The following is a 55697-nucleotide window of genomic DNA, read 5'->3' on the forward strand; positions in this document are numbered from 1 at the left end:
AACGATTTTACTTAAGAATTATAAACCAATTCGTACGTTTTTTCTGAAAGGTGAGTTGGCTTTTGCAGAAAGTTATTTAACTGGTGAATGGGATACACCTGATCTGACCGCATTATTTGAATTCGCGCTGGCAAATGAAAAGTCGCTTTCACCGGATAAGAAGGGTAATTTTTTGGTGAAGTTCATGCAGCGCCTCGGGCATTTACGAAATGCAAATTCACGTGCGGGATCACGCAAAAATATTTCTTTTCATTATGATTTAGGTAATCGTTTTTACGAAAAATGGCTGGATCAATCTATGACCTATTCTTCTGCGCTTTTTGAGCAAGGTGCAGAAACGTTAGAGGACGCACAAAATCTCAAATATCGCAAAATTGCTCAGATGGCTGAGTTGAAGCAAGATGAGACAATACTTGAAATTGGTTGTGGATGGGGTGGTTTCTCAGAAGTTGCAGCAAATGAATATGGTGCAAAAATTCATGGGGTGACACTCTCCACGGAGCAATTGGATTTTGCGACGAAGCGATATGCAGATGGTGGATATGCAGATAAGGCATCTGCATCTCTAACAGATTATCGTGATACCGAGGGTCAGTATGACAAAATTGTGTCGATTGAGATGTTTGAGGCCGTTGGCCATGAATATTGGTCAACATATTTCAAAGTTATTCAAGATCGATTAAAGCCCGGTGGTATAGCGCTATTACAGGTAATTTTAATCGACGATAAGCGCTTTGAAAAATACCGTCGCAATGTGGATTTTATTCAAAAATATATTTTCCCGGGTGGCTTACTGCCGAGCAAACAGGCTTTATCATATAGTATTGATCAACATGGATTAACCTTGGAGGAAGATTTCTTATTTGGCCGATCTTATGCAAAAACCTGTCAAATCTGGCGTGATGAGTTTTTAGCAAATTGGGAAGAGATCGAACCTTTAGGGTTTGATGAAAAGTTTAAGCGTATGTGGCTTTATTATTTATCCTATTGTGAAGCAGGATTTGCAAAGGGGAGTATTGATGTTGGCCTCTTCAAAATTCGAAAACCGTCTTAAGGTTCTATACGCTTTACCTGCTTTTGCATTGGCTTTTCCGACCATTCCGGTATTTGTGCTTTTGCCAACATTCTATGCGGAAACCGTTGGGTTAGGGCTGGCAACGGTTGGTTGGGTTATGTTTGGTTTACGTGTGTTTGACGTCACCACAGATCCTATAGTGGGGCATTATACAGATAGTATTCCACGGCGACTTGGACGTCGTAAATTACCAATGGCGATTGGCGGCTTGATAGCTGGGCCTGCTCTCTTGTTTTTGTTTTCACCTGCAGACGATAGTTCTTTTTATTATCTGATTTTTTGGGGAGGTTTACTTTATTTAGGATGGACCATTATCCAGATTCCTTATTTGGCATGGTCGGTTGAGTTATATGGTAGTTATCATGATCGAAATGAAATTAACGGCCTAAGAGAAGGAATTGGTCTTGCGGGTATTTTGGCTGTTGGTTTGCTACTTCTTTTTTTGACCGATTTGAGTGAATTTGATCGTTTTCAATTTCTTGCGTGGTTTACCTTCATTGTTGGGATCATATTGTTTCTTATTACACTATCAATTGTTCCTGAAGCTCATCGAATAGGTAAAGCGCCATCATTTAAATTCCCTTATAAGAATTTACTTTTCCTTCGCGTCTTAGCCGCCTGGTTTGTCAACGGACTAGCCAATGGCTTTCCAGCGGTGTGTTTACCATTGTATTTGACTTATGTCTTGCAACTTGAAGAAATAGATAAATATCTATTGATTTTTATGTATTTCTTATTTGCCATTTTGGGGATACCGGTTTGGTTGGCTGTTGCGAGACAAATGGATAAACATAAAGTTTGGTGTCTTTCAATGTTGATTGCTTGTGCGGCCTTTATCATAGTTCCGTTTCTGGGGGCAGGTGATATGCTTGTCTTTGGTTTGATTTGTGCAATAACAGGTTTCACTTTGGGGAGTGATTTGTCATTACCACCATCGATTCAGGCCGATTGTGCAGATTGGGACCGGTTTCGTTTTGGTTTCGACCGTACATCTACATTATTTGCCTATTGGAGTATGTCCACCAAACTATCCCTTGGTCTTGCAGTTGGGATCGCCTTTCCTTTATTAGAATATTACGGATTATCCTTAGATCGTTCGGCGGAACAATCTTCTTCAGGATATATGGCGTTGATAGTGATCTATGCGGTGTTGCCAATCGTATTAAAGATATTGGCCGTTTGGTTGATGTGGGGTTTTCCACTTACTCAAAAAACACATGCTGCCTTAAATCTCGCTTTGGAAAAGAGAAGATAATGATACGTACATTCTCCTTAATCCTGATATCTATTTTTCTTTTAGGCTGTAATAACATGAAGATTTCAGATTTTGAAAATACCACACCTAAATTTGACTTATTTAACTATTTTGAAGGTCAAACAATGGCCTATGGTATTTTTGAAGATAGGTTTGGTAATGTGAAACGGCAATTTCGTGTTGAAATCATCGGAACGATTAAAGATGAGAAGCTGATTCTGGATGAACAATTTTATTTTGATGATGGGGAACGAGATGAACGAATCTGGACTATTCAGAAAGATGAGAATGGAGATTACGTAGGGTATGCTGATGATGTTATCGGTATGGCCAAAGGCGTTGTCGCCGGTAATGCACTAAACTGGCGTTATGATTTGGATCTGAAAGTCGGTGATTCAAATCTTCGCGTGCATTTTGATGACTGGATGTTCTTACAGGAAGGGGATGTGTTGATAAATCGGGCAACTGTTACAAAATGGGGGTTCGATGTAGGGCAGGTGAGTATATTTTTTGTCAGACCTGCAATCGCTGCCTGATCTTGCCAAGAAGAGACCCTAAAACAGGAATTCTCATATAGAAATTTTCAGATGCATCCCAATAATCGATATGCCCTGCAATTTTTCCTTCTTCATTTAAGTAGATTTCACTTAATCCTTCTACTTCCCACAAACCAATAACAGGCACCTTACCAGAAAAACGCCATTTAAGGATGTATTTACCATCCTCTTCAAATGTACGTAGAACAAGAAACTGTGGGTTTTGTACGTCTAATAAAGTTTTTCGTAAAATCAGTTGAAGCGAGGATAGATTGTGAACCTCGTTAAAAGGGTCCTTGAATGTTACATTCATTGCAACATATTCATCCATTTTGGAGATAAGTTCTTCGGACAAATTTTCAAATAGGCGAATATAGGATTTTATGGAGCTATGCATATTATCCGACTACCTTTTTAATAAGTGAGAAATAGGCTTTATAAGGTAACAGCTGTAATAATTTTATCTTACGACAAAAACGACGAGGAAAGGCGATTTCAAATTTATCACTTTTCAATCCTTTGATGATAAATTGTGCCGCTTCTTCTGGTTCCAATAAGTCGGGCATATGAAAATCGTTTTTATCTGTTAGTTTACTTTTGACGAAACCTGGGCTGATGAGTTGAATCTTAACAGGGCTCCCTTGCAACTCAGCCTGTAAACTTTCACAAAGGTTAACTACCGCAGCTTTACTTGCACCATAACCTGATGCATTTGGTAAACCGACATAACCCGCCAGTGAGCCTACAATTGCTATATGTCCGCCATGTTGTTTCATGTGATTTATCAACGGAGGCAAGCAATTGACTACACCAAAAAAATTAACATTCATCATGTGTTGGAAGGTGTCAATGGTGGTTTGTGACGTCATACCCGGTTGATATGCGCCAGCATTCAGAATTGCAATATCCAACGGTAATGTTTTTGCCACAAGGGAGGCTGTTTCAATTGGATCAGTAACATCTGAGATTTGGTAAGATATATGCGGATTATTATTGGCCACTCTTTTGAGGCTCTCTTCATCTCGACCAGCAACCGTTACATGGTATCCTTCTGCCACCAAAGCATAAGCCAAATGCGATCCTATAGCACCACTGCCACCGGTAATGAGTGCATGAAGTTTTTTGTTTGGCATTTTTTTATCCATTGCTGTTTTGTGTGACAGGGCAGGTTTGGCATAGATACTCGATATCTGAACCATCTCTTGCCTTGAAAGATAGTTTTACCCAACGGCCTTCTTTATCATACCAAACTGAAGTATCTTTAAGATCGCCTGTATAGTCATATCGTTTGGCTAATATTTTTCCGTCAGCGATGATGATGTTTTCCCATTCTCCGTCTAGAATTTCCACATAGTTCACATTACCAGTTAAGGTGTTTAAAACGGCGTTACTATGAATGACACTAGCAAGCCAATGGTTTGTTGTGACGAGTGTTGTTGGATGTATATAACTTTCGTTATCAGTGGTAATGGAAAGACCATTATCAGTCTTTTGTGCGGTAACATTTGTAATGTCACCATCATCATCAATATACACTTCTAATGAATTCAGCTCATCATTAGTCCAGATTTCTTTAGAAAGATAAGAAAAGCTGTAAAAAGTAAGTCCTAGAAATTTAATATCCAAATTCATATTGGAAGAGACAGTTAACTGAGAAGCATCCTGTCGAAAGTCAGTAATATGTTCCCCGACAAGATCGCCGTCTCGATAAATTTCGAAGCGGTGAGTGTCAGGATATATTTGGCTTGGGTCTGCAAGTACAGCTTTCGCGTATATAGAAAATGTCACTAACACTAAAAGAAAACGGAAAGCCATAGCATCACCATTAAAATATTATTCGGTCAGCTCCAGACTGCGAAGAGCTGAAAGTAGGCTATCCGCTGTCATACTTTCCGGCTGTAGTTGGTCTGTAACCGAATATTTTAAGGTTTGAGCCTGATTTTTACTCGTATCACCAAAAAATCCCATAGACCAATTATCAAAAATTCGTTCATCCACAGTACTACAACTTACCAATTCTATATTTTGATGTCGTGTATCTTTTGCAATACGGTGATAGGTCTCACTCACGGCATGACGTCCACCTTCTAAGACTTGTATAAACTGACGCCCTGTAAACCATAGGGCACCTGTTACGAAGTTGCTCTTATTAAACTTTCTGGCAGATGCTAACATTTGCTCCGCTTTGAAATTTTCGTCAGGATTTAGATCACTCACATAAATTAAACGTGTTAACAGCATAAATCGATATCCTCCTTATTGCTTTGGAACAAGATTATCTATCTTGGCCCAAAAACTCGGCATTTTGATCTATCTGTGTACGGATGAATTTGATAAATGGATTATGTGATACTCATAATAAAGGATGAAAAGTTGCTTTAAGTGCGAGATGGCTTAGCTTGAAATGGATCATGCTTCAAGGATGTTACACCCTTTCTAAGGGGAGTTATCAAGCACGGATATCTTAAACGTATTGCCAGTTTTTCTATTGGTGTTAGCTGCAAAACAAAAAAGCCTCCGAGAATTGCTCGAAGGCTTTTATGGTGCCGCAACACGGATTCGAACCGCGGGCCTGATGATTACAAATCAACTGCTCTACCAACTGAGCTATTGCGGCGTCGTCTTGACAAGGCGAGGTTTTAGTGATGTCCGTCGGTCAGTGCAAGACCTTTTTTTCATTTTTTTGAAATTTTTTTAACTTTTTTTTTGCCCTATATGTGAAAGCCTTGAAAAAACTAATGATTGCTTATTTTCAACATTAATTGGAAGACCGTTGTGCCTTGGTTGCGTATAGTGCAATTGCAGCCGCATTAGAGACATTTAGACTACCTACCACATTTTCTGCCATTGGAATACGGGCAAGAGTATCACAGTTCTCACGGGTGAGGCGGCGCATGCCAGGGCCTTCCGCACCCATTACCAATGCAATCTTTCCTGTTAGGGTAACTTCCTGAAGTTCTACTTCAGCTTCACCTGCGAAGCCCACCGTCCAAAAACCCGCATCACGAATTTTATCTAGTGCTCGTGCAAGGTTACCTACATATACAAGAGGCGTGCTTTCAAGAGCACCACTTGCACTTTTGGCGAGCACAGCTGATTCCTCTGGCGCATTGCGTTCAGGGAGAATGACAGCTTTTGCGCCAAAGACAGCCGCGGATCGTAAAATAGCGCCTACATTATGAGGGTCAGTTACTTGATCAAGAACCAGATAAACATCATCTTCTCCGGCACCGAACAATAAATCCTCTAAAGCGTATTCGTTTAAGCGCTGGACTAATAATCCGACGCCTTGATGTATGGCGTCTTCTCCAAACAAGCGATCAAGTTCTTCTCTATTGGTCACAATCATCGGAATATTACGTTTTATACAAAGATCTGCATATCGATCCTGTGTAGAAGCTGTCACAGCGATTGCCTCTATCTTACGTTCTCTATTTTCAAGGGCTGCCGTGATTGGGTGATTCCCATATAACCATAGTTGATTTCCTCCGGCACGGGGCAGGCGTGTTTTTGACTCATTATTTGAGCGTTGGTTACTTTTCTTTTGACTTTGTTGTTGGTCTCTTTTTGGCATGTTACCAGACTTATGACCTTTGCGGCGTTGTGCCATGATGCGATTCACTTCTTTTATGATTAGGTTTTAGCCTTTTTACATAGTTATATGGCAGATAAGCAAATAGATTATGTGACAACTAATATATTATTGAAAGGTGCAGAAGCGCGGAAAACTGGGATTCTTTCCGAACTATTCGCAAAAGTGAAAAAAATAATTAACTTTTTTTAAATTTCTTTCGGTTTTTGCGTTGACAGAAGGGCTCGGAAATCTTAAACACCTCCCTGCCGTGAGCGGCACATATCGGTGAACTCGCTGAGTAAGGAGGGTTGCCCGAGTGGCTAAAGGGGGCGGACTGTAAATCCGCTGGCTATGCCTACGTTGGTTCGAATCCAACACCCTCCACCATCGATATCAGCTGCATAGCGGCTATATGAGTTTATAGAGTAGCTTGTATGAGAATTCTGCGGGTATAGCTTAGTGGTAAAGCTCCAGCCTTCCAAGCTGATTACGAGGGTTCGATTCCCTCTACCCGCTCCAAAGGATTTATTCAGGAATACTCGATCAGGTGCATTTCTAGTCGTTAGGGAATTTTGACAAATGGCTAAAGAAAAGTTTGAACGTAATAAACCACACTGTAACATTGGTACAGTTGGTCACGTTGACCACGGTAAGACAACTCTTACTGCGGCGATTTCCAAAGTATTGGCTGAAGTAAACGGTGCAGACGCAACTGACTTCGGTGACATCGACAAAGCGCCTGAAGAGCGTGAGCGCGGTATTACAATTAACACAGCACACGTTGAGTATGAGACTGAAACACGTCACTACGCACACGTAGACTGCCCAGGTCACGCTGACTATGTTAAAAACATGATCACTGGTGCGGCTCAAATGGATGGTGCGATCTTGGTTGTGAACGCAGCTGACGGTCCAATGCCACAAACACGTGAGCACATCTTGTTGGCACGTCAGGTTGGTGTACCTGCACTTGTAGTATTCTTGAACAAAGTTGACCAAGTTGACGACGAAGAGTTGTTGGAATTGGTTGAGATGGAAGTTCGTGAATTGTTGTCTTCTTATGACTTCCCAGGTGACGATCTACCAATCATCGCTGGTTCTGCTTTGGCAGCATTGGAAGGCCGCGACGACAACATCGGTAAAGAGAAAATTCTTGAGCTGATGGCTGCTGTTGACGAATATATTCCACAGCCAGAACGTGCTATTGACTTGCCATTCTTGATGCCGATTGAGGACGTATTCTCTATCTCTGGCCGTGGTACAGTAGTAACAGGTCGTGTAGAATCTGGTGTTGTTAAAGTTGGTGAAGAGATCGAAATCGTAGGTCTTAAAGAAACAACAAAAACAACATGTACAGGTGTTGAAATGTTCCGCAAGCTGCTTGATAGCGGTGAAGCTGGTGACAACATTGGTGCATTGTTGCGTGGTGTTGGTCGTGAAGACGTTGAGCGTGGTCAAGTACTATGTGCTCCAGGTTCTATCAAGCCACATACAAAGTTCAAATGTGAGTGCTACATTCTGACAAAAGATGAAGGTGGTCGTCATACACCATTCTTCTCTAACTACCGTCCACAATTCTACTTCCGTACAACAGACGTAACAGGTTCTGTAGTATTGCCAGAAGGTACAGAGATGGTAATGCCAGGTGATAACATCACAATGGATGTTGAGTTGATCGCACCTATCGCGATGAACGACGGTCTTCGCTTCGCGATCCGCGAAGGTGGACGCACAGTTGGTGCCGGCGTAGTTGCTGCAGTAACTGAGTAGTCAAAGAGTTTGGCAATTATAGGGGTATAGCTCAGTTGGTAGAGCGACGGTCTCCAAAACCGTAGGCCCTGGGTTCGAATCCTAGTGCCCCTGCCAAAATTGATCGCCTCATCTGGAGGCAGCCTGTGCGCCGCTGGAAGAAATCTCTTTCAGCGGCTCAAGGTTAACTGGACAAGCAAGATTTTACTGGAAAATAATGGCTAAAACATCACCAGCTCAGTTCGTTCGTCAAGTTCGTCAGGAAGTTTCTAAAGTTACGTGGCCGACACGTAAGGAAACAGGTATTGCGACATTGATGGTCTTTGTTATGGTGGCATTCATGTCACTCTTCTTCCTCGCGGTTGATAGCATTATTTCTTGGGGTGTTGGCCTAATTTTAGGTTAAGGCTGGTTTTTATCAGTTCGCTGTCCTATAAGCTGAATAGCAAACAGGCAATTTATTGGAGATTTAAAAGTGGCTCATCGTTGGTATGTCGTACACGTTTATTCCGGTTTTGAGAAAAAAGTAGCTGAGTCTATTAAAGAGCAGGCTGAAGCTTCTGACCTACAGGATCAAATTTTGGACGTGTTGGTTCCAACTGAAGAAGTTGTTGAGATGCGTCGCGGTCAGAAAGTGAAATCCGAGCGTAAGTTCTTCCCGGGTTATATTCTGGCGCATATGGATCTGACAGACGAAAGCTGGCACTTGGTGAATAACACAGCCAAGGTAACAGGCTTCTTGGGATCTGGTAAACGTCCATCTCCGATTTCTGCGAAAGAAGCGCAACGTATCTTGCATCAAGTGCAAGAGGGTGTGGAGCGTCCACGTCCATCCGTTACTTTCGAAGTTGGTGAGCAAGTTAAAGTGTCAGACGGTCCTTTCGCGAGCTTCAACGGTATGGTTGAAGAAGTTGATGAGGAACGCGCACGCTTGAAAGTTACTGTGTCGATCTTTGGTCGCTCGACACCGGTTGAATTGGAATATGGGCAAGTTGAGAAGTTGTAATTATAGTTCTTTTTAAGAATTGTAACTTTTTACTTGCTTTTTTCGCTGAACCGATTAAATAAGGCGGCTCAAACGTAACAGGTTGCGGAAGATAGACCCCAAATCAAAGCCGGGGCGTCGGACCGCGACCATACTCTTATGAGGATATTATGGCTAAAAAAGTTTCGGGCTATATCAAGCTCCAAATTCCGGCTGGTCAAGCTAACCCTTCTCCTCCGGTAGGTCCTGCACTTGGTGCAGCTGGCCTAAACATTATGGAATTCTGTAAGGCGTTCAATGCACAAACACAACAAATGGAAGCGGGTATGCCGATTCCTGTTGTTATTACAGCATATGAAGATCGCTCTTTCGACTTCGTTACAAAGACGCCACCTGCTTCTTTCTTCTTGAAAAAAGCTGCGAAAATTAAGTCTGGTTCTGGTGAGCCAAATAAAAATAAAGTTGGTAAAGTAACTGAAGCTCAAATCCGTGAAATCGCGGAAACAAAGCTTAAAGATATGAACGCTGTTACTGTAGAAGCTGCAATGGAATCCATTAAGGGTACAGCGCGCTCTATGGGTGTAGAAGTAGAGGGTTAATATCATGGCTAAAGTAACCAAACGTATGGCGAAAGCTTATGAAGGTATTGATCGCGATGCGCTCGTATCTGTTGTTGATGCTGTTAAAGCTGTAAAAGGCGCTGCATCTGCTAAATTCGATGAAACGATCGATATTGCAATGAACTTGGGTATTGACCCTCGTCATGCTGACCAACAAGTTCGTGGTTCTGTTTCTTTGCCAGCTGGCACAGGTAAAACAGTTCGCGTTGCTGTGTTTGCACGTGGTGATAAAGCTGAAGAAGCTAAAGCTGCTGGTGCGGACATCGTTGGTGCAGAAGACTTGATGGAACAAATTCAAGGCGGCATGATGGACTTTGATCGTTGTATCGCTTCCCCAGACATGATGGCTGTTGTAGGTCGTTTGGGTAAGATTTTGGGTCCACGTAACCTAATGCCTAACCCGAAGTTGGGTACTGTTACTCCTGACGTTGCTGCTGCTGTTGAAGCTGCAAAAGGTGGTGAAGTTCAGTTCCGTGCAGAGAAAAACGGTATCGTGCATGCTGGTATTGGTAAAGCAAGCTTCTCTGAAGATGATCTTGTGAAAAATGCTGAAGCATTCATCAAAGCTATTTCTACTTCTCGCCCATCTGGTGCGAAAGGTACATTCATTAAGAAAATTGCGATTTCCTCTACAATGGGCCCAGGCGTAAAAATCGACCCGGCTGATGCGGTAGAAGCGTAATTTTGAAGGAATTCTTGTTAGCTCTTTGGTTCGCCGAAGAGCTAATTTGAAAAGTGAAGGGGACGCCTTTCACTCCTGTCCGAGATTGGAGGTGGCAAGATCTTTTGATCAATGCCTTAATCACCGCCCCCATGAGATAGGTTGGAAAGATTAAAAGTTTTACTTTTTAGATCTTATCCTCCCGGGCAGGCCAATGTCGGTTCTTTCATGTTGAAGGAACTGTGTTTGAACCGGTTTGAATTATCTGTCGCATGGTGTGGCAGTTGAAGAGAACCAAAATCGTGGAGACGATCAGTGAACCGTACTGAAAAGGAACAACTGGTCGCTGAACTGCGTGAAGCATTAGAAGCGTCTACAACCGTTGTAATTGCTAAGCAATCCGGTTTAACCGTATCTGAAGCTTCAGACCTTCGTGCGAAAGCTCGCGAAGCTGGTGCAGGTTACAAAGTAACCAAAAACACCCTAGCGAAACTTGCAATCGAAGGCACTAAGTTCGAGCACTTGGCCGAATCATTTACTGGCCCAACATCAATTGCGTTTTCTGAAGACGCTGTTGCAGCAGCAAAAGTACTTGCTGATTATGCAAAAGCGAACGAGAAAATGGAAATTGTTGCTGGTGCAATGGGTGAGCAAAACCTAGACGCTGCTGGCGTTAAAGCTCTCGCTTCTATGCCGTCCTTGGACGAGCTACGTGGCAAGCTTGTTGGTCTATTGCAAGCACCTGCTGGTAAAGTTGCGAGCGTTACACAAGCACCTGCTGCTCAGTTGGCGCGCGTATTCTCGGCTTATGGTAGTTCTAACTAAGTTGCAGTTTGGAAACCAAACTTATTAAAATTTTGCCTAACTCTGGAGAGATAAAATGGCTGATCTAGACAAACTTGTAGAAGAGCTTTCTGCTCTTACTGTTATGGAAGCTGCTGAGCTATCCAAACTTCTTGAAGACAAATGGGGCGTATCTGCTGCTGCTCCTGTTGCTGTTGCTGCTGTTGGCGGCGCTGCTGGTGGCGAAGCTGCTGCAGAAGAAAAAGACAGCTTTGACGTTGTTTTGGCTGGCGCAGGCGACAAGAAAATCAACGTGATTAAAGAAGTTCGCGCTATCACAGGCCTAGGCTTGAAAGAAGCGAAAGAAATGGTTGAGTCCGCACCTGCTACAGTAAAAGAAGGTGCTTCTAAGGACGAAGCTGAAGAGATGAAAAAGAAACTTGAAGAAGCTGGTGCTTCTGTAGAGTTGAAATAATCTCTGGCTACCGTAAGGTAGCATGCGATTAAGAGGGGCGCACCGTTTTGGTGTTGCCCCTCGACGCGCCTTGTAAGTATGGATGAAAATATTTCGATTTTTCATTGATATTTCAGGGCGTTTAGGCTTTTCTAATGAACGTAAATTTATGCGGGCTGCAGAAAATCCTACAAAGAGGGCCTATTGGTGTGGGGGCCGACTAAAGAAAACCGCGCTAAACTGGACGTTAGGGGACGATCCTTTATGCGTAAGCGCCATAAGAGGCCGCGACATAAAGCACGATCCGAACCTGGGTTAACAGATATTGGACGAGGAAAATATGGCCAACTCGTACACCGAACGAAAAAAAATTCGTAAAAGCTTTGGACGTTTGTCTGAAGTGGCACCTATGCCAAACTTGATCGAAGTTCAAAAAGCTTCCTATGATGCATTCTTGCAAGACGGTATTGACGCAAAAGAGCGTTCTAAAACCGGACTTCAAGAAGTTTTCGAAAGTGTTTTCCCTATTCGGGATTTCTCTGAGCGTTCTCAGTTAGAGTTTGTTCGTTATGAATTAGAACAACCAAAATATGATACCGAAGAGTGTCAGCAACGCGGTATTACATATGCTGCGCCATTGCGTGTAACTCTGCGCTTGGTTGTGTGGGATATTGATGAGGACACAGGTGCTCGTTCTATCCGCGATATTAAAGAACAAGACGTTTATATGGGCGACCTGCCTTTGATGACACAGCATGGTACATTCATCGTGAATGGAACCGAGCGTGTTATCGTATCTCAGATGCACCGTTCTCCTGGTGTTTTCTTTGATCATGATAAAGGCAAAAGCCATTCTTCTGGTAAATATCTGTTTGCTGCACGTGTAATTCCTTACCGTGGTTCTTGGTTGGACTTCGAATTTGATGCGAAAGACATGTTATATGTTCGTATCGACCGTCGTCGTAAGTTACCTGCAACCACATTGTTGATGGCGCTTGATAGCGACGCAACACAGGCGCAGCGTGACAAGTTGGCTAAAGAAGGTAAATCGCTAGACCCTGCTTTGACAACTGGTATCACCAAAGAAGATATCTTAAACAAATATTATGAAACTGTTACTCTTAAGTATACCAAGAAAGGTTGGAAGACAGCCTTCGATGGCGATCGTCTGAAAGGCGAAAAACTTGAGAAAGACCTGATTGATGCAAAAACTGGTGAAGTTGTTGCCGCAGCTGGTTCTAAACTGACAGCACGTAGTATTCGTAAACTTGAAGAAGCTGGTCTGAAAGAAATCGCCTTGAACGAAGGTGAAGTAATCGGCCGCTTTATCGCCAATGACATCATTAATGAAGAAACTGGCGAAATTTACTTCGAGGCAGGTGATGAGATCACAGCAGAATCTTTGGAGCTGATCGAAGATCTTGGCCTATCTTCAATTCCAAGTCTGCATATCGATTATGCAAATGTTGGTCCTTACCTACGTAACACATTAGCGGCAGACAAAAACGAGAGCCGTGAAGATGCTCTTACCGACATCTACCGTGTGATGCGTCCTGGTGAGCCACCTACCTTGGAAACAGCCGACGCATTGTTCAAAGGTTTGTTCTTCGATGAAGAGCGTTATGACCTTTCCACAGTTGGTCGTGTGAAAATGAACTCCCGTTTGGAATTCGAACTAAACGAAGTTCCAGACACCCAACGTACATTGCGTAAAGAAGACATTCTTGAAATCGTTCGTATTTTGATCGAATTGAAAGATGGTCGCGGTGAAATTGACGATATCGATCACCTGGGTAACCGTCGTGTTCGTTCCGTCGGCGAATTGATGGAGAACCAATATCGTATTGGATTGTTGCGTATGGAACGTGCAATTCGCGAACGTATGGGTTCCGTAGACATCGATTCTGTAATGCCGCATGACTTGATCAATGCGAAACCAGCAGCAGCAGCTGTTCGTGAATTCTTCGGTTCTTCTCAATTGTCTCAGTTTATGGACCAAACCAACCCATTGTCAGAGGTGACACATAAACGTCGTCTATCTGCCCTTGGACCTGGTGGTTTGACACGTGAACGTGCAGGCTTTGAGGTTCGTGACGTACATGCTACTCACTATGGTCGTATCTGTCCTATTGAAACCCCAGAGGGTCCAAACATTGGTTTGATTAACTCTTTGGCGACATTTGCGCGTGTGAATAAATATGGTTTCATCGAAGCACCTTATCGTAAAGTTGTAGACGGTATTGTTACTGATGAAGTGATCTATATGTCCGCGATGGGTGAAGGTAAATTTACCATTGCGCAGGCGAACGCGCCTCGTAATGCTGATGGCTCCTTCGTTGAAGATCTTGTAAACTGTCGTTCTCGTGGTGACTATTTGGTTTCCCGTCCAGAAGACATTGACTTGATCGACGTTTCTCCACGTCAGTTAGTATCTGTGGCTGCGGCCCTGATCCCATTCTTGGAAAACGATGATGCGAACCGTGCATTGATGGGTTCCAACATGCAGCGTCAGGCTGTGCCTCTTCTACAATCCGACGCACCATTGGTGGGTACAGGTATGGAAGGTCGCGTAGCGAAAGACTCTGGTGTGACCATCGTTGCGAAACGTTCTGGTGTTGTTGATCAGATCGATGCGACACGTATCGTTGTTCGCATGACAGACGTTACAGATGCGTCTCAATCTGGTGTAGACATCTACAACTTGTTGAAGTTCCAACGTTCTAACCAAAATACCTGTATTACACAGAGACCTTTGGTAAAAGTTGGTGATCGTATCGAAGCTGGCGACATTATCGCCGACGGTCCATCTACAGATATGGGTGAATTGGCGCTTGGTCGTAACGTGCTTGTGGCGTTTATGCCATGGAATGGTTACAACTTTGAGGATTCCATCCTCATTTCTGAGCGTATCGTGAAAGACGATGTCTTCACATCTATCCATATCGAAGAATTCGAAGTAATGGCTCGTGATACCAAGTTGGGCCAGGAAGAAATTACACGCGATATTCCAAATGTGGGTGAAGAAGCACTTAAGAATCTTGACGAAGCTGGTATCGTATATATCGGTGCAGAAGTAAAAGCTGGCGACATTCTTGTTGGTAAAGTAACACCAAAAGGCGAGAGCCCGATGACACCGGAAGAAAAACTTCTTCGTGCCATCTTTGGTGAGAAAGCTTCTGACGTTCGTGATACATCCTTGCGTGTACCTCCTGGTGACACAGGTACAATCGTAGAAGTACGTGTATTCTCTCGTCGTGGTATCGACAAAGACGAACGTGCCTTGGCAATTGATCGTCAAGAGATCGAGCGTCTTGCAAAAGACCGTGATGACGAAAAAGGCATCTTGGAACGTTCTTTCCGTAACCGCTTCTTGGAAATGGTTGTTGGTCAAACAATCGTTGCCGGTCCAAAAGGCATGGATACAAATGTGAAAGCGACAGAAGAATTCCTAAACGAGTTCACAACTGCGCATTGGCGTTTGGTTGCCGTTGAAGACGAAGGCGTAAACGATGCATTGGAAGCGTTGAAGAAACAATTCGACGATTCCGTAGGCAAAGTAGAAGCACGTTTCGACGATAAAGTAGATAAAGTTCAATCTGGTGATGAATTGCCACCGGGCGTGATGAAGATGGTTAAAGTCTTCGTTGCTGTGAAGCGTAAGCTTCAACCTGGTGATAAAATGGCGGGTCGTCATGGTAACAAAGGTGTAATTTCCAAAATTATGCCTCAGGAAGACATGCCATACCTAGAAGACGGTACACCAGTTGATATCGTATTGAACCCATTGGGTGTACCATCTCGTATGAACGTTGGTCAGATCCTTGAAACTCACTTAGGTTGGGCTTGTGCTAGCCTTGGCCGTCAAGTGAATGAGGCTTTGGAAACATATCGTGCAGAAGGTCGTTCTGATGATCTACGTATCTCCCTTGAGGAAGCTTACAAAGACGAGAATATCGTTGAAGATCTGAAGTCCTATGGCGAAGGTGAACTTGTTGACCTAGCGAAAAACGTATCCCGCGGTATTCCGATCGCAACACCAGTATTTGACGGTGCGCGTGAAGAAGACATCAACGGTTACTTGGATCGTGCAGGATTGAAAACATCTGGTCAGGCGCGTTTGATCGATGGACGTACTGGTGAAGAATTCCACCGTGATGTAACAGTCGGCATTATTTACATGCTGAAATTGCACCACTTGGTTGATGACAAAATCCATGCTCGTTCTATTGGACCTTACAGTCTTGTTACTCAACAGCCGTTGGGTGGTAAGGCACAGTTCGGTGGTCAGCGCTTCGGTGAGATGGAAGTATGGGCACTTGAAGCTTATGGTGCTGCATATACTCTGCAAGAAATGTTGACAGTGAAATCCGATGATGTCTCCGGTCGTACGAAGGTTTATGAATCTATCGTTCGCGGTGATGACAACTTCGAAGCCGGTATTCCGGAATCCTTCAACGTATTGATGAAAGAGCTACGTTCCTTAGGTTTGGATGTAGATCTGCATCAGGAAGAGCAATAAGAACCGGGCCCGGGGCTGGTTGAGTTTCCAGCCTCGGACGCCGTATTTTATACATCGGCTGAGAAGCCTAGGTTTTTTATAGAAAGCGTGACACACGCGAAGGAGAGCCCTGATGAATGAAGTAATGCAACTCTTCGGACAGGCACAAGGCACAAATAATTTCGATAGCATCAAAATTTCGATTGCGTCGCCTGAACAAATCCGCGCTTGGTCTTTTGGTGAGATCAAGAAGCCGGAAACAATTAACTATCGTACATTCAAGCCGGAACGCGATGGTTTGTTCTGCGCGCGTATCTTTGGTCCAATCAAAGACTACGAATGCTTGTGCGGTAAATACAAACGTATGAAATATAAAGGCATCGTATGTGAAAAATGCGGTGTTGAAGTAACATTGAGCAAAGTACGTCGTGAGCGTATGGGCCATATTGAGTTGGCAGCACCTGCTGCGCATATCTGGTTCTTGAAATCTTTGCCATCCCGCATCGGTTTGATGTTGGATATGACATTGAAAGATCTTGAGAAAGTTCTTTATTTCGAAGCATATGTTGTAACAGAGCCGGGCTTGTCCCCTCTGAAACAATTCCAGTTGCTTTCCGAAGAAGAATATTTGGATGCTCAAGACGAATATGGCGATGATGCTTTCACCGCTAAAATTGGTGCGGAAGCATTGAAAGCGATCCTTGAAGATATGGATATCGAAGAGGAAATCGAATTCACACGTCAAGGTATCGAAGAAACAGGTTCTGAAGCAAAGCGTAAGAAACTTGTTAAACGTTTGAAGCTTCTTGAAGCATTCTTGGAATCCGGAACACGTCCAGAATGGATGATCATGGATGTTATTCCTGTGATCCCACCTGAGTTACGTCCATTGGTTCCATTGGATGGTGGTCGTTTTGCTACATCTGACTTGAACGATTTATATCGTCGTGTAATCAACCGTAACAACCGTCTACGTCGTTTGATGGAGCTTCGTGCACCTGACATTATCGTACGTAACGAAAAACGTATGTTGCAGGAATCTGTAGATGCGCTATTCGATAACGGTCGTCGTGGTCGTGTGATTACAGGGGCAAACAAACGTCCATTGAAATCCTTGTCCGACATGTTGAAAGGTAAGCAAGGTCGCTTCCGTCAAAACTTGTTGGGTAAACGCGTTGACTATTCCGGTCGTTCCGTGATCGTGGTTGGTCCAGAATTGATGTTGCATCAATGTGGTCTACCTAAGAAAATGGCACTGGAACTGTTTAAGCCGTTCATTTATGCGAAACTTGAACTTTACGGTATGGCGACAACCATTAAAGCTGCGAAGCGTATGGTTGAGAAAGAACGCCCAGAAGTTTGGGATATTCTTGAAGAAGTTATCCGCGAACATCCAGTATTGTTGAACCGTGCGCCGACACTTCACCGTTTGGGTATCCAAGCGTTTGAACCAGTATTGGTAGAAGGTAAAGCGATCAACTTGCATCCGTTGGTATGTGCTGCGTTTAACGCGGACTTTGACGGTGACCAGATGGCGGTTCACGTTCCATTGTCTCTAGAAGCACAATTGGAAGCACGTGTATTGATGATGTCCACAAACAACATCCTGTCTCCTGCGAATGGTAAGCCAATTATCGTTCCGTCTCAGGATATCGTTTTGGGTCTATATTACATCACACATGAACGTCCCGATGCGGTTGCTGACGAAGTATATATCGACTCTAAAGAAGCTTTGACTGCTGCTTTGGAACGTCAGGATGTTGTCATGCGTGACGTTGCTGATCACCATAAGGATATGTCTAAACTGACTGGTGAAGAAGCATGGGCATTGTTGAAAGACGGTAAAGCCACAGCACATCGTCTACCTCTCTTCTCTGTTATGTCTGAATTGGAACTGGCGCTAGAATCTGGTGCAGTAACTGTTCAAACAAAGATTAAAGCGGTTTACGATACAGTTGATAACGACGGCAACCCTGTGTCTCAAAAAGTTGTGACAACACCAGGTCGTGTGATCTTGTCACAAATTTTGCCACGTCATCCAAATGTACCATTCTCTTTGATCAACCAAGTATTGACTAAGAAAGAAATCACAAACTTGATCGACATTGTGTATCGTCACTGTGGTCAGAAAGAAACTGTGATCTTCTGTGACAAGTTGATGGGCATTGGTTTTGGTTGGGCTTGTAAAGCAGGTATTTCCTTCGGTAAGGATGACATGATCATTCCTGAAACAAAGGATAACTTGATCGATGCAGCGCAAACAGAAGTGAAAGCGTTTGAACAACAATATATGGACGGTCTGATTACTCAGGGTGAGAAATATAACAAAGTTGTCGACGTATGGGCTTCTTGTTCCGATAAAGTGGCTGACGACATGATGAAAGTTATGGCGGCTCCGGGTGAGAAAGGTCTGAACTCCGTATATATGATGGCACATTCTGGTGCTCGTGGTTCTGCGGCTCAGATTAAACAGCTTGCTGGTATGCGTGGTTTGATGGCGAAACCGGATGGTTCCATCATTGAAACACCAATTATCGCGAACTTTAAAGAAGGTTTGAACGTACTTGAATACTTCAACTCTACTCACGGTGCACGTAAAGGTTTGGCGGATACAGCTTTGAAAACTGCTAACTCCGGTTATCTGACACGTCGTCTTGTGGACGTTGCCCAAGATTGTATCATTATCGAAGATAACTGTGGCACAGAAAATGGTTTGACCATGCGTGCGGTTATTGATGGTGGTGACATTATCGAAGGTTTGGCTGAACGTATTTTGGGTCGTTGCGTTGTTGAAGACGTGAAACATCCTTTGACTGGTGAAGTATTGATCGAAGCTGGTGGCTTGATTGACGAAGAAAAAGCAGACGAAATTGAAACAGCTGGTGTTGATGCAGTCTTGATCCGCTCTGTATTGACTTGTGAATCCCGTCACGGTGCTTGCGCAACATGTTACGGTCGTGACTTGGCACGTGGTACAAAGGTTAACCGTGGTGAAGCAGTTGGTGTTATTGCTGCGCAATCCATTGGTGAGCCGGGTACACAGTTGACAATGCGTACATTCCACATTGGTGGTGCGGCGCAGCGTGGTGCTGAGCAGAACTCTATCGAATCTTCCTTGGATGGTGTTATGAAAATCAATAACCGTAATGTGGTTATTGATAGTGAAGGTCATCCGGTAGTGATGGGTCGTAACTGTGAATTGGTACTTGCCGATGAAACTGGTCGTGAACGTGCTCGTCACCGTGTACCATATGGTGCGCGTTTGAAGATGGACGAAGGTCAGCCAGTTGTTAAAGGTCAAACAATCGCAGAATGGGATCCATATACTGTTCCGATCATCTCTGAGATGTCTGGTGTAGCACATTATGTTGATTTGGTTGAGGGTATATCCCTTCGTGACGAAGTTGACGAAGCTACAGGTATCGCATCCAAACGTGTTGTCGACTGGAAACAGCAAGCTAAAGGTACAGACCTGAAACCACGTATCACATTGCGTACAGAAGATGGTGAAGTAATCACCCTACCAAACGGTATGGAAGCACGTTACTTCATGTCTGTGGATGCTATTCTTTCCGTACATAACGGTTCAGAAGTTAAAGCTGGTGATGTATTGGCGCGTATCCCACGTGAATCTTCTAAGACACGTGATATTACTGGTGGTCTACCTCGTGTGGCTGAATTGTTCGAAGCACGTAAACCTAAAGACTTTGCGGTTATCGCAGACCAAGACGGTTATGTTGAGTTTGGTAAAGATTACAAAACAAAACGTCGTATTGTAATCCGTCCAGCAGATGAGAATATTGAGCCATCTGAATATCTGGTACCAAAAGGGAAACACGTTGCTGTTCAAGAAGGCGATTTCATCTCTAAAGGTGAAATGTTGATGGATGGTAACCCAGTTCCACATGATATCTTGGATGTGATGGGGGTTGAGGCATTGTCCAACTACCTATGTAAAGAAATTCAGGACGTATATCGTCTGCAAGGTGTGAAAATCAACGATAAGCATATCGAAGTGATCGTACGCCAAATGTTGCAGAAGATTGAAATCACTGATCCGGGCGAATCTTACTATCTAGCTGGTGAGCAGTTAGATCGTGAAGAAATGAACGAAATCAATGATAAATTGATGGCGGAAAACAAACGTCCAATCAGCGGTAATCCTGTTCTTCAAGGTATTACAAAAGCAAGCTTGCAGACAAACAGCTTTATTTCTGCTGCGTCCTTCCAGGAAACAACACGTGTCCTAACCGATGCTGCTGTAAATGGTAAGTCTGATAGTCTTGAAGGCTTAAAAGAAAACGTAATCGTGGGTCGCTTGGTACCAGCTGGTACAGGTTCCGTGATGAAACATATGCGTCAATTAGCATCCGAACGTGACCGTGAATTGACAGCGCAAAAAGCAGCGAATCGCAACCAAGCAATTCCGGCTTCTGAAGAAACATCTGAGGAACCAGCTGCTGAGTAATTGTTAATTACTTGAAGCGTAAAAGATTAGGAACCCCGGTGGAGAAATCTACCGGGGTTTTCTTTTACCTATTTTTTAGGTTTTGTGTTAACATGGTTTTCGGGATTACGTGGTGACGAGCTTGGAAGGTGTCTTATGCGACTATTTCTTTCGTCCTTTTTTGCTTGCCTCTTGATGATGGCAATGCCTTCCTCCGGTAAGGAAATTATACGTCTCACCAATGGTGAATGGAAACCCTATCAGTCTGAAGAACTGCCAAATTTTGGACCATATTCTGAAATTGCAAAACTCGCTTTTGAAGAGGTTGGGATAGAGGTGGAATTTGGCTTTTTTCCATGGAATAGAGCCACACGCCTCGTGGAAGAGGGGCGATGGGATGGTACTTTCTTTTGGGTTGCAACGCCTGAAAGGCGTCAGAAGTTTTTACTCAGTAACCCCGTCATTACACTTCAGGAAGTGATTTATTATAATAAGGATCGCCCTTTAACCGTTGAGCAACTATCGGATTTTGGCGGACTTACTTTAGGAAGGATTCAATCAAGCGCATTTGGCGGGCAGTTTAACGAGCTGATTACGAATGGTGAGTTATCTGTCAGTATCGTCCCCACTAACGAAAACCTATTTAAGATGCTGTATAGTGGGCGCATTGATTTTGTACCTGAGCTTATGAATAGCGGTTATGATGCTATTGATGCGCTACCAGAAGAATTTGATAAATCAAAATTTGGCCATTTGGAAGATTTTCAATATGGATGGGTTTCCCATATGATGATTTCAAAGCGAATTGAAAAAGGACCCTACTTTATTAAGCAATTTAATAAGGGTTTAAGGAAGTTACAACGAAGTGGAAAGTTGGATGAAATTTTAGCGCCAATTCTACTTCCGAAAAGACAGCAGAAAATCAATTGAGTATGAAAATTCAAATTGTCTTATATTGGTATCTATAAAATTCGTGTTTCTATGTTAGAATACGAATGATTGGTTCTTTAAACTAAAGAACGAGGTGCTCTATGAGGTTAATAGTAACATTTCTAATTTTCATGCTCTACAGCATGGTTTTTCCTGCATCTGGATCTGAAATTATTCGTATCACTAATGGTGAATGGAAACCTTATTTATCTAAAGAACTACCAAACTATGGGCCGTACTCTGAAATTACCAAACGTGCCTTTGAGAAAGTAAATATTGAGGTTGAATTCGGCTTTTTTCCATGGAATCGGGCCAAGCGACTTGCGGAAGAGGGGCGGTGGGATGCTTCAATTATCTGGGTTTCTACGCCAGAAAGACGACAATCTTTTTTACTGACTAATCCGGTAGTTACACATCAAGAGGTAATTTACTATCATAAGGACCGTCCGTTAAAGGTAGAAACGTTGAGAGACTTTTCCGGATTAACTATGGGAAGATTGCAATCCAGTGCTCTAGGTGGCCAGTTCAATACATTGATCAATAGTGGTAGTATTTCAGTGAGTGTTGCCCCAACTAATGAAAGCCTATTCAAGATGCTCTACACTGGGCGTATTGATTTTGTACCAGAGCTTATGCGAACAGGCTATGCGGCGATTAATACTTTACCGCCGGAATTTGACAGTCACAAGTTAACGCATTTGGAAGATTTTCAATTTGGCTGGGTGTTTCATATGTTGGTATCCAGAAATATTGAAAAAGGTCCGTATTATGTGAAGAAATTCAATAAGGGGCTTAAGATGTTAAAAGAAACAGGAGAAATGGAAGAAATACTAGCGGTTCTTGGAGAAAATAATAACAGCTAGCAGGTGAGGATTATTTTTTTCCTTCCGCTTCCAATTTTTTGAACTCGCGCATTTCAAAATCTATATAAGCGTCAACCATTGGGCGATAAGCCGCCTCTGCAATTGCTTCATCAAGGCCTACGTTACGGGCGAAACGTTTTACATTGTCGATTACTTGTTCAATACGTTCAGGTATACGAACGATATTTGCGTCTTGTTTGATCCGACCAGCTTGGGCCACATAACCGGCGCGTTCTTTCAGAAGGGTAATAATTTCTTCATCTAAACGATCGATGTTACGGCGGACATCGGTCATGGTTTCGCAATATTCAATTTCGCGCATTTTCAGCTTCCCGTATCAAGCCCTATCTCACAAGAGAAGAGGCGATCTATTGATTGAAGAACGTTCTATATCAGGATTGATAGGGAGGTAAAAGTAAAAATAAGGCGTGAGCATGTTTGTTGCTCACGCCTTATCATCGAAAAGATTTTAGGATAGTCTATGCTTTACGTAATTCTCCCAAGAGACTACTCACAGCTTCTTCTAAATTTTGCGATAGATTAGCGATGTCACCTGATGACGTATCAAGAACTTCAGAAGCTTTACATACTTCATTCGAAGCAGATTCAATGTCTGTAATCATTGTGGTCGTTTCTTGTGCAGCACGTGATACTTGCGCAATATTCATTGTGATTTCACTGATGACACTATTTTGTTGATCCGCAGCGCTCGCTGTATCAGCGGAAGCTTGGTTAATCTCAGTAATATTGCTGATAATGTTTTCCATGGCCAAGACAGCTTCTTGCGTTGCTTCCTGAATTTCCGCGATGCGTGCACTGATCTCTTCCGTTTTTTGAGAAGTTTCACTTGCTAGTTTTTTAACTTCATCTGCAACCACCGCAAATCCTTTACCAGCTTCACCCGCACGCGCTGATTCAATCGTTGCATTCAACGCGAGCAAGTTAGTTTGATCTGCAATGTCACGGATAGATGTAACAACTTCACCAATGTTACTTGCCAGTTGATTTAATTCGTTAACTTTCTGGCTGGATTCAGATGCACTTGCTGAAGCGATGTCCGATTTACTTGCAACACTTGAAACTTGGGAGGTGATTTCACTGGAACTTGCTGTCATTTCTTCGGTTGCGGAGGCTACAGTTGAAATATTCTCGCTTGTTGTTTTTGTAGATGACGCAACTTCACTACTGACATTATGTACACTGCTGGATATGTCACCCATATTTTGTGAGATTGATTGTAATTCTGTCGATGCAGATACGAGTTTCTCAATTGTTTTACCAATCTGTGCATCAAATTGATCTGCCATTTGATGACGTGCAGCAACTTGTGCTTCTTGGTTACGAATTTCAGCTTGGCGTTGTTCTTCCTCAAGTCTCTGGACTTCAATTGCGTTTTCTTTAAAGACCAATACTGCTTGTGTAATATCGCCGATTTCGTTTGTTGTGTTGAAATCCGGAATATCTGTTGATAGATCGTTTTCCGCCAAACGCTGCATGGAGTTGGTAAGAACACGTAGCGGACGGATAGAAAAGATAATCCAGGCAGCGAATAAACCACCTAGCAAGATAGCCAAACTCGTTGCAATAATCATGATGCTAGTAAATTCAGAAGCGGTTGCCTGTGCGACATCAGCTTCCATCATATTTTTATCTTCTTGCAGATCGATAAATTGGTTAATGGTGGCCAACCAATCAACAAAGTAGGGACGTAAGTCTTGCATGAGGATCAAATAAGCAGCATCCGGAATTTCTTTTGTTTGTAATTCGATCACTTGCTCAACCAAAGGATTGGTTGCAGCCTCAATCTCTTTAATACGATTTAAGATATCACGCTCTATTGGTTCAATATCATCGCGTGTTGCAAAAATCTCATCCATCTTTTCCGCAGATTTTCTATAATCCTCTTCAAGGCGACGGATATCGGCAATTGTTGCCTGTAATTCTTGTTTTTCTGTAACAAGGTAGACATCGCGAATAGCGATGGAGCGATCATGCACACTTCCGCGGAAGTTAATTGCATAACGTTGCTTTACACTATTTACGTCATCAATCTGTGTAAGGGCCTTCTTAATGATATCTACTTCGGTGATTCCAACAATGGTGATTCCAACCATTAAGGTAAGAATAACACTAAAGCCCATGATTAGGCGTGTGGTTATTTTGAGATTTCGAATAAACTGCATTTTCCTGTCCCCGCTATCCTATAGAGAGTACTATCTATTATAATTATCCTGTTAAGATTATTACATAAGTAGGTGGTGGTCAAAGCACAACCGACAGCTTGTCACAATAGCGTGAGAACGCACGTAGAGATAAGAATAAGAAACTTTTGGTTAACTATGACCTCTATGGATCCTTGATATCATCATTGTGCGATTCTGATTGTTCAAATTCCATTCATGCCGTAGAAAAGTTACTTGAAACCGCATGAGTGAAATAATGTTTCAAGATTTAGTTTTAAAAGAAAGATTCAGACCAGATATTGATCTGGAATAATTGCTTGGAATCTTTTGCTTGACGCCACTAGCTTATCTGCATAGTATCCGCGCGCCTCTAAGAGAGGACTGGTCTGTGAGCCTGATGCGGATTATATCCGAACATTCTTGAAAATATAGTGTTTTCTTAACTTTCTAGGAAGTTAGAGCGCGGTCTTTTTAAGTATGTATCTTCAGCGCCATACAGTTCAATTAAAGAGACATCGATTCAGTTTCTAAACCAAATTGGATCAAAAAGTTTAGGCCTGATTGCAATACGGAATGTGATTGCGATTGGGTTTAGCGCATTTTGTGTTTCCGATTTCGGAATCCGATGTGTGCGAAATGTACATAGAGTAATCTGTTAACGGTCTGCTGAATGTTTCCTGATGGATATACAATGGGATCGATTCTGTGGCTAAAAAGGTGAAGAGTTAAAATGCCTACAATTAACCAATTGATCCGCAAAGCGCGGAAAGACAAGCCAAAGCGTGAAAAAGTACCTGCTTTGGAAGCTTGTCCTCAAAAACGTGGTGTATGCACACGCGTTTACACAACAACACCAAAGAAACCAAACTCCGCGCTTCGTAAAGTTGCACGTGTTCGTTTGACAAACGGTTTCGAGGTTACATCTTACATCCCGGGTGAAGGTCACAACTTGCAAGAGCATAGTGTTGTGATGATCCGCGGCGGTCGTGTAAAAGATTTGCCTGGTGTTCGTTACCACACAATTCGCGGTACCTTGGATACACAAGGTGTTAAAGATCGTAAGCAACGTCGTTCTAAATACGGCGCGAAGCGTCCGAAGTAAGGAGTGGTATTATGTCTCGTCGTCACAGTGCTACAAAACGTCAAGTATTACCGGATGCTAAATTCGGTGATGTTGTAATTTCCAAATTCATCAACTCTGTAATGTTGGATGGTCGTAAATCCACAGCAGAGAAGATCGTATATGGTGCATTCGAAAAAATGGCTGGTCGCGTTGAAGGTGATCCGGTTGCTGCGTTCCACGAAGCTGTTAACAGCGTGAAGCCACAGGTTGAGGTTCGTTCTCGCCGTGTTGGTGGTGCGACTTATCAGGTTCCTGTTGAAGTTCGCGCTGACCGTGCTCAAGCTTTGGCATTCCGTTGGATTATCGAAATGGCACGTAAACGTTCTGAAAACACAATGACAGAACGCCTAGCTGGTGAGTTGTTAGACGCAACAAACGGCCGTGGTGCTTCCATCAAGAAACGTGAAGATACGCACAAAATGGCTGAAGCTAACCGTGCATTCGCGCATTATCGTTGGTAATCCATTCGTAATTCAAACAAGGAAGTAGAGTTATGGCTCGTACACATACACTCGATCTATATCGTAACATTGGTATTATGGCGCATATTGATGCGGGTAAGACCACTACAACAGAACGTATTCTGTACTACACAGGTAAGTCTCACAAAATTGGTGAGGTTCACGACGGTGGTGCGACTATGGACTGGATGGAGCAAGAGCAGGAGCGTGGTATTACAATTACCTCTGCTGCGACAACTTGTTTCTGGAACAATCACCGCATTAACATCATTGACACACCAGGTCACGTTGACTTCACAATTGAAGTAGAGCGTGCGTTGCGTGTACTTGATGGTGCTGTTGCTGTATTCGACTCCGTTGCTGGTGTTGAACCACAATCTGAAACAGTATGGCGTCAAGCTGACAAATACGACGTGCCACGCATGTGCTTCGTAAACAAAATGGACCGTACCGGTGCTGACTTCTACCGTTGTGTAGATATGATGGTTGACCGTTTAGGTGCGACCCCATTGGTATTGAACCTACCAGTAGGTTCCGAAGCTGAATATGATGGCGTGATCGATTTGTTGAAAATGAAATGGATCCGTTGGGTTGGTGATGAGCTAGGTGCTTCTTACGAATACATCGACATTCCAGCTGAGTTAGCTGACAAAGCTGCTGAATACCGCGAAACATTGTTGGAAACAGCTGTTGAGCAAGATGATGAAGCAATGGAAGCTTATTTGGAAGGTACAGAGCCGTCTGAAGAAACTTTGAAAGCTTGTATCCGTAAAGGTACATTGAACGGTTCTTTCGTTCCTGTATTGAACGGTACTGCATTTAAAAACAAAGGTGTTCAACCATTGTTGGATGCTGTTGTTGATTACATGCCGTCTCCATTAGATCTTAAAGACGTTGAAGGTGTTCATCCTGATACAGAAGCTGCTGATACACGTAAAGCTTCTGATGATGAGCCATTCTCTGCTTTGGCATTTAAAATCATGAACGACCCATTTGTGGGCTCTTTGACATTCTGCCGTATTTACTCTGGTACTTTGTCTGCAGGTTCTTTCGTAAAGAACTCTGTGAAAGACAACAAAGAGCGTATTGGCCGTATGTTGTTGATGCATTCTAACTCTCGTGAAGACATCAAAGAAGCACATGCTGGTGATATCGTTGCGATTGCTGGTTTGAAAAATACAACAACAGGTGACACACTTTGTGTATCTGACAAGCCAATCATCTTGGAGCGTATGGAATTCCCAGATCCAGTGATTGAGATTGCTGTTGAACCAAAGTCCAAAGCTGACCAAGAGAAAATGGGCCAAGGCCTTGCTCGTTTGGCTGCTGAGGATCCATCTTTCCGCGTTAAATCTGACGATGAATCTGGTCAAACAATTTTGGCTGGTATGGGCGAGTTGCACTTGGACATCCTTGTTGACCGTCTAAAGCGTGAATTTAAAGTAGAAGCTAACATTGGTCAGCCTCAAGTGGCTTACCGTGAAACAATCTCCAAGCCTGCACGTGTTGACTATACCCACAAGAAACAATCTGGTGGTTCTGGTCAGTATGCGCGTATCATTCTTGAGTTTACTCCGAATGAGCCAGGTGAAGGTTATGGCTTCACATCTGAAATCGTTGGTGGTTCCGTTCCTAAAGAATACATTCCAGGCGTTGAAAAAGGCCTAGAGTCCCAAATGGACAATGGTATTCTTGCAGGTTTCCCTGTGATCGACTTCTCCGTGAAGTTGGTGGACGGTGCATACCATGACGTTGACTCCTCCGTAATGGCCTTCGAAATCGCAGCACGTGCTGCATTCCGTGAAGCTATGAACGAGGCAGGTGCGAAACTTCTAGAGCCAATCATGGCTGTTGAAGTTGTTACACCTGAAGAATACATGGGTGACATCATTGGTGACTTGAACTCCCGTCGTGGTCAAGTTTCCTCCATGGACCAACGCGGCCCTGCACGTGTTGTAAATGCGATGGTGCCTTTGGCAAACATGTTCGGTTATGTGAACAGCTTGCGTTCCCAATCTCAAGGTCGCGCACAATTCACAATGCAATTCGATCATTACCAACAAGTTCCTCAAGCGGTAGCGGACGAAGTTCGCGCTAAATACGCTTAAGGTTTAAAAGAATAAACTAGGAGTTTTAGCAATGGCTAAAGAAAAGTTTGAACGTAATAAACCACACTGTAACATTGGTACAGTTGGTCACGTTGACCACGGTAAGACAACTCTTACTGCGGCGATTTCCAAAGTATTGGCTGAAGTAAACGGTGCAGACGCAACTGACTTCGGTGACATCGACAAAGCGCCTGAAGAGCGTGAGCGCGGTATTACAATTAACACAGCACACGTTGAGTATGAGACTGAAACACGTCACTACGCACACGTAGACTGCCCAGGTCACGCTGACTATGTTAAAAACATGATCACTGGTGCGGCTCAAATGGATGGTGCGATCTTGGTTGTGAACGCAGCTGACGGTCCAATGCCACAAACACGTGAGCACATCTTGTTGGCACGTCAGGTTGGTGTACCTGCACTTGTAGTATTCTTGAACAAAGTTGACCAAGTTGACGACGAAGAGTTGTTGGAATTGGTTGAGATGGAAGTTCGTGAATTGTTGTCTTCTTATGACTTCCCAGGTGACGATCTACCAATCATCGCTGGTTCTGCTTTGGCAGCATTGGAAGGCCGCGACGACAACATCGGTAAAGAGAAAATTCTTGAGCTGATGGCTGCTGTTGACGAATATATTCCACAGCCAGAACGTGCTATTGACTTGCCATTCTTGATGCCGATTGAGGACGTATTCTCTATCTCTGGCCGTGGTACAGTAGTAACAGGTCGTGTAGAATCTGGTGTTGTTAAAGTTGGTGAAGAGATCGAAATCGTAGGTCTTAAAGAAACAACAAAAACAACATGTACAGGTGTTGAAATGTTCCGCAAGCTGCTTGATAGCGGTGAAGCTGGTGACAACATTGGTGCATTGTTGCGTGGTGTTGGTCGTGAAGACGTTGAGCGTGGTCAAGTACTATGTGCTCCAGGTTCTATCAAGCCACATACAAAGTTCAAATGTGAGTGCTACATTCTGACAAAAGATGAAGGTGGTCGTCATACACCATTCTTCTCTAACTACCGTCCACAATTCTACTTCCGTACAACAGACGTAACAGGTTCTGTAGTATTGCCAGAAGGTACAGAGATGGTAATGCCAGGTGATAACATCACAATGGATGTTGAGTTGATCGCACCTATCGCGATGAACGACGGTCTTCGCTTCGCGATCCGCGAAGGTGGACGCACAGTTGGTGCCGGCGTAGTTGCTGCAGTAACTGAGTAAAAAAAGTAGTTGCGTTATGCCCGGTGAAGCTTTATAAGCTCCGCCGGGCTGACGTGTTTTTCGAATACGTTTTTATTAGTTAACCGGAAATAGCGATCGCATCCGGCGATTAGGCGTTTCTAGGAACTGGAGGTTTTTGGTTATGGATAACCAGAATATTCGAATTCGTTTGAAGGCTTTCGATCACCGTGTGTTGGATTCCTCCACACAGGAAATCGTAAATACTGCAAAACGTACAGGTGCGGAAGTACGCGGACCAATCCCGCTTCCTACCAAAATTGAGAAGTTCACAGTTCTTCGTGGTCCACACGTGAACAAAAAGAGCCGTGAGCAATTTGAGATGCGTACACACAAGCGTGTGTTAGACATCGTTGATCCAACACCGCAAACAGTTGACGCGCTTATGAAGCTCGACCTTGCTGCTGGTGTTGATGTAGAAATCAAACTGTAAGGAGTACTCATTATGCGTAGTGGTGTACTTGCACAGAAAGTGGGCATGACCCGCGTTTGGACAGATGAAGGTGTAAACCTTCCTGTTACAGTTTTGAAATTGGACAACTGCCAAGTCGTAGCGACTCGCTCCAGCGAATTGCACGGCTATAATGCTGTTCAATTGGGTGCTGGAACTCGTAAAGTGAAACATACAACTCAAGCTATGCGCGGTCATTTCGCGAAAGCTCAGGTTGAACCAAAAAAGAAATTGGTTGAGTTTCGTGTTGCAGCAGAAAACTTGCTTAATGTTGGTGATGAGATTGTTGCGGATCATTTCGTAGCTGGTCAATTCGTTGACGTGGCGGGCACATCCGTTGGTAAAGGTTTTGCCGGTGCGATGAAACGTCACAACTTTGGTGGTTTGCGTGCGTCTCACGGCGTATCCGTATCTCACCGTTCACATGGCTCCACAGGTCAATGCCAGGACCCAGGTCGTGTGTTCAAAGGTAAGAAAATGGCGGGTCACATGGGTGCTCGTCGCGTGACTGTTCAAAACTTGGAAATCGTATCTACAGATGCTGAGCGTGGCTTGGTGTTGGTTAAAGGTGCGGTACCAGGTCACAAGAACGGTTGGGTACTGGTTAAAGATGCTGTTAAGAAGTCTGCGCCTGAAGGTGCTCCAATGCCAGCTGGCCTACGTGCTGCTGCTGCGGAAGCTGCCCCAGCTGCTGAAGCTTCTGACGGTAACGAATAAGAGGGCCTGTAACAATGAAAGCGAAGGTTATTACGCTTGAAAACAAGGCCGCTGGCGATATTGAACTCGCTGAAGGTGTATTTGGTGTGGAAGTTCGTAAGGACATCCTAGCACGTATGGTTAACTATCAGTTGGCTAAACGTCGTGCCGGTACACATGCGGTCAAAAACCGGAGCGATGTGAACGCCACAGGAGCGAAAATGTTCAACCAGAAGGGCACAGGTCGTGCTCGTCACAGTACTGCGAAAGTTTCTCAGTTCCGTGGTGGTGGTCGTGCATTCGGTCCAGTGGTACGCGATCATAGTCACAAGTTGCCCAAGAAAGTTCGTCAATTGGCATTGAAAACTGCTTTGTCTTCCAAAGTAGCTGATGGCAAATTGATCGTTCTTGACGACGCTGTAGCGAAAAGTCCTAAAACATCCGAAATGAAAGCTACTCTAGCTAAAATCGGTGTTGATAATGCTCTTTTCGTAACTGGTGCAGACGTCGATGGCAACTTCGCACTTGCTGCGCGCAACGTTCCACATATTGATGTCCTGTCTTTGGCAGGCGCAAATGTATATGACATCCTACGCCGTGACACTTTGGTGTTAACTAAATCGGCTGTAGAAGGTTTGGAGGCACGTTTGTCATGAGTTGGAAATTCTTGAACAAGAAGCCTCTTTCCGAAGAGCGCAAGTATCAAGTTATCTTGGCACCTGTGATCACAGAGAAAGCTACAATGGGTTCTGAGAACAACCAGGTAACTTTCAAAGTTGCAACTGATGCAACTAAGCCTGAGATCAAAGCAGCTGTTGAGAGCTTGTTTGATGTTAAAGTGAAGTCTGTAAATACCTTGAACCAACAAGGTAAAGTTAAACGTTTCCGCGGTCATATCGGCCAACGTAACGGCTTCAAAAAAGCGGTAGTTACCCTGGAAGCAGGTCAAACTATCGACGCGACAGCAGGAGTGTAAGTCATGGCGTTGAAGCAATTTAAGCCTAACACTCCGGGTACCCGTAACCTTGTATTGGTGGACAAGTCTGACCTATACAAAGGCGGTCCGGTTAAAGCTTTGACCGAAGGTCTTACCAAAAAAGGTGGACGTAACAATACAGGCCGCATTACTGCGCGTCGTATTGGTGGTGGTCACAAGCGCAAATATCGCATCATCGACTTCAAACGCAACAAATTCGACGTTGCTGCTACAGTTGAACGTATTGAATACGATCCAAACCGTACAGCTTTCATCGCTTTGTTGAAATATGAAGATGGTGAACTAGCTTATATCTTGGCTCCACAACGCTTGAAAGCTGGCGATTCTGTAATCGCTGGTAACAAAGTTGACGTTAAGCCAGGTAACGCGATGCCATTGTCCAATATGCCAATCGGTACCATTATCCACAACGTGGAAATGAAACCAGGTAAGGGCGGTCAGATCGCGCGTTCCGCAGGAACATATGCACAATTGGTTGGTCGTGACCAAGGTTATGCTCAGTTGAAATTGATGTCTGGTGAGTTACGTGTTGTACGTGGCGAATGTATTGCTACCGTAGGTGCAGTATCTAACCCAGATCAGCAAAACATCAAGCTGGGTAAAGCTGGTCGCGTTCGCTGGTTAGGCAAACGTTCTGAAGTACGCGGTGTTGCAATGAACCCTGTTGATCACCCACATGGTGGTGGTGAGGGTCGTACATCCGGTGGTCGTCATCCTGTGACACCATGGGGTAAACCGACCAAAGGTAAACGCACACGCTCCAACAAGGCGACTGATAAATATATCATCCGTCGTCGTCACGCTAAGAAGTAAGGGGTACGATCATGGCTCGTTCTGTTTGGAAGGGTCCGTTTGTTGATCATTACCTTCTGAAGAAGGCTGAAACAACTCGCGAATCTGGACGTAAAGAGATCATTAAAACATGGTCCCGTCGTTCTACGATTTTGCCACAGTTTGTTGGCCTAACTTTCGGAGTTCACAACGGACGCAAATTTGTGCCAGTTCTCGTAACTGAGCATATGATTGGTCATAAATTTGGCGAATTCGCACCGACCCGTACATATTACGGTCACGCTGCGGATAAGAAAGCGAAGAGGAAATAATCATGGGTAAAGCTGCTCGTGAAAGAGTGTTAGCTGACAACGAAGCGCAAGCAGTTGTTCGCAACATTCGTGTTAGCCCTCAGAAGCTAAACTTAGTTGCTGCATCTATTCGCGGCAAAAATGTTGAAAAAGCGCTTGCTGATTTGACTTTCTCTAAACGTCGCATCGCTGGTGACGTGAAGAAAGCATTGCAATCCGCGATTGCCAACGCTGAGAACAACCATCAACTAGATGTTGATGCGTTGTATGTGAAAGAAGCTTACGTAGGTAAGGCTATGGTTATGAAGCGTTTCCGCGCTCGTGCTCGTGGTCGTGTTGGTAAGATTCAGAAGCCGTTCTCTAACTTGACAATTGTTCTGCGCGAACGTGAGGAGACTGAATAATGGGTCAAAAAGTTAATCCTATCGGTCTACGCGTCGGTATTAACCGTACATGGGACTCTCGTTGGTATGCAGATCGCAATTATGCAGATCTTTTGCATAAAGATTTGGAACTTCGTAACTATCTGGAAGGCCGCCTGAAACAAGCTGGTATCTCCAAAATCGTTATCGAACGCCCTGCGGGCAAAGCTCGCGTTACCATTTACACAGCTCGTCCGGGCGTGATCATTGGTAAAAAAGGTGCCGATATCGAAAAGCTACGCAAAGAGTTGCAAGCTAAAACAGGTACAGAGGTTGCTCTAAACATTGTTGAAATTCGTAAACCAGAACTAGACGCACGTCTTGTTGCTGAAAACGTAGCACAACAATTGGAGCGCCGTGTAGCATTCCGTCGTGCAATGAAACGTGGCGTACAATCCGCAATGCGGATGGGTGCGGGCGGTGTTCGTATCAACTGTGCTGGCCGTTTGGGTGGCGCTGAGATCGCACGTACAGAGTGGTACCGTGAAGGCCGTGTGCCGTTGCACACACTTCGCGCTGAGATCGATTACGCTCACGCAGAAGCTCTAACAACTTATGGTATCCTAGGTATCAAAGTTTGGATCTTCAAAGGTGAAGTTTTGGAACATGATCCAATGGCCCAAGACAAGCGTTACAACCAGGAGAAGGCGGGCCGCTAAGGCCCCCGGTCCAGATAACGAGAGGCAACTAAAATGTTAAGCCCGAAGAGAACAAAATTCCGTAAAGCGCATAAAGGCCGTATCCACGGTAATGCGAAAGGCGGATCTTCGTTGAATTTCGGCGGTTTTGGCTTGAAAGCTCTGGAGCCTGGTCGTATTACGGCTCGCCAGATCGAAGCTGCCCGTCGTGCAATGACACGTCACATCAAGCGTCAAGGTAACGTGTGGATTCGCATTTTCCCAGATGTACCAGTATCATCCAAACCGGCTGAGGTACGTATGGGTAAAGGTAAAGGTTCCACAGACTATTGGGCTTGTAAAGTGAAGCCAGGTCGCATCATGTTCGAAATGGACGGTGTTGAGGGTGATACAGCCCGCCGTGCTTTTGAATTGGCTGCTGCGAAGCTTCCTATCAAGTGCAAAATCGTAACCCGTATCGGAGGTTAATGAGATGAAAGCTACAGAACTTCGTCAAAAATCAGACGATGAATTGAAGTCTCAACTCATCGATCTACGTAAAGAACAATTCAACCTACGTTTCCAAGTGGCTGGTGGTCAGTTGGAAAATACGGCTCGTGTTCGTCAAGTTCGTCGTGATATCGCACGTATCAAGACATTACTTGGTGAGCGCAAGGCGTCTTAAGAGGGAGATTAAAATATGCCTAAGCGTATTCTTCAGGGTACTGTGGTCTCCGACGCCTGCGACAAATCTGTCGTTGTGTTGGTTGAGCGCCGCGTAAAGCACCCGGTGTTTAAGAAAATCGTTCGTAAGTCTTCTAAATTTATGGCTCACGACGAAAACAACGCCTCCAAAAAAGGCGACGTAGTGCGCATTCAAGAGTGCCGTCCGATTTCCAAGCGTAAAACCTGGGAAGTTGTCGGCGACTCCGCTGAAGCGTAAGTTTGTAACGGATTAAGATAAGGATTTTTAATCATGATCCAAATGCAATCTAATCTCGACGTTGCTGACAACTCTGGTGCGCGCCGTGTGCAATGCATCAAAGTTTTGGGTGGCTCCAAACGTCGTACTGCGTCCGTGGGTGACATTATTGTAGTTTCCGTTAAGGAAGCTATTCCACGCGGTCGTGTTAAAAAGGGTGATGTTCACCGTGCTGTAATCGTTCGTACAGCTAAAGAAATCCGTCGTCCGGATGGCTCCACAATCAAATTCGACAGCAATGCTGCGGTTTTGATTAACAAAAATGGTGAGCCAATCGGTACACGTATCTTTGGCCCTGTGGTTCGTGAACTACGCGCTAAGAACTTCATGAAAATCATTTCTTTGGCACCGGAGGTTATCTGATGGCTGCTAAGATTAAAAAAGGCGATACAGTTGTAATCACAGCTGGTCGCGACAAGGGCAAGCAAGGCGAAGTTTTGCAAGTTCTTCCATCTGACAACCGCGTTGTTGTTGCTGGTGTGAACATGGTGAAACGCCACACTCGTCCTTCTCAAACAAATGCTGGCGGCATTGTTGACAAAGAGGCAGCGATTGCTGTAAGTAATGTCGCTCTTATCGATCCGAAAGACGGAAAAGCTACTCGTGTTGGCTTTAAAACTCTTGAGGACGGCAAAAAAGTTCGCTTCGCTAAGAAATCAGGCGAAGTGATCGACTCTTAATTTTGTATTAACAACCAAGGGATACGGCTACTATGTCCACGACAGAGAAGTACGTCCCGCGGCTCAAATCTGCGTATGACGAGAAAATTCGTCAGGCAATGATTGAGAAATTCGGTTATAAAAACCCGATGGAAGTGCCGCGGCTCGACAAAATCGTGATTAATATGGGTGTCGGCGGCGCGGTTAACGACCGTAAAAAACTCGCCGGTGCTATTGAGGAAATGACTCTGATTTCTGGTCAGAAACCAATTTCCACTAAAGCGAAAAAATCCATCGCGACATTTAAACTGCGCGATGGAATGGCGATTGGGTGCAAAGTAACCCTCCGCAAGGAACGTATGTATGAATTTTTAGACCGTTTGGTAAATATTGCTATGCCACGTATTCGCGACTTCCGCGGCGTGTCTGGCAAAAGCTTTGACGGTCGTGGTAACTATGCAATGGGCTTGAAGGAACAGATCGTGTTCCCAGAAATCGATTATGATAAAATCGATGAAGTTCGTGGCATGGATATCGTAATCTGTACAACTGCGAATTCGAATGACGAAGCTAAAGAGCTTCTCACTCAGTTCGACGTACCGTTTGTGAAGTAAGGAAGGGCTAGACTAATGGCTAGAAAAAGTAATATCGCGCGTAATAAAAAACGCGAAAAACTTGCTTCCAAATACGCAAACAAACGTGCTGCGTTGAAAGCAATCATCAAGAACAAAGAACTTCCGGCGGAAGATCGTATCAAAGCTGTATTTGCTTTGGACAAACTTCCAAAGAACTCTACACCGATCCGTATTCACAACCGTTGTGAAATCACAGGTCGTCCGCATGGTTACTACCGTAAGTTCAAAATCTCTCGTATCGCTTTGCGTGAACTAGCATCTGCTGGTCAATTGCCAGGCGTAACGAAGTCAAGCTGGTAAGGAGGAATTGTCATGTCTATGAGTGATCCTCTAGGTGATATGTTGACCCGTATTCGCAACGGTCAACGTGCACAAAAATCAGCTGTAGCAGTTCCGGCTTCTACTTTGCGTGCATCTGTACTCGAAGTTTTGAAGCGTGAAGGTTATATTCGCGGCTACAGTGAAGCAGAAGTTAAAAAAGGTATTAAAGAGTTTACCGTTGAGTTGAAATACCACGACGGTGAGCCTGTAATCAAAGAATTGTCTCGCGTGTCCAAACCTGGTCGCCGTGTATATTCCAAGATTAAAGACCTTGGTCGCTTCTACAACGGTTTGGGTATCTCCGTTATTTCTACTCCAAAAGGTGTTTTGTCTGATAACGAAGCACGTGAGCAGAATGTTGGCGGCGAAATCCTCTGCCGTGTATTCTAAGGAGATAAACCATGTCACGTGTAGGTAAATATCCTGTTGCCGTGCCCGCTGGTGTTGATGTCTCCTTAGTAGACGGTGTCTTCACTGCAAAGGGTAAAAACGGCGAGTTGACAGTAGACGTTTTAGATAACGTAACTGTTGAGATCGTTGAGAACGAAGTTAAAGTTACTCCGAACAACATGCAAAAGCGTTCTCGCCAAGCATGGGGTACAACTCGTGCTCTTATTAACAATGCTGTCATCGGTTCATCCGAAGGTTTCGTTAAGAAATTGGATGTAAACGGTGTTGGTTATCGTGCGTCTGTTCAAGGTTCTACTTTGAAAATGGCGTTGGGTTTCTCCCACGAAGTTAATTTTGACATTCCATCTGACATCAAAATTGATGTTGAAGGTGAGCGTGGTAAGATTATCTTGGCGATTTCCGGTGCGTCTAAACAACGTGTTGGCCAAGTTGCTGCAGAAATTCGTAAATGGCGTAAGCCTGAGCCTTACAAAGGTAAAGGTATCAAATATGTCGACGAAGTTATTCTGCGCAAAGAAGGCAAGAAGAAGTAAGGGCTGAAAACGATGATGACTTCAAGAGAACTCTTCAAGCGTCGTGCTCAGCGCACACGTTTTCAACTGAAGAAAAAAGCTGGTGGCAAAGTACGTTTGTCCGTACACCGTTCTGCCAACCACGTTTATGCTCAGTTGATCGACGATAAAGCTGGTACAACACTTGCTGCCGCAAGCACCTTGGATAAAGATGTTAGCGGTTCCGTAAAAGCTACAGGCAACGCAGATGCTGCGGCGGTTGTAGGTAAATTGATCGCTGAACGCGCAAAAGCAGCTGGTGTTGACACCGTTGTTTTTGATCGTGGCGGATTCCAATATCATGGTCGTGTGAAAGCGTTAGGCGATGCCGCGCGCGAAGCCGGCCTGAACTTCTAAGGGGACTGAACGATGGCTCGAGAACAAAAGAACGATCGCCCTCAACGTGAAGAATCCGATCTAGTTGAAAAGCTAGTAGCGATTAATCGCGTTGCGAAGGTGGTTAAAGGTGGTCGCCGTTTCGGTTTTGCTGCTTTAGTAGTTGTCGGTGATGGCCGTGGTCGTGTTGGCTTCGGTTCCGGTAAAGCTAAAGAAGTACCTGAAGCAATCCGCAAAGCGACTGAAGCTGCTCGTAAAAACATGATCCGTGTACCACTTCGTGAAGGTCGTACATTGCATCATGACGTATACGGTCGCTTCGGTGCTGGTAAAGTAAGCATGCGTGCAGCTCCAGCTGGTACAGGTATCATCGCGGGTGGTCCAACTCGTGCGGTATTTGAAGCACTGGGGATGCAAGATATCGTTGCTAAGTCTATTGGTTCTTCCAATCCTTACAACATGATCCGTGCTGCTTTCGCTGGTCTGAAAAACAGTTCCTCTCCTCGTATGGTTGCGGCACGCCGCGGTCGTAAGGTGAGTGATCTGGTTGGTCGTCGCGACGACGTCTAACAAGCTGATCAAGGAGAGCTAAAATGGCTAAAACAATTAAAGTGACACAGACTGCAAGTCCAATTCGTCGTGAGGCAAGCCAACGTGCTACTCTCGTAGGTCTCGGTCTGAACAAAATGAACCGTACTCGTGAATTAGAAGATACACCTTCTATCCGCGGTATGATTCGTAAAGTACGTCACATGGTACGTGTGGAAGAGGTTGAGTAATCAACCTCTCTCATCCGACTGTGTTAGTAAACTGTAAGGATTAGACCAATGAAACTGAACCAACTGTCTGATAACGCTGGCGCGCATAAAGAGCGCACACGCGTTGGTCGCGGTATCGGCTCCGGTAAAGGTAAAACCGGTGGTCGCGGTGTTAAAGGTCAGAAGTCCCGTTCTGGTGTAAGCATTAAAGGTTTTGAAGGTGGACAGATGCCATTGTATCGCCGTCTTCCAAAACGTGGCTTCACAAACGCGATCTTCACAAAGAACTTTGTTGCCGTAAATATTGGCCGTGTTCAAGAAGCTATCGATGCGAAACGTATCGATGCATCTAAACCGGTTGATGCAGCTGCAATCGTAGCTGCTGGTATCGTGAAAAAATCTCGCGACGGCATTAGCTTGCTGGGTAAAGGTGAATTGACTGCTAAAGTTGAATTCAACGTTGCTCGCGCTTCTGCATCTGCAACAGCAGCTGTAGAAAAAGCTGGTGGCTCTATCGTATTGCCTGTAGCCAAACCTAAAAAGGAAGGCAAAAAGGCAGCACGTAAAGCTGAAGCTGCTGCGAAACGCGCCGCGAAGTAATTTGCGTTAAGGTAAGACTTTCGGGTTTTACTTTAGAAAAAATTTGGAATTAGCCCCGATGCTTTGCGCTCGGGGCTTTTTTCATATTCAGACTTCGACTCGATAAATCTCAAATGAATCACTCATAATTGAACGACAGGCTTGAAAATGAGCCATTTTTACTTGTGACAACGGGATTCATCGGGTATTCATTTATAAAATTTTTTGGGGTCTGGGATGTCATATACTGACAACCCACGATTTAATCCGTTTAAAGACAGGAAATTAACATGGCATCTGCTGCTGAACAGCTTGCTTCGAATTTCAGTTTCGGAAGCTTAGGTAAAGCGAGCGAACTTAAAAACCGAATCTGGTTCACACTTGGTGCGTTGATCGTATATCGCTTGGGGACTTATATCCCATTACCAGGTATTGATCCGGTTGCACTTGAAGATATCTTTAGCCAGAATGCGGGCGGTATTTTGGGTATGTTTGATATGTTTTCCGGTGGTGCATTGTCACGTATGACAATCTTCGCCTTGAACATTATGCCTTATATCTCTGCTTCTATTATCATGCAGTTGATGACCACTGTGTCTCCACAGATGGCTCAAATGAAAAAAGATGGTGAAGCTGGTCGTAAGAAAATCAATCAATATACCCGTATTGGTACAGTTATTCTTGCTGCGGTTCAGGGATATGGTATCGCCGTTGGGCTTGAATCCATGTCCACGTCTGCTGGCGCAAGTGCAGTAATGGATCCTGGCATGTTCTTCCGTGTTGTAACGGTTGTTACATTGGTTGGCGGTACATTATTCCTGATGTGGTTAGGTGAGCAGATTACGCAACGTGGCGTTGGTAATGGTATTTCCTTGATTATCTTTGCGGGTATCGTTGCAAATTTACCTTCCGCGTTGGTAGGTACTTTGGAATTAGGCCGTACTGGTGCTTTGTCTACAATCTTCATCTTGTTCTTGTTGGTAATGTCTGTTGCTGTGATCGCATTCATCGTATTCATGGAGCGTTCCCAACGTCGTATCTTGATCCAATATCCAAAACGTCAAAAGGGTAACAAAGTATTTGGGGGCGAATCTTCTCATTTACCATTGAAGATTAATACCGCGGGTGTGATCCCACCAATCTTTGCAAGTTCTCTATTGTTAATGCCTTTGACACTCGCAGGCTTTAGTGGTGGTCAAGGCCCAGAATGGCTTCAGACAGCTTCTGCGATGTTGGGTCGTGGTCAGCCATTATTCTTGGCTCTCTATATTTCTTTGATCGTTTTCTTCTGTTTCTTCTATACTGCGGTTGTGTTTAATCCAGAAGATACAGCTGAGAACCTGAAGCGTCATGGTGGTTTCGTACCGGGGATTCGCCCAGGTAAGAATACATCCGAGTATTTAGACTGGGTATTGACCCGTCTAACCGTTGTGGGTGCTGCGTATTTGACGTTGGTATGTGTATTGCCTGAGATTCTTATTTCTCAATATGCTGTGCCATTCTACTTTGGTGGTACAAGTTTGTTGATTGTTGTAACGGTGACAATGGATACTGTTAGTCAGATTCAAAGTCATCTTTTAGCTCATCAATATGAAGGGTTGGTTAAAAAGTCCAAACTACGGGGGCGTCGTAAATAAAATGAAAATAATTCTATTGGGCCCTCCGGGGGCAGGGAAAGGCACACAGGCCAAACGTCTGGAAGAAAATCGTAAGATGGTTCAACTATCTACAGGGGATATGCTCCGTGCGGCGGTAGCAGCAGGTACCGATGTGGGTAAGAAAGCCAAAGAAATCATGGATGCAGGTCAATTGGTTGACGATGAGACAATGATCGGAATTATTTCCGATCGTCTTGACGAACCAGATCTTGTGAATGGCTTCATTCTTGACGGTTTCCCACGTACAGAAGCACAAGCAATCGCATTAGACACATTGCTAGATGTGAAAGACATGAAACTTGATGCTGTTATTGAAATGCGTGTGGATGATGAGGCATTAACAGAACGTATCGTTGGCCGCTATACATGTGGTAGCTGTGGTCAAGGATATCATGATACATTCCAAAAACCTGAAGTTGATGGCACATGTGATAAATGTGGTAGTCAGGAATTCAGTCGTCGCGCCGATGATAATGCTGAAACAGTGAAATCTCGTCTAGAAGCTTATCACGCACAGACAGCACCTATCTTGCCTTATTATAAGGATAAGGAGATGTTGAAAGGCGTCGACGGTATGGCTGATATCGATGAAGTGACTGCACAAATCGAAAAGATTTTATCTGCGTAAGTTCAACTTACGCAGATATCCCAAATAGTCTCAACAAAAAAGCTATTGCGGGGGCGTTGACAATAGGGAGGAATTCCCTATAATCCGCGCGCCCGTCAGACCACGAGCCTCACCTCTCTTCTCGTCTGACACAAAGAAGTCGGCCTATCTAACCGGGTCTTTGTTACAATAGGGCTATTTAAAATGTTTGATGTCATAGATCCAAGATTTGGACTGTGGCTTAGTTTTATTTTTTATTAGGAGAAGCTATCGTGGCTCGTATTGCAGGTGTCAACCTCCCAACAGGAAAACGGGTGTTGATCGCATTAACATATATCCACGGCATTGGTCCAAAATTCTCACAAGAAATCTGTGACAAAGTTGGTATCACTGCTGAACGTCGTGTAAACGAATTGTCTGACGATGAAGTTATTCGTATTCGTGAAGCGATTGACGCTGATTACACAGTAGAAGGTGACCTTCGCCGTGAAACAGCAATGAACATTAAACGTTACATGGACTTGGGTTGCCTACGCGGCCTACGTCATCGTAAAGGTCTTCCAGTACGCGGTCAGCGTACATCCACAAACGCTCGCACCCGTAAAGGTCCTGCGAAAGCGATTGCTGGCAAGAAGAAATAAGGAAGGTAGATTACAATGGCTAAAGCTCCTGTACGTAAACGTCGCGAACGTAAGAATATTTCTTCCGGTATCGTGCATGTAAATTCTACCTTCAACAACACCATGATCACAATCACAGACGTTCAAGGGAATGCTATCTCTTGGTCTTCTGCTGGTATGATGGGTTTTAAAGGTAGCCGTAAGTCTACACCATATGCTGCACAGATTGCTGCTGAAGACGCTGGTCGTAAAGCGCAAGAGCATGGTGTTAAGACACTTGAAGTAAACGTTAAAGGTCCTGGTTCTGGCCGTGAGTCTGCATTGCGTGCATTGCAAGCTCTTGGTCTGGTTATCACAGCTATCCGTGATGTAACACCAGTTCCACACAACGGTTGTCGTCCTCCAAAACGTCGTCGCGTATAATATTTATATTTTACGTAGACTTACGTTTTAACGACTGCTAGTTGTTCTTAGACATACTGCCGCTTGAATAGATCAAATGATCATATTCAGGCGGTGGGTCTGAACCAGAAAGATCGATGAATAAGGGCGGGAGCCTGATCTTTCAAACAGGGGTAAACCCCAAGCCGGATGAGGTTCCGAATGGATGGGAACCAAACCGGCCTTTATTGTTTGGGTGTAATTGATGTTTCAAGCGTCTTTTGCAGTCTGGAACGGATTAAGACTTGAATTTGATTATGACCAACTGAGGTATGAATTCATGACTGAAATTGCTGCTGTTACGCAGAAAAACTGGCAAGCTTTGATTAAGCCTGCAAACCTGAATGTATCTTCTTCTCGTGACGATACACGTTTGGCAACTGTTGTTGCTGATCCTCTAGAGCGTGGCTTCGGCCTGACATTGGGTAACGCATTGCGCCGCATCCTTTTGTCCTCTTTGCAAGGTGCTGCTGTTACAGCGATCCAAATTGATGGCGTATTGCATGAGTTCTCCTCCATTCCAGGTGTACGTGAAGACGTGACCGACATCGTGTTGAACGTAAAAGCATTGGCTTTGCGTATGCATGGTGAAGGTCCAAAGAAAATGCGTTTGGCTGTAGAAGGCCCATGTGAAGTAACAGCTGGTATGATCGAAACAGGTCATGACATCGAAGTTATGAACCCAGATCACGTTTTGTGTACATTGGATAAAGGCGCAAGCTTGAACATCGAATTCACAGTTGATCTTGGTAAAGGTTACCGTCCTGCGGCTCAGAACCGTCCGGATGATGCACCAATCGGCTTGATCCCGGTAGACTCCATTTTCTCTCCAGTACGTAAAGTGTCTTACAAAGTAGATAACACACGTGTTGGTCAGGTGACAGACTATGATAAATTGTCCCTGACAATTGAGACAAACGGTTCCATCAGCCCAGAAGATGCGTTGGCTTTGGCTGCACGTATCATGCAAGATCAATTGCAAGTCTTTATCAACTTCGAAGAACCAGAAGTTAAAGAAGACGACAATGCTGCTTCCGAACTTCCATTCAACCGCAACTTGCTTCGCAAAGTGGACGAATTGGAATTGTCTGTACGTTCTGCAAACTGCCTGAAAAACGATAACATCGTTTACATCGGTGATTTGGTTCTTAAAACAGAATCCGAAATGCTTCGTACACCAAACTTCGGTCGTAAATCTTTGAACGAAATTAAGGAAGTTCTAACCGGTATGGGCTTGTCCCTAGGTATGGACATTCCTGAATGGCCACCTGAGAATATCGAAGACTTGGCTAAGAAATTGGAAGAGCCATTCTAAGCAATTTTGCTTGAAGGCTCCTTCAACCACCGCCCCGGCAGTAGTCAATATAGGCAATACTGCTTTGAAGACGACCGGGGTTTTTAACTTGGGATGTGTCTCACAGTATGAAAGCACATCTTTAAAGAAAGAGTATGAAAGGAAAAGACAATGCGTCACGGCATGAAAGGTCGCAAACTTAACCGTACAGCTTCACACCGCAAAGCTTTGTTCATGAATATGGCAAACGCTTTGATCAAGCATGAGCAAATCAAAACAACTTTGCCAAAAGCTAAAGAGTTGAAGCGTGTAATGGACAAAATCATCACAATCGGCAAAAAAGGTGGCTTGCACCGTCGTCGTCAGGCGTTTGCTCAATTGCGTGATGATGCGATGGTGGCAAAATTGTTCGACGTTCTGGCAGAACGCTATGCTGACCGTCCGGGTGGTTACACTCGCGTATTGAAAGCTGGCTTCCGTCATGGTGATGCTGCTCCAATGGCAATCATTGAGTTGGTAGACCGCGATGAAGATGCAAAAGGCCAAGATTCTGGTCCAGTTGTTGAAATGGCAGACGAAGGCGAAGAGGCATAAGAACTTTTAGTTCTTTGACTTAACCGTCAAACAGTTTCAAAGAATAGCCCGGTTGCGATAGCGCCGGGCTATTTTTTTATCTAAACCTTTACATCACTGAAAAATAGATAGATCGCTGTGCATGCGAGTAAGCCGCCCATACAGCAATTAAAGAATCTCATACGTCGTGTATTGTTTACAAGTATCTCTGAGATATGTCCTAAAGCAGCCCAACCAAATATCGCAATAAAACAGATAACGAAATAGATGCTACAAAAAAGTAAAAGCGAACCAAAGTCACCGACTGTGGTGAATGCACTTATACCTGCCAGGCAAGCCACCCATGCCTTTGGATTCAGCCATTGTAGAGCGAATCCTTTTACAAAACTGGGTTTACTACTTACTTCTATATCAATATTTCCTGACGCCCGAATGAGTTTATAGGCTATGGTTAGTATATATACGCTGCCTAAGTATTTTAGGAATTTCAAGGCTATAAGATGCCCCTCTACAATACTCGAAAAACCAAGCCCAATTAGTGCTAGTAATAGTGTGAAACCTATTGTAGCACCTGTTACAAAGGGGATTGTGCGGCCCATGCCATGATTCAATCCAGAGGTCAGTGCCAGTATATTCACCGGCCCCGGGGATGCCGACATAGCCGCTGCAAACCCTCCCATTGCAAGAATTACACTCATATTAATCTCCAAAAAATGAATTAGGAGATTATCAACATCGTATAATTATGATAATAGTATTTTATTAAACTTTAGAATTCGATAAATTGATGTAATGTTAGAAGATCTTCGCCCACTCGTAATATTTTCAAAAACGGCTGAAACGGGCTCATTTCGCGAAACAGCGCGTTTTTTTGGTTTATCTCCTTCCGTCGTAAGCCATCATATTTCCCAATTGGAAAAGCGTTATGACACGACTTTGTTTTATCGATCTACGAGAAGCCTTTCTCTTACAGAAACGGGACGGAAAGTATTTAATGAGGCACAAGCACTTACGAGATCGGCAGAAACATTAACCGAATTATTAGCAGAAGGTTCTAGCCAGATCGCTGGTAAACTATCGATTTCTATGTCTTCTGCTCTGCTATCTCACCCGATTATGACGCAAATCAACAGTTTCGTGCAGGATTTTCCAGATATATCTTTATCTATTATTATTACGGATGAGCGTACTAACCTCATTGAGAAAGGTGTTGATTTAGCTTTTCGGGTTGGAAACTTGGAAGATAGTTCTCTTAGAACAATTACTCTTGGGCATATTGAAAGAACTCTTGTCTGTGCGCCTACACTTGCGAGTTCATATTCGGAACCGATAAACCCATCAGATATTGCTAAATGGCCATGGATACGGTTGGCAATGCTGCCATCGAAACGAGATGTTATTGGTCCAGATGGTAAAGTAGAAACTATTCACTTTACGTCTCGTATAGAGACCAATAATGTTCTCTCGATGCATTCACTCACAAAAGCAGGTCTGGGAATCGCTGCTTTACCACGGTTGCAAATTGCCGAAGATATAGAAACTGGTGAGCTTTTAAACATATTACCGGGATGGTCAGTAACATCTCTTCCTATCAATGCGGTATGGCCCTCATCAGTATCAAAACAAGGACTTGCGCGAAGATTGGTAGAATATATTGCTAATCATATAGATATGAGTAAGCCAAGATGAGTGCTGACCGAATTATTACGCATAGAAATCTTCCTTATTTTGAATTGCGCTATTCCCTCAACAATAAAAAGACTTTCAAAACACATATGCATCAAACATTAAGTATTGGTGCTGTGGAAGAGGGGGCAGTTTCTTATCAAGTCGCTGATCATAAAGAAATTTTAACGACAGGAGGACTAGCTCTTATCAATCCTGAGATTCCGCATTCTTGTAATGCTATGTCACCTTCAGGACGGAGTTTTTTTATGCTATATCTGGATAGAAATTGGTGTGAAGCGTTACAAAAAGCTATTTGGCCTGTAGACAAGTTCGTTCCTTTTAGATTGATTAATCTTTCTGATGAGACGAAATATTCGTCTTTTATGAAACTAATGCATGACATTATGGATGCAGATGAGGATGAAGATATTTTGGAGCAGCGCCTGATAGGGCTTATTGCCGAGATATTTGAAGAGGCTTGCGATTTAAAGCAAGAGTTGAAGATCGATAATATGCTATTAGGTCAAATCAGAGAGAGTTTAGAGCGTGACCTCGAAGATCAGTTTAGTATCGAAGAACTAGCTGAAAAGTTTGAGATGAATTTGTTTACCCTTATCCGCAAATTTAAAAAAAATTATCATCTGACACCTCATGAATATCGTTTGAATTGCCGAATAAATCATGCCCGAAATTTATTACAACAAGAGATCTCTATAGCTGAAGTCGCAATTGCTTGTGGTTTTTATGATCAAAGCCATTTTCATCGCCATTTTAAAGCAATGACAACGCTGACCCCAAACGAATATCAGGTCAATTTTATACAATAAATTCTAGTTGGCATTTTCTATATCTTTCTAAAATAAGAAAGGTATAGAAATGGAATTCCTGATTTTAGCCTCCGCGCATTTTTTAGCATTACTTAGTCCCGGTCCTGATTTTTTCCTAATTGTTCGAGGTGGTTTAAAACTACCTTTGCGATACGCCATTTCAATATGTTTTGGAATCGCAACTGCGAATACGATTTACGTATTTATGGCAATTTTAGGATTAGAAAGTATTAGGGAGATAAGTTGGGTGTTTGGTTTGTTGACCTATATGGGATCGCTATATTTGGTTTACATTGGGTATTTGCTAATCAGGAGTAACAAGCAAAGCTTTTCATCTGAGAAATCCAGTAATTTTCTACAAGCACATAGTTACAAAAAACAATTTATTGTGGGTTTCCTCTCTGCAGCTTTGAACCCAAAAAATATTATCTTTTATTTTTCGTTATTCACGGTATTAGTCTCGAAAGAAACCAGTCTAGATATGCGCATTTTGTATGGAATATGGATGGCAGGTATCGTACTTGCCTGGGATGTTTTGATAGTTGCTTTAATCGGCAGGAAGAGATTTGTAAAATATTTGGAAAATCATCTTTGGCGGATTGAAAAAATGACAGGAGTGATATTGCTAGGGTTTGGACTGACTTTTCCTTTTGTTCAGTCATAGTAAAATAAAAAAAGGCTGGAAGTTAATCCAGCCTTTCTTGTCTTATGTATCAGTCGTGATGTCTGACGACTTCGGGCATAAGGCCCTTAGGACTAAATCGCATCACCAATAAGAGTATAGCCCCCATCATAATCATGCGCATATGAGCCGCACTTTCAATGAGATGTGCTTTTAAGGCACTACCATCATCCATACCAGATGTGACAACTTCCATCACGAACAAACCAATAGGTTCAGCTTCAACCCATAGGAACCAGATCACAAAACCACCTAAGACAGCACCCCAGTTGTTACCAGAACCACCTACGATGACCATAACCCAGATCAGGAAGGTATAGCGTAGCGGATTATAGGTACCCGGTGTGAACTGACCATCCAGTGTTGTTAACATTGCACCTGCAATACCTACAACAGCAGAACCAATGACAAAGATTTGTAAGTGACGTGCCTTAACATCTTTACCCATGGCAGAGGCCGCATCGCGACGATCACGAATTGCACGCATCATACGACCCCAAGGGGAGTTTAACGCACGTTCTGACAGATATAAGATAACGCCCAAAACCACCATGAAAAGAAGTGCATAGCAAAGCTTCACAAAAATGGAGGAAGCTTCGATAGGATCAGCGCCGAAAGTCGCGGCCATATTGATGAACCATTCGCTTGCCTGAAGATCAACTTCATAGGGAACTGGGCGTGGCAAACCTGTCACGTTCTTTACGCCACGTGTTAACCAGTCTTCGTTTTTTAAGATGGCAATAACAATCTCGGAAATACCTAATGTGGCAATCGCAAGATAGTCTGCACGAAGGCCTAGGGAGATTTTACCAATCAACCAAGCTGCACCAGCTGCAAACAGACCACCTATAATCCAGGAAAACAGAATTGGCATGCCTAAGCCACCTAAATAGCCATATTTGGCAGCTTCGGTGGATTCAATTGCACCAACAGCAGGATCATAAAAATGACGAATGAGGAAATAGCCAGCAACAACTGCTGCTGCAATTGTGTAATTGCGTTTCTTTCCTTTTGGCATTTTACGAAGGATCAAGATGATTGCCAGAACAGTCACAATAACCATCAAGCCAGACATCATAAGATCACCGCCACCATTTGCCCAAGCGGCCGTTACAGGCGGCATGGAAACCAACATGGCAGCAACGCCACCAATAGCGGCAAAGCCCATCATACCTACATTAAATAGGCCTGCATAACCCCATTGCATATTTACGCCTAGTGCCATCACAGCAGAGATCAAGCAAAGGTTAAAAATGGATAATGATACGGACCAACTTTGAATGACCCCCGCGGCGACCAATAAGCCAGCCATGATGGCAAAATAAACGAAGTTTTTTGTAGTTTGGGTCATTCTAACACGCGCCCCTTAAGAATACCGGTCGGTCGTACCAGAAGCACCACAACCAGAATAATGAAAGATACAGCGAATTTGTAATCTGTGGATAGCAATTGCATCAAACTATCTGGTTCCATACCTTCTGGCGCCAGATATTTGAGGAATTTTTTATAAGCATAAGTCACAGTTACTTCGGAGAAGGCAATTACAAAGCCACCTAAAATCGCACCGATAGGATTACCAACCCCTCCAACAATTGCCGCGGCAAAGATCGGAAGAAGCAATTGGAAATAGGTGAATGGTTTAAAGCTTTTATCAAGGCCATAAAGTACACCAGCAATTGTTGCTAAGACAGCGGCGATCGCCCATGTGATTTTTACAACTTTTTCTGGATTAATACCGGATAGCAATGCCAAGTCTTCGTTATCAGAATAGGCACGCATCGCACGACCCATTTTGGAATGCTGTAAGAAACGGAAGAGGGCATAAACCACAACGATTGTAATGACGACTGTTAATCCTTGGGTCATTTTGATGGTCAAACCTTCAGACAAACCGGTCATTTGTTTAAATTCGCGTGCTTTAATGATGAAGCGTTCACCATCAGCAAAGCGTTGTTCCTTTGGACCAATGATGAAACGAACAATACCGTTCATCACAAACATAATACCGATGGATGCAATCAAGAAGAAGACTGCGTTACTTTTCTTCTCACGATAGTATTTATAAACCACACGGTCAGAGAACAACACGATAGCTACTGCCGCTGCCGCCCCAAATGGTAAAGCCAACAATGCAGTCGGCAGAGGGCCAAAACTAATACCAGCCGATTGCATTAACCAAGTCACCATAATAGTAATCATGGTACCGAATGCCATTGTTTCACCATGTGCAAAGTTGGAGAAACGTAAAATACCATAGATTAAAGTTACCCCAAGTGCACCAAGGGCTAACTGAGAGCCATAGGTCATACCCGGGACAATGACAAAGTTGGTCAATAGGATGATTGAGTTAAGAATATCTTCCATGATCAACCTCCCAAGAAAGATTTACGAACTTCAGGGTTTTCAAGCAAGGCTTGCCCTGTATCTGTGAAACGATTGGATCCATTCACCAAAACATAACCTACATCGGCGATGTTTAATGCCTGCCGTGCATTTTGCTCCACCATTAAGATGGCGATACCGGAATTACGAATTTCAATAATTCGATCAAACAATTCATCCATCACAATCGGGGAGACACCAGCTGTTGGTTCATCCAACATTAACACGGATGGTTGTGTCATCAACGCACGACCAACGGCGACTTGTTGACGTTGACCGCCAGATAATTCACCTGCTGGCTGATTACGCTTTTCCTTTAGGATCGGGAAAAGATCATAAACCTGCGCCATGGTGTCAGAGAAATCATCTTCACGACGATAAGCACCGATGATGAGGTTTTCTTCAACAGACATACCACCAAAAACGTTATGTGTTTGTGGGACAAATGCCATGCCAATATTCACACGTTCTTGTGGTTTCAGATTAGTGATGTCTTTACCGTCTAGTTTTACACTACCTTCGCGCAGATTCAACATTCCAAAGACAGCTTTCATGCCTGTGGATTTGCCAGCTCCGTTAGGACCAACAATCACGGCAATCTGGCCACGTTCAACTGAAAGGGTGCAACCTTTCAAAATATTATCAGCGCTGCCATAGCCGCCGACCATATTTTCACCGATTAGGAAACTCATGATTTTGCCTCCTCATCTTGTTTATGGGCCATCTGTTCAATTGGTTTGTTTTTCAAACCAGTGCCCAAATAAGCCTCAATAACTTGTTCGTTTTGTTGAACTTCTTGTGCGGTACCTTCCGCAAGAACCGCGCCTTCCGCCATAACGATTACCGGATCACACATACGGCCAATGAAGTCCATATCATGTTCGATCATTACGAAAGTATAGTTGCGTTCTTTATTCAGGCGTAAAATCGCATCACCGATCGTATTGAGTAGGGTACGGTTTACCCCTGCGCCAACTTCATCAAGAAACACAACTTTGGCATCGACCATCATGGTGCGACCAAGTTCCAAGAGCTTCTTTTGTCCGCCAGATAGGTTACCTGCCAGTTCGTTTGCGACATGCGAAATTTCAAGAAATTCGATAACTTCATCCGCCTTTTTGCGGATTTCTGCATCTTGTTGTTTGACTTTAGAACCACTGAACCATGCATGCCATAAATTCTCACCTAATTGGCCGTCAGGAACCATCATCAGATTTTCCCGTACAGTCATTGTTGAAAATTCATGAGCAATCTGGAAGGTACGAAGCATACCTTTCTTAAATAACTCATGTGGTTTTAATCCTGTCACATCTTCACCATCCAGATATACATGACCGGAAGTCGGTTCCAACGCGCCTGCGATGACATTGAATAATGTGGTTTTACCCGCACCATTCGGACCGATAAGACCTGTAATCGATCCTTTTTCAATCTCCAGCGACGCACCATTCAGTGCTTTAAAGCCGCCGAAAGACTTATGTATATTGTCAACCTTAATCATATTGAGGCCGATCTTTCTAATTGTTACCCAAGTTTTGTAATTTTATTTTAGAGAAAACATCGCAAAAGTTCAAAATTAACTTTCAACGGGTAGTCCTAAAAATGGAAAGGCCCGGCACAAAGTGCCGGGCTTTACCGAAATTGTTTAGCGTAGAAGAAATTCCTTAGTGGAATTTAACAGTCGCGAATGCACCGTCTTTAACTTCTTGTTCTTCGTAGACGCCAGCTGCTTCACCAACGGCATCCAACTCAACGCCAGTAGCGCCTTCATAGTTAACTTGACCGCCATTTGCAAGAATTTCTAGCGCTTTGCCTAACTCACCAGGGTTGATTTTCTCACCAGGTGCATTTGCAACATTCAAGATGTTCGCTTGGATAGCAGAACGATCAGAAGAACCAGCTGCTTGCATTGCTAATAAAATCAAAGCCGCAGCGTCATAGGATTGTGCTACGAAAGGACCGTCGCCTTTCAGGCCAGCGGCGTTAGCAGAAGCAATAAAGTTGTCAGCACCTTCAGCTTTACTGGATGGTTTTGTTGTAACGAAACCTTCGATATCGCTACCCAAAGCTTCGATGATGCTGTCACCAACCATACCGTCGGAACCGATGAATGTATCAAATGCACCAGAGTCGATAGATGCTTCAATGATACCTTTACCGCCTTGGTCAACATAACCAAATACCATCAATGCTTCCGCGCCGGATGCCGCTAATGCACCCACTTCTGCGGAATAATCAGCTTTGCCATCTTCATGCGCAGCAGAGATTTCAACTTTACCACCAGCTGCTGTAAAAGCAGCTTCAAATGCTTGAGCCAAGCCTTTACCGTAATCGTTATTTGTGTATGTCACAGCAACGGATTTCAAACCACGTGCAGCAGCCGTTTCAGCCAAAATCACACCTTGGCGTGCATCGGATGGTGCTGTACGGAAGAAGAAACCATTATCTTCAATATCTGTTAGGTTTGGTGCTGTTGCAGATGGGGAAATCATCACAACACCGTTTGGAACCGCTGTGTTATTTGCAACAGCTGTTGTTACACCAGAACAATCCGCACCCATGATCGCTGCAACTTTGTCAGAGGTGATCAAACGTTCAGCCGCAGCAGTCGCAGCTGCTGCATCAACACATGTACTATCCGCACGTACAGAAGAAACTGTGGAACCGCCCAACAATTTACCGCTTTCAGATGCTTCAGCAAAAGCCATTTCTGCGCCACCAGCCATATCAGGTGTCAAAGATTCGATTGGACCTGTGAAGCCTAGGATTACACCAACTTTGATGTCTTCTGCTTGTGCAGATGCCGCACCAGCTGCCAATGCCAATGCTGTCACACCGGACATAAGTAGTTTTTTCATAATAAAACTCCCTTGAGATAACTCATTAAACCCCTGTTGGGTCTGTTCAAAAATTTTTCAGCGTGTTTCTTAATTATAAAATCCGCCGGAAACATAGTATTAGAATTTCTCACCCTTATGGGCAATCAGAAAGTTTATTTTTATATGCTGCATAGCACAATAATGGGTAGCTTATATAAGAGGATTTTACTACAATACGTTGCGTGATGTATAGCTTAGACACCTTGTTGGTCAATGTCGTCGGTTTCAACCCCGATTTCTTCTGCAGTGTGATTATCTGCTTCTGATACATCTGCCTGCATGATTTCGTATAATTCTTCGCCTTGAATACGCATGACATCAATATAATTTTGATTATCTCCTTCCATAGACCAATGCTCTCTTAGTAAGTCGAGAGTTTGTCGGTCATGACGTCTAAACGCACGCGCTTTTTGTGCTGCACGGAAAGCATGATGCCCAAGTTCGATTAATGCATAACGCCCTGCTGTTAGGGCGGATTCGAACATCTCACGTATTATGATATGAGCGCCAGCATTTTCTAACTCATATACATGATGGCGACCATAGGCACGGGCAATAATGCGGCAATTTGGGTTAGCTTTAACTACATTTTTTACAAGGATGGTTTGACTCTCTGGGCTATCCACTGCTGCGATAAATAACTCCGCATCCTCTACGCCAGCTGCATGTAGAAGGTCTGGTCTGGTAGGATCACCATAATAAGTCTTAATTCCTGTTTTACCCATTTGTTCAATGAGCTGTGGATCATGGTCTAAGACAGTAACTTGATAACCATTGGTGAGTAACAGGCGTGCAATAACTTGACCAAAACGTCCAACGCCTGCGAGTATCACTTTATTCTGAACCTCGATTTCATCATTATCACGGTCCTCAATGCTATGTTTAAGAGCTACCCTTGCAACAACTCGTTCATGGATAATGAAAAGCAGTGGCGTGAAGAGCATGGTAATTGCAATCACCAACATAAGGGTATTTACAATCTCATTTGGAATGATCCCATTTGCTTTGGCAAAACCAAAAAGAACAAAACCAAACTCACCGGCTTGTGCAAGTCCGAGGCCAAATAGCCATGCATCAATAAAAGGTAATTTGAAACGGCGAGCCAAGAATAGTAACACCAGCATCTTTAATAGAATCAGAGCTGCAGCCATACCAAGAATCAAAATAGGGCTTCTGAATAAAAGTTCGAAGTCAATTCCAGCACCGACAGAAATAAAGAAAAGACCAAGTAATAGGCCTTTGAACGGTTCTATGTCACTTTCTAATTCATGACGGTATTCACTACTGGAAAGTACAACACCGGCCAGGAAGGTACCAAGAGCAGGGGACAAACCGACCAAATCCATTAATAAGGCTATACCAATAACGAGCAATAGGGCAGCAGCCGTGAAAATTTCTCTGAGTTTTGCTTCGGCAATAAAACGAAAAACTGGCCGAATAAAATAGCGACCGGCTGCAATAATCGCTGCAACGACACCAAGGACCAATAATGTACGTGTCCATCCTGAAACATGTTCTAGTGGTCCATCACCATGGCTGGACATGTTTTCGACAACTGGGGCAAATTCATTCACCGCAAGTAAGGGAATAACAGCCAACATCGGGATAACAGCGATATCTTGAAAAAGCAGAACAGAGAAAGACGATTGTCCGCCTGGTGTTTGCATTAACCCTTTTTCTGTAAGCGTTTGTAATACGATAGCCGTAGAGGACAGCGCTAAGGTCATACCTACAGCTAAAGCCGTTTGCCAAGGCAGGCCAAAGAAGATAGCGATAGCAGTAATTAGACCTAAAGTGATACCAACTTGCATGCCACCAAGACCAAGAAGACGTGTACGCATACGCCAAAGCATCATGGGTTGAAGCTCTAGTCCTACAAGGAAGAGCATCATTACAACCCCGAATTCAGCGAAATGCTTTACTTCCTCAGTTTCTGCACCGATAAAACCTAATAAAGGACCAATAACAATCCCGGCAAGTAGATAGCCTAAAACGGATCCTAATCCCAAGCGATTAGCGATAGGTACGGCAACAACAGCCGCCAAAAGATAAATAAATGCGTCTTGCAGAAGTTCCATGACCTGCCCCAACCCCGATATGCAGTATCGTTTTTATATCCTGATCTTAACCTAGCATAGGTTTCCCAAAACAATAACAGGACTTCTTTCAAAATAGCAAGAAGTCCCGTTTTCTCAAGATCATAAAAAGTAAAATCACCTGTGATTAGTTTGATAAATCAATAGAAATTGCATCAGGCGTGAATAGCTGCTGACCTTCCAGTTTATAACTAGCGATCGCTTTCTGTCCTTGTTCAGATAACATCCAATCAATGAATTTCTGTCCTGCTTGCGCTTTGATATGAGGGAATTTTTCTGGGTTGACTAAAATAATCCCATATTGATTAAAGAGATTTGAGTCTCCTTCAAATAGAATTTTGTGGGATTGTTTATTCTTAAAGCTGACCCATGTGGCACGGTCGGTGAGGGCATACCCATTCATTCCAATAGCAACGTTTAAGGTTGCTCCCATTCCAGCTCCTGCTTCTCTATACCATTTCGTGGATTTTTGATCTTTGGTTACATGTGCAAGATTCCAAAGTTCAAGTTCACGTTTATGGGTGCCACTATCATCCCCGCGAGAAACGAAGATTTTATTGGATAAAGCTATTGCTTTTAGAGCATCTGATACAGATTTCGTTTCAGATAGCTTTGCTTCATCAGTTTGGGGCCCAATGATTACAAAATCATTATGCATTAGATCAAAGCGTTCAACACCATAACCATCAGTAACAAATTGTTCTTCGGATTTTTTGTGATGTACCATCAGGACATCGGCATCACCATTTCGTGCTAGTTTCAAAGCGGCACCAGTGCCTACTGCAACAACATTGACCTTGATCCCAGATGCTTCTTCGAACTTGGGAAGAATATGATCAAACAAGCCTGAATTTTGTGTCGAGGTTGTCGATGCTAGAATTATTGTATTTTTATCATCTGCGGCAAAAGACAAGCTGTTTGTCATAAG

63 protein-coding genes and 4 tRNA genes (2 of these 67 cut by a window edge) are annotated in these 55697 nt (G+C 43.8%); 51 read left to right on the forward strand and 16 right to left on the reverse strand.

Annotated features, from left to right (window positions below; translation table 11 throughout):
• The 3 genes in view from ACOQOA_RS00620 to ACOQOA_RS00630 are tightly spaced (each overlapping or abutting the next) and all read left to right on the forward strand, a layout consistent with a single transcriptional unit that may run on beyond the window.
• Nucleotides 1–1054, forward strand: partial view of a class I SAM-dependent methyltransferase gene (locus ACOQOA_RS00620; protein ID WP_420546765.1) — the 3' portion only. 191 nt of this gene lie to the left of the window's left edge; 1054 of the gene's 1245 nt are visible here — the last part of the coding sequence; its start codon lies beyond the left edge, outside the window; its stop codon occupies nt 1052–1054.
• Nucleotides 1020–2330 (forward strand): MFS transporter, encoded by a 1311-nt coding sequence (locus ACOQOA_RS00625; RefSeq protein ID WP_420546766.1) that lies wholly within the window; start codon nt 1020–1022, stop codon nt 2328–2330. The genes ACOQOA_RS00620 and ACOQOA_RS00625 overlap by 35 nt, the downstream gene beginning before the upstream one ends.
• Nucleotides 2330–2866 carry a DUF3833 domain-containing protein gene (locus ACOQOA_RS00630; protein ID WP_420546767.1) on the forward strand — a complete coding sequence of 179 codons (537 nt, stop codon included), beginning with the start codon at nt 2330–2332 and terminating at the stop codon, nt 2864–2866. Before ACOQOA_RS00625 ends, ACOQOA_RS00630 begins: the two co-directional genes overlap by 1 nt.
• Here ACOQOA_RS00630 and ACOQOA_RS00635 read toward each other — a convergent pair.
• The 6 genes from ACOQOA_RS00635 to rlmB form a co-directional block, all read right to left on the reverse strand.
• Nucleotides 2844–3263, reverse strand: a complete 420-nt coding sequence (locus tag ACOQOA_RS00635; RefSeq protein WP_420546768.1) for a hypothetical protein — start codon at nt 3261–3263, stop codon at nt 2844–2846. The two genes, ACOQOA_RS00630 and ACOQOA_RS00635, sit on opposite strands and share 23 nt — an antisense overlap.
• 1 nt (nt 3264) lies before the next feature.
• On the reverse strand, nt 3265–3999 hold the full coding sequence (locus ACOQOA_RS00640) for an SDR family NAD(P)-dependent oxidoreductase (protein WP_420546769.1): 735 nt from the start codon (nt 3997–3999) through the stop codon (nt 3265–3267).
• A gap of 4 nt (nt 4000–4003) precedes the next feature.
• Nucleotides 4004–4681, reverse strand: coding sequence for a DUF6134 family protein (locus ACOQOA_RS00645; RefSeq protein WP_420546770.1), 678 nt, complete (start codon nt 4679–4681; stop codon nt 4004–4006).
• 18 nt (nt 4682–4699) lie between these two features.
• Nucleotides 4700–5107 (reverse strand): BLUF domain-containing protein, encoded by a 408-nt coding sequence (locus ACOQOA_RS00650; protein ID WP_420546771.1) that lies wholly within the window; start codon nt 5105–5107, stop codon nt 4700–4702.
• A 300-nt stretch (nt 5108–5407) separates the two neighbouring features.
• Nucleotides 5408–5483 (reverse strand) — tRNA-Thr (locus tag ACOQOA_RS00655).
• A gap of 141 nt (nt 5484–5624) precedes the next feature.
• A complete protein-coding gene (rlmB, locus tag ACOQOA_RS00660; protein WP_420546772.1) occupies nt 5625–6476 on the reverse strand; it encodes a 23S rRNA (guanosine(2251)-2'-O)-methyltransferase RlmB in 852 nt (283 codons plus the stop codon).
• A gap of 266 nt (nt 6477–6742) precedes the next feature.
• Here rlmB and ACOQOA_RS00665 point away from each other — a divergent pair.
• The 14 genes from ACOQOA_RS00665 (at nt 6743) to ACOQOA_RS00730 (ending at nt 22430) form a co-directional block, all read left to right on the forward strand.
• Nucleotides 6743–6827, forward strand: a tRNA-Tyr gene (locus tag ACOQOA_RS00665).
• 58 nt (nt 6828–6885) lie between these two features.
• Nucleotides 6886–6959: transfer RNA gene (locus tag ACOQOA_RS00670), tRNA-Gly, on the forward strand.
• Nucleotides 6960–7019: 60 nt separating this feature from the next.
• On the forward strand, nt 7020–8210 hold the full coding sequence (tuf, locus tag ACOQOA_RS00675) for an elongation factor Tu (protein ID WP_420546773.1): 1191 nt from the start codon (nt 7020–7022) through the stop codon (nt 8208–8210).
• A 20-nt stretch (nt 8211–8230) separates the two neighbouring features.
• Nucleotides 8231–8306, forward strand: a tRNA-Trp gene (locus tag ACOQOA_RS00680).
• Nucleotides 8307–8406: 100 nt separating this feature from the next.
• Complete coding sequence (gene secE / locus ACOQOA_RS00685) at nt 8407–8595, forward strand: preprotein translocase subunit SecE (RefSeq protein ID WP_155153990.1); 189 nt, start codon at nt 8407–8409, stop codon at nt 8593–8595.
• Between the two features lie 69 nt (nt 8596–8664).
• Nucleotides 8665–9195 (forward strand): transcription termination/antitermination protein NusG, encoded by a 531-nt coding sequence (gene nusG, locus ACOQOA_RS00690; RefSeq protein WP_328597123.1) that lies wholly within the window; start codon nt 8665–8667, stop codon nt 9193–9195.
• A gap of 149 nt (nt 9196–9344) precedes the next feature.
• Nucleotides 9345–9773: a 50S ribosomal protein L11 gene (rplK, locus tag ACOQOA_RS00695; RefSeq protein WP_155153991.1), complete on the forward strand. Its 429-nt coding sequence runs from the start codon at nt 9345–9347 to the stop codon at nt 9771–9773.
• 4 nt (nt 9774–9777) lie between these two features.
• Nucleotides 9778–10476: a 50S ribosomal protein L1 gene (gene rplA, locus ACOQOA_RS00700; protein WP_420546774.1), complete on the forward strand. Its 699-nt coding sequence runs from the start codon at nt 9778–9780 to the stop codon at nt 10474–10476.
• 294 nt (nt 10477–10770) lie between these two features.
• Nucleotides 10771–11280 (forward strand): 50S ribosomal protein L10, encoded by a 510-nt coding sequence (gene rplJ / locus ACOQOA_RS00705; RefSeq protein ID WP_328597124.1) that lies wholly within the window; start codon nt 10771–10773, stop codon nt 11278–11280.
• 55 nt (nt 11281–11335) lie between these two features.
• On the forward strand, nt 11336–11713 hold the full coding sequence (gene rplL / locus ACOQOA_RS00710; RefSeq protein ID WP_420546775.1) for a 50S ribosomal protein L7/L12: 378 nt from the start codon (nt 11336–11338) through the stop codon (nt 11711–11713).
• A 319-nt stretch (nt 11714–12032) separates the two neighbouring features.
• A complete protein-coding gene (gene rpoB / locus ACOQOA_RS00715) occupies nt 12033–16211 on the forward strand; it encodes a DNA-directed RNA polymerase subunit beta (RefSeq protein ID WP_420546776.1) in 4179 nt (1392 codons plus the stop codon).
• 112 nt (nt 16212–16323) lie between these two features.
• On the forward strand, nt 16324–20658 hold the full coding sequence (gene rpoC, locus ACOQOA_RS00720) for a DNA-directed RNA polymerase subunit beta' (RefSeq protein WP_420546777.1): 4335 nt from the start codon (nt 16324–16326) through the stop codon (nt 20656–20658).
• A 135-nt stretch (nt 20659–20793) separates the two neighbouring features.
• Nucleotides 20794–21567, forward strand: a complete 774-nt coding sequence (locus ACOQOA_RS00725; RefSeq protein WP_420546778.1) for a substrate-binding periplasmic protein — start codon at nt 20794–20796, stop codon at nt 21565–21567.
• 143 nt (nt 21568–21710) lie between these two features.
• A complete protein-coding gene (locus ACOQOA_RS00730) occupies nt 21711–22430 on the forward strand; it encodes a substrate-binding periplasmic protein (protein ID WP_420546779.1) in 720 nt (239 codons plus the stop codon).
• Nucleotides 22431–22440: 10 nt separating this feature from the next.
• Here the strand turns inward: ACOQOA_RS00730 and ACOQOA_RS00735 are convergent, their stop codons facing one another.
• Complete coding sequence (locus ACOQOA_RS00735; protein ID WP_420546780.1) at nt 22441–22752, reverse strand: chorismate mutase; 312 nt, start codon at nt 22750–22752, stop codon at nt 22441–22443.
• A 157-nt stretch (nt 22753–22909) separates the two neighbouring features.
• Nucleotides 22910–24613, reverse strand: a complete 1704-nt coding sequence (locus tag ACOQOA_RS00740; RefSeq protein ID WP_420546781.1) for a methyl-accepting chemotaxis protein — start codon at nt 24611–24613, stop codon at nt 22910–22912.
• A gap of 730 nt (nt 24614–25343) precedes the next feature.
• On the opposite strand from ACOQOA_RS00740, the gene rpsL reads away from it, so the two are divergent.
• From rpsL to rplQ, 31 genes are all read left to right on the forward strand, one after another.
• Nucleotides 25344–25715, forward strand: coding sequence for a 30S ribosomal protein S12 (gene rpsL, locus ACOQOA_RS00745; protein WP_155153999.1), 372 nt, complete (start codon nt 25344–25346; stop codon nt 25713–25715).
• Between the two features lie 11 nt (nt 25716–25726).
• Nucleotides 25727–26197, forward strand: a complete 471-nt coding sequence (gene rpsG, locus ACOQOA_RS00750) for a 30S ribosomal protein S7 (protein ID WP_155154000.1) — start codon at nt 25727–25729, stop codon at nt 26195–26197.
• Between the two features lie 32 nt (nt 26198–26229).
• Nucleotides 26230–28305: an elongation factor G gene (fusA, locus tag ACOQOA_RS00755; protein WP_420546782.1), complete on the forward strand. Its 2076-nt coding sequence runs from the start codon at nt 26230–26232 to the stop codon at nt 28303–28305.
• A 31-nt stretch (nt 28306–28336) separates the two neighbouring features.
• Entirely contained in the window at nt 28337–29527 is a 1191-nt protein-coding gene (gene tuf / locus ACOQOA_RS00760; protein ID WP_420546773.1) for an elongation factor Tu, read from the forward strand.
• Between the two features lie 142 nt (nt 29528–29669).
• Nucleotides 29670–29978, forward strand: a complete 309-nt coding sequence (gene rpsJ / locus ACOQOA_RS00765; protein WP_155155727.1) for a 30S ribosomal protein S10 — start codon at nt 29670–29672, stop codon at nt 29976–29978.
• Nucleotides 29979–29990: 12 nt separating this feature from the next.
• On the forward strand, nt 29991–30713 hold the full coding sequence (rplC, locus tag ACOQOA_RS00770) for a 50S ribosomal protein L3 (protein ID WP_420546783.1): 723 nt from the start codon (nt 29991–29993) through the stop codon (nt 30711–30713).
• 14 nt (nt 30714–30727) lie between these two features.
• Nucleotides 30728–31348, forward strand: coding sequence for a 50S ribosomal protein L4 (gene rplD / locus ACOQOA_RS00775; protein WP_420546784.1), 621 nt, complete (start codon nt 30728–30730; stop codon nt 31346–31348).
• The gene (locus ACOQOA_RS00780; protein WP_155155733.1) at nt 31345–31668 is read left to right on the forward strand and encodes a 50S ribosomal protein L23; all 324 of its coding nucleotides are present in this window, start codon (nt 31345–31347) and stop codon (nt 31666–31668) included. Before rplD ends, ACOQOA_RS00780 begins: the two co-directional genes overlap by 4 nt.
• 3 nt (nt 31669–31671) lie before the next feature.
• Nucleotides 31672–32502 carry a 50S ribosomal protein L2 gene (gene rplB / locus ACOQOA_RS00785; protein ID WP_155155734.1) on the forward strand — a complete coding sequence of 277 codons (831 nt, stop codon included), beginning with the start codon at nt 31672–31674 and terminating at the stop codon, nt 32500–32502.
• Nucleotides 32503–32513: 11 nt separating this feature from the next.
• On the forward strand, nt 32514–32792 hold the full coding sequence (gene rpsS, locus ACOQOA_RS00790; RefSeq protein ID WP_155155736.1) for a 30S ribosomal protein S19: 279 nt from the start codon (nt 32514–32516) through the stop codon (nt 32790–32792).
• 2 nt (nt 32793–32794) lie between these two features.
• Nucleotides 32795–33175, forward strand: coding sequence for a 50S ribosomal protein L22 (rplV, locus tag ACOQOA_RS00795; RefSeq protein ID WP_155155738.1), 381 nt, complete (start codon nt 32795–32797; stop codon nt 33173–33175).
• Nucleotides 33175–33852 carry a 30S ribosomal protein S3 gene (gene rpsC, locus ACOQOA_RS00800; RefSeq protein WP_155155740.1) on the forward strand — a complete coding sequence of 226 codons (678 nt, stop codon included), beginning with the start codon at nt 33175–33177 and terminating at the stop codon, nt 33850–33852. Before rplV ends, rpsC begins: the two co-directional genes overlap by 1 nt.
• Before the next feature lie 33 nt (nt 33853–33885).
• On the forward strand, nt 33886–34299 hold the full coding sequence (gene rplP, locus ACOQOA_RS00805) for a 50S ribosomal protein L16 (RefSeq protein WP_420546785.1): 414 nt from the start codon (nt 33886–33888) through the stop codon (nt 34297–34299).
• 4 nt (nt 34300–34303) lie between these two features.
• Entirely contained in the window at nt 34304–34495 is a 192-nt protein-coding gene (gene rpmC / locus ACOQOA_RS00810; protein ID WP_420546786.1) for a 50S ribosomal protein L29, read from the forward strand.
• 15 nt (nt 34496–34510) lie between these two features.
• Nucleotides 34511–34753, forward strand: a complete 243-nt coding sequence (gene rpsQ, locus ACOQOA_RS00815; protein ID WP_420546787.1) for a 30S ribosomal protein S17 — start codon at nt 34511–34513, stop codon at nt 34751–34753.
• A gap of 33 nt (nt 34754–34786) precedes the next feature.
• Nucleotides 34787–35155 carry a 50S ribosomal protein L14 gene (rplN, locus tag ACOQOA_RS00820; protein WP_155155747.1) on the forward strand — a complete coding sequence of 123 codons (369 nt, stop codon included), beginning with the start codon at nt 34787–34789 and terminating at the stop codon, nt 35153–35155.
• Entirely contained in the window at nt 35152–35472 is a 321-nt protein-coding gene (gene rplX, locus ACOQOA_RS00825; RefSeq protein WP_218048886.1) for a 50S ribosomal protein L24, read from the forward strand. Before rplN ends, rplX begins: the two co-directional genes overlap by 4 nt.
• Nucleotides 35473–35504: 32 nt before the next feature.
• Complete coding sequence (gene rplE / locus ACOQOA_RS00830; RefSeq protein WP_155155751.1) at nt 35505–36065, forward strand: 50S ribosomal protein L5; 561 nt, start codon at nt 35505–35507, stop codon at nt 36063–36065.
• 15 nt (nt 36066–36080) lie between these two features.
• Entirely contained in the window at nt 36081–36386 is a 306-nt protein-coding gene (gene rpsN, locus ACOQOA_RS00835) for a 30S ribosomal protein S14 (RefSeq protein ID WP_155155753.1), read from the forward strand.
• A 12-nt stretch (nt 36387–36398) separates the two neighbouring features.
• Nucleotides 36399–36797, forward strand: coding sequence for a 30S ribosomal protein S8 (gene rpsH / locus ACOQOA_RS00840; RefSeq protein ID WP_155155755.1), 399 nt, complete (start codon nt 36399–36401; stop codon nt 36795–36797).
• A gap of 11 nt (nt 36798–36808) precedes the next feature.
• Complete coding sequence (gene rplF, locus ACOQOA_RS00845) at nt 36809–37351, forward strand: 50S ribosomal protein L6 (RefSeq protein ID WP_155155757.1); 543 nt, start codon at nt 36809–36811, stop codon at nt 37349–37351.
• 12 nt (nt 37352–37363) lie between these two features.
• Nucleotides 37364–37726: a 50S ribosomal protein L18 gene (gene rplR / locus ACOQOA_RS00850; protein ID WP_155155759.1), complete on the forward strand. Its 363-nt coding sequence runs from the start codon at nt 37364–37366 to the stop codon at nt 37724–37726.
• 12 nt (nt 37727–37738) lie between these two features.
• Entirely contained in the window at nt 37739–38275 is a 537-nt protein-coding gene (gene rpsE, locus ACOQOA_RS00855; RefSeq protein WP_155155761.1) for a 30S ribosomal protein S5, read from the forward strand.
• Between the two features lie 23 nt (nt 38276–38298).
• On the forward strand, nt 38299–38484 hold the full coding sequence (rpmD, locus tag ACOQOA_RS00860; RefSeq protein WP_155155763.1) for a 50S ribosomal protein L30: 186 nt from the start codon (nt 38299–38301) through the stop codon (nt 38482–38484).
• A 48-nt stretch (nt 38485–38532) separates the two neighbouring features.
• Entirely contained in the window at nt 38533–39063 is a 531-nt protein-coding gene (rplO, locus tag ACOQOA_RS00865) for a 50S ribosomal protein L15 (RefSeq protein WP_155155765.1), read from the forward strand.
• A 269-nt stretch (nt 39064–39332) separates the two neighbouring features.
• Nucleotides 39333–40679: a preprotein translocase subunit SecY gene (secY, locus tag ACOQOA_RS00870; RefSeq protein WP_155155767.1), complete on the forward strand. Its 1347-nt coding sequence runs from the start codon at nt 39333–39335 to the stop codon at nt 40677–40679.
• A 1-nt stretch (nt 40680) separates the two neighbouring features.
• Nucleotides 40681–41328, forward strand: coding sequence for an adenylate kinase (locus tag ACOQOA_RS00875; RefSeq protein ID WP_420546788.1), 648 nt, complete (start codon nt 40681–40683; stop codon nt 41326–41328).
• 251 nt (nt 41329–41579) lie between these two features.
• Entirely contained in the window at nt 41580–41948 is a 369-nt protein-coding gene (gene rpsM, locus ACOQOA_RS00880) for a 30S ribosomal protein S13 (RefSeq protein WP_328597155.1), read from the forward strand.
• 15 nt (nt 41949–41963) lie between these two features.
• A complete protein-coding gene (gene rpsK, locus ACOQOA_RS00885) occupies nt 41964–42350 on the forward strand; it encodes a 30S ribosomal protein S11 (protein ID WP_155155770.1) in 387 nt (128 codons plus the stop codon).
• Nucleotides 42351–42648: 298 nt separating this feature from the next.
• On the forward strand, nt 42649–43683 hold the full coding sequence (locus ACOQOA_RS00890) for a DNA-directed RNA polymerase subunit alpha (RefSeq protein WP_420547105.1): 1035 nt from the start codon (nt 42649–42651) through the stop codon (nt 43681–43683).
• Between the two features lie 150 nt (nt 43684–43833).
• The gene (gene rplQ, locus ACOQOA_RS00895) at nt 43834–44256 is read left to right on the forward strand and encodes a 50S ribosomal protein L17 (protein ID WP_155155772.1); all 423 of its coding nucleotides are present in this window, start codon (nt 43834–43836) and stop codon (nt 44254–44256) included.
• An 80-nt stretch (nt 44257–44336) separates the two neighbouring features.
• Here rplQ and ACOQOA_RS00900 read toward each other — a convergent pair whose 3' ends face one another.
• Nucleotides 44337–44933 carry a LysE family translocator gene (locus ACOQOA_RS00900; RefSeq protein ID WP_420546789.1) on the reverse strand — a complete coding sequence of 199 codons (597 nt, stop codon included), beginning with the start codon at nt 44931–44933 and terminating at the stop codon, nt 44337–44339.
• Nucleotides 44934–45027: 94 nt separating this feature from the next.
• On the opposite strand from ACOQOA_RS00900, the gene ACOQOA_RS00905 reads away from it, so the two are divergent.
• From ACOQOA_RS00905 to ACOQOA_RS00915, 3 genes are read left to right on the forward strand one after another with little or no spacing between them, the layout of a single operon-like run.
• Nucleotides 45028–45924 carry a LysR family transcriptional regulator gene (locus ACOQOA_RS00905; RefSeq protein WP_420546790.1) on the forward strand — a complete coding sequence of 299 codons (897 nt, stop codon included), beginning with the start codon at nt 45028–45030 and terminating at the stop codon, nt 45922–45924.
• Nucleotides 45921–46730 (forward strand): AraC family transcriptional regulator, encoded by an 810-nt coding sequence (locus ACOQOA_RS00910; RefSeq protein WP_420546791.1) that lies wholly within the window; start codon nt 45921–45923, stop codon nt 46728–46730. Before ACOQOA_RS00905 ends, ACOQOA_RS00910 begins: the two co-directional genes overlap by 4 nt.
• A 49-nt stretch (nt 46731–46779) precedes the next feature.
• Nucleotides 46780–47394 carry a LysE family translocator gene (locus ACOQOA_RS00915; protein ID WP_420546792.1) on the forward strand — a complete coding sequence of 205 codons (615 nt, stop codon included), beginning with the start codon at nt 46780–46782 and terminating at the stop codon, nt 47392–47394.
• 49 nt (nt 47395–47443) lie between these two features.
• On the opposite strand, the gene ACOQOA_RS00920 is transcribed toward ACOQOA_RS00915, so the two are convergent.
• From ACOQOA_RS00920 to ACOQOA_RS00950, 7 genes are all read right to left on the reverse strand, one after another.
• Nucleotides 47444–48763 (reverse strand): branched-chain amino acid ABC transporter permease, encoded by a 1320-nt coding sequence (locus ACOQOA_RS00920; protein ID WP_420546793.1) that lies wholly within the window; start codon nt 48761–48763, stop codon nt 47444–47446.
• Nucleotides 48760–49776 carry a branched-chain amino acid ABC transporter permease gene (locus tag ACOQOA_RS00925; RefSeq protein WP_420546794.1) on the reverse strand — a complete coding sequence of 339 codons (1017 nt, stop codon included), beginning with the start codon at nt 49774–49776 and terminating at the stop codon, nt 48760–48762. Before ACOQOA_RS00925 ends, ACOQOA_RS00920 begins: the two co-directional genes overlap by 4 nt.
• Nucleotides 49777–49778: 2 nt before the next feature.
• Nucleotides 49779–50486, reverse strand: a complete 708-nt coding sequence (locus ACOQOA_RS00930; protein ID WP_420546795.1) for an ABC transporter ATP-binding protein — start codon at nt 50484–50486, stop codon at nt 49779–49781.
• On the reverse strand, nt 50483–51295 hold the full coding sequence (locus ACOQOA_RS00935) for an ABC transporter ATP-binding protein (RefSeq protein ID WP_155155782.1): 813 nt from the start codon (nt 51293–51295) through the stop codon (nt 50483–50485). The genes ACOQOA_RS00930 and ACOQOA_RS00935 overlap by 4 nt, the downstream gene beginning before the upstream one ends.
• A 163-nt stretch (nt 51296–51458) precedes the next feature.
• Entirely contained in the window at nt 51459–52652 is a 1194-nt protein-coding gene (locus ACOQOA_RS00940) for an ABC transporter substrate-binding protein (protein ID WP_420546796.1), read from the reverse strand.
• Nucleotides 52653–52867: 215 nt separating this feature from the next.
• Nucleotides 52868–54751: a monovalent cation:proton antiporter-2 (CPA2) family protein gene (locus ACOQOA_RS00945; RefSeq protein ID WP_420546797.1), complete on the reverse strand. Its 1884-nt coding sequence runs from the start codon at nt 54749–54751 to the stop codon at nt 52868–52870.
• A gap of 145 nt (nt 54752–54896) precedes the next feature.
• A protein-coding gene (locus tag ACOQOA_RS00950; RefSeq protein ID WP_420546798.1) for a substrate-binding domain-containing protein crosses the window boundary here: on the reverse strand, nt 54897–55697 show its 3' portion. 48 nt of this gene lie beyond the right edge of the window; the window shows 801 of its 849 coding nt (coding positions 49–849); the start codon falls outside the window, past its right edge; it ends in the stop codon at nt 54897–54899.

It is taken from the genome of Curvivirga sp., from assembly GCF_965219885.1.
GTDB lineage: Bacteria > Pseudomonadota > Alphaproteobacteria > UBA8366 > Aestuariispiraceae > Curvivirga.

What these genes read in the sequence shown, in the direction of transcription:
- rpoB (WP_420546776.1), top strand. Translation starts at nt 12,033, where the DNA reads ATGGCCAACTCGTACACCGAACGAAAAAAAATTCGTAAAAGCTTTGGA.
- rpsQ (WP_420546787.1), top strand. Translation starts at nt 34,511, where the DNA reads ATGCCTAAGCGTATTCTTCAGGGTACTGTGGTCTCCGACGCCTGCGAC.
- ACOQOA_RS00725 (WP_420546778.1), top strand. Translation starts at nt 20,794, where the DNA reads ATGCGACTATTTCTTTCGTCCTTTTTTGCTTGCCTCTTGATGATGGCA.
- rplQ (WP_155155772.1), top strand. Translation starts at nt 43,834, where the DNA reads ATGCGTCACGGCATGAAAGGTCGCAAACTTAACCGTACAGCTTCACAC.
- ACOQOA_RS00890 (WP_420547105.1), top strand. Translation starts at nt 42,649, where the DNA reads ATGACTGAAATTGCTGCTGTTACGCAGAAAAACTGGCAAGCTTTGATT.
- rplD (WP_420546784.1), top strand. Translation starts at nt 30,728, where the DNA reads ATGAAAGCGAAGGTTATTACGCTTGAAAACAAGGCCGCTGGCGATATT.
- rpsL (WP_155153999.1), top strand. Translation starts at nt 25,344, where the DNA reads ATGCCTACAATTAACCAATTGATCCGCAAAGCGCGGAAAGACAAGCCA.
- ACOQOA_RS00640 (WP_420546769.1), bottom strand. Translation starts at nt 3,999, where the DNA reads ATGCCAAACAAAAAACTTCATGCACTCATTACCGGTGGCAGTGGTGCT.
- tuf (WP_420546773.1), top strand. Translation starts at nt 28,337, where the DNA reads ATGGCTAAAGAAAAGTTTGAACGTAATAAACCACACTGTAACATTGGT.
- rplR (WP_155155759.1), top strand. Translation starts at nt 37,364, where the DNA reads ATGATGACTTCAAGAGAACTCTTCAAGCGTCGTGCTCAGCGCACACGT.
- ACOQOA_RS00900 (WP_420546789.1), bottom strand. Translation starts at nt 44,933, where the DNA reads ATGAGTGTAATTCTTGCAATGGGAGGGTTTGCAGCGGCTATGTCGGCA.
- ACOQOA_RS00925 (WP_420546794.1), bottom strand. Translation starts at nt 49,776, where the DNA reads ATGGAAGATATTCTTAACTCAATCATCCTATTGACCAACTTTGTCATT.
- rplA (WP_420546774.1), top strand. Translation starts at nt 9,778, where the DNA reads ATGGCTAAAGTAACCAAACGTATGGCGAAAGCTTATGAAGGTATTGAT.
- ACOQOA_RS00650 (WP_420546771.1), bottom strand. Translation starts at nt 5,107, where the DNA reads ATGCTGTTAACACGTTTAATTTATGTGAGTGATCTAAATCCTGACGAA.
- rplE (WP_155155751.1), top strand. Translation starts at nt 35,505, where the DNA reads ATGTCCACGACAGAGAAGTACGTCCCGCGGCTCAAATCTGCGTATGAC.
- rpsJ (WP_155155727.1), top strand. Translation starts at nt 29,670, where the DNA reads ATGGATAACCAGAATATTCGAATTCGTTTGAAGGCTTTCGATCACCGT.
- rplV (WP_155155738.1), top strand. Translation starts at nt 32,795, where the DNA reads ATGGGTAAAGCTGCTCGTGAAAGAGTGTTAGCTGACAACGAAGCGCAA.
- rpoC (WP_420546777.1), top strand. Translation starts at nt 16,324, where the DNA reads ATGAATGAAGTAATGCAACTCTTCGGACAGGCACAAGGCACAAATAAT.
- rplP (WP_420546785.1), top strand. Translation starts at nt 33,886, where the DNA reads ATGTTAAGCCCGAAGAGAACAAAATTCCGTAAAGCGCATAAAGGCCGT.
- ACOQOA_RS00645 (WP_420546770.1), bottom strand. Translation starts at nt 4,681, where the DNA reads ATGGCTTTCCGTTTTCTTTTAGTGTTAGTGACATTTTCTATATACGCG.
- ACOQOA_RS00915 (WP_420546792.1), top strand. Translation starts at nt 46,780, where the DNA reads ATGGAATTCCTGATTTTAGCCTCCGCGCATTTTTTAGCATTACTTAGT.
- ACOQOA_RS00905 (WP_420546790.1), top strand. Translation starts at nt 45,028, where the DNA reads ATGTTAGAAGATCTTCGCCCACTCGTAATATTTTCAAAAACGGCTGAA.
- fusA (WP_420546782.1), top strand. Translation starts at nt 26,230, where the DNA reads ATGGCTCGTACACATACACTCGATCTATATCGTAACATTGGTATTATG.
- ACOQOA_RS00935 (WP_155155782.1), bottom strand. Translation starts at nt 51,295, where the DNA reads ATGATTAAGGTTGACAATATACATAAGTCTTTCGGCGGCTTTAAAGCA.
- rpsK (WP_155155770.1), top strand. Translation starts at nt 41,964, where the DNA reads ATGGCTAAAGCTCCTGTACGTAAACGTCGCGAACGTAAGAATATTTCT.
- rplO (WP_155155765.1), top strand. Translation starts at nt 38,533, where the DNA reads ATGAAACTGAACCAACTGTCTGATAACGCTGGCGCGCATAAAGAGCGC.
- rpsH (WP_155155755.1), top strand. Translation starts at nt 36,399, where the DNA reads ATGTCTATGAGTGATCCTCTAGGTGATATGTTGACCCGTATTCGCAAC.
- rpsS (WP_155155736.1), top strand. Translation starts at nt 32,514, where the DNA reads ATGGCTCGTTCTGTTTGGAAGGGTCCGTTTGTTGATCATTACCTTCTG.
- rplC (WP_420546783.1), top strand. Translation starts at nt 29,991, where the DNA reads ATGCGTAGTGGTGTACTTGCACAGAAAGTGGGCATGACCCGCGTTTGG.
- ACOQOA_RS00920 (WP_420546793.1), bottom strand. Translation starts at nt 48,763, where the DNA reads ATGACCCAAACTACAAAAAACTTCGTTTATTTTGCCATCATGGCTGGC.
- ACOQOA_RS00730 (WP_420546779.1), top strand. Translation starts at nt 21,711, where the DNA reads ATGGTTTTTCCTGCATCTGGATCTGAAATTATTCGTATCACTAATGGT.
- rplB (WP_155155734.1), top strand. Translation starts at nt 31,672, where the DNA reads ATGGCGTTGAAGCAATTTAAGCCTAACACTCCGGGTACCCGTAACCTT.
- rpsN (WP_155155753.1), top strand. Translation starts at nt 36,081, where the DNA reads ATGGCTAGAAAAAGTAATATCGCGCGTAATAAAAAACGCGAAAAACTT.
- ACOQOA_RS00875 (WP_420546788.1), top strand. Translation starts at nt 40,681, where the DNA reads ATGAAAATAATTCTATTGGGCCCTCCGGGGGCAGGGAAAGGCACACAG.
- secY (WP_155155767.1), top strand. Translation starts at nt 39,333, where the DNA reads ATGGCATCTGCTGCTGAACAGCTTGCTTCGAATTTCAGTTTCGGAAGC.
- rplL (WP_420546775.1), top strand. Translation starts at nt 11,336, where the DNA reads ATGGCTGATCTAGACAAACTTGTAGAAGAGCTTTCTGCTCTTACTGTT.
- ACOQOA_RS00635 (WP_420546768.1), bottom strand. Translation starts at nt 3,263, where the DNA reads ATGCATAGCTCCATAAAATCCTATATTCGCCTATTTGAAAATTTGTCC.
- rpsE (WP_155155761.1), top strand. Translation starts at nt 37,739, where the DNA reads ATGGCTCGAGAACAAAAGAACGATCGCCCTCAACGTGAAGAATCCGAT.
- ACOQOA_RS00940 (WP_420546796.1), bottom strand. Translation starts at nt 52,652, where the DNA reads ATGAAAAAACTACTTATGTCCGGTGTGACAGCATTGGCATTGGCAGCT.
- ACOQOA_RS00735 (WP_420546780.1), bottom strand. Translation starts at nt 22,752, where the DNA reads ATGCGCGAAATTGAATATTGCGAAACCATGACCGATGTCCGCCGTAAC.
- secE (WP_155153990.1), top strand. Translation starts at nt 8,407, where the DNA reads ATGGCTAAAACATCACCAGCTCAGTTCGTTCGTCAAGTTCGTCAGGAA.
- ACOQOA_RS00630 (WP_420546767.1), top strand. Translation starts at nt 2,330, where the DNA reads ATGATACGTACATTCTCCTTAATCCTGATATCTATTTTTCTTTTAGGC.
- tuf (WP_420546773.1), top strand. Translation starts at nt 7,020, where the DNA reads ATGGCTAAAGAAAAGTTTGAACGTAATAAACCACACTGTAACATTGGT.
- rpsG (WP_155154000.1), top strand. Translation starts at nt 25,727, where the DNA reads ATGTCTCGTCGTCACAGTGCTACAAAACGTCAAGTATTACCGGATGCT.
- ACOQOA_RS00910 (WP_420546791.1), top strand. Translation starts at nt 45,921, where the DNA reads ATGAGTGCTGACCGAATTATTACGCATAGAAATCTTCCTTATTTTGAA.
- ACOQOA_RS00625 (WP_420546766.1), top strand. Translation starts at nt 1,020, where the DNA reads ATGTTGGCCTCTTCAAAATTCGAAAACCGTCTTAAGGTTCTATACGCT.
- ACOQOA_RS00780 (WP_155155733.1), top strand. Translation starts at nt 31,345, where the DNA reads ATGAGTTGGAAATTCTTGAACAAGAAGCCTCTTTCCGAAGAGCGCAAG.
- rplK (WP_155153991.1), top strand. Translation starts at nt 9,345, where the DNA reads ATGGCTAAAAAAGTTTCGGGCTATATCAAGCTCCAAATTCCGGCTGGT.
- ACOQOA_RS00930 (WP_420546795.1), bottom strand. Translation starts at nt 50,486, where the DNA reads ATGAGTTTCCTAATCGGTGAAAATATGGTCGGCGGCTATGGCAGCGCT.
- rpmD (WP_155155763.1), top strand. Translation starts at nt 38,299, where the DNA reads ATGGCTAAAACAATTAAAGTGACACAGACTGCAAGTCCAATTCGTCGT.
- rpsC (WP_155155740.1), top strand. Translation starts at nt 33,175, where the DNA reads ATGGGTCAAAAAGTTAATCCTATCGGTCTACGCGTCGGTATTAACCGT.
- rpmC (WP_420546786.1), top strand. Translation starts at nt 34,304, where the DNA reads ATGAAAGCTACAGAACTTCGTCAAAAATCAGACGATGAATTGAAGTCT.
- rplF (WP_155155757.1), top strand. Translation starts at nt 36,809, where the DNA reads ATGTCACGTGTAGGTAAATATCCTGTTGCCGTGCCCGCTGGTGTTGAT.
- ACOQOA_RS00945 (WP_420546797.1), bottom strand. Translation starts at nt 54,751, where the DNA reads ATGGAACTTCTGCAAGACGCATTTATTTATCTTTTGGCGGCTGTTGTT.
- rlmB (WP_420546772.1), bottom strand. Translation starts at nt 6,476, where the DNA reads ATGGCACAACGCCGCAAAGGTCATAAGTCTGGTAACATGCCAAAAAGA.
- ACOQOA_RS00740 (WP_420546781.1), bottom strand. Translation starts at nt 24,613, where the DNA reads ATGCAGTTTATTCGAAATCTCAAAATAACCACACGCCTAATCATGGGC.
- rplN (WP_155155747.1), top strand. Translation starts at nt 34,787, where the DNA reads ATGATCCAAATGCAATCTAATCTCGACGTTGCTGACAACTCTGGTGCG.